Source organism: Sphingopyxis sp. P1IMeth2 (assembly GCF_900185685.1).
GTDB lineage: Bacteria > Pseudomonadota > Alphaproteobacteria > Sphingomonadales > Sphingomonadaceae > Sphingopyxis > Sphingopyxis terrae_A.
The window spans coordinates 113,497-170,124 of sequence record NZ_FYAT01000012.1; the positions used below are offsets into that span (position 1 = coordinate 113,497).

The 56,628-nt window shown below is 62.8% G+C and carries 52 protein-coding genes and 2 pseudogenes (1 of these 54 only partly in view); 30 read left to right on the plus strand and 24 right to left on the minus strand.

Annotated elements, in window-relative coordinates:
• Both P1IM2_RS07360 and P1IM2_RS07365 read right to left on the minus strand, forming a co-directional pair.
• Positions 1-461, minus strand: partial view of an alpha/beta hydrolase gene (locus tag P1IM2_RS07360; protein ID WP_260833946.1) — the 5' portion only. 190 nt of this gene lie to the left of the window's left edge; 461 of the gene's 651 nt are visible here — the first part of the coding sequence; it begins with the start codon at positions 459-461; its stop codon lies off the left edge, out of view.
• Positions 462-537: 76 nt separating this feature from the next.
• Positions 538-1,149, minus strand: coding sequence for a glutathione S-transferase (locus P1IM2_RS07365; protein ID WP_186401980.1), 612 nt, complete (start codon positions 1,147-1,149; stop codon positions 538-540).
• Between the two features lie 281 nt (positions 1,150-1,430).
• Here P1IM2_RS07365 and P1IM2_RS07370 point away from each other — a divergent pair, with 281 nt between their 5' ends.
• The 8 genes and pseudogenes from P1IM2_RS07370 to P1IM2_RS07405 all read left to right on the plus strand — a co-directional run bounded on the left by P1IM2_RS07370 (position 1,431) and on the right by P1IM2_RS07405 (position 13,820).
• Positions 1,431-2,339 carry a site-specific integrase gene (locus P1IM2_RS07370; RefSeq protein ID WP_186401981.1) on the plus strand — a complete coding sequence of 303 codons (909 nt, stop codon included), beginning with the start codon at positions 1,431-1,433 and terminating at the stop codon, positions 2,337-2,339.
• Between the two features lie 5 nt (positions 2,340-2,344).
• Positions 2,345-3,536, plus strand: a pseudogene (locus P1IM2_RS07375) (IS91 family transposase).
• A gap of 631 nt (positions 3,537-4,167) precedes the next feature.
• Positions 4,168-5,565: a helix-turn-helix domain-containing protein gene (locus P1IM2_RS07380; RefSeq protein ID WP_186401982.1), complete on the plus strand. Its 1,398-nt coding sequence runs from the start codon at positions 4,168-4,170 to the stop codon at positions 5,563-5,565.
• Positions 5,566-5,708: 143 nt separating this feature from the next.
• Positions 5,709-7,403, plus strand: coding sequence for an RNA-directed DNA polymerase (locus P1IM2_RS07385; RefSeq protein WP_222103004.1), 1,695 nt, complete (start codon positions 5,709-5,711; stop codon positions 7,401-7,403).
• On the plus strand, positions 7,396-8,946 hold the full coding sequence (locus P1IM2_RS07390; protein WP_186401983.1) for a DNA polymerase: 1,551 nt from the start codon (positions 7,396-7,398) through the stop codon (positions 8,944-8,946). The genes P1IM2_RS07385 and P1IM2_RS07390 overlap by 8 nt, the downstream gene beginning before the upstream one ends.
• Before the next feature lie 99 nt (positions 8,947-9,045).
• Positions 9,046-9,966: a 3'-5' exonuclease gene (locus P1IM2_RS07395; protein ID WP_186401984.1), complete on the plus strand. Its 921-nt coding sequence runs from the start codon at positions 9,046-9,048 to the stop codon at positions 9,964-9,966.
• 259 nt (positions 9,967-10,225) lie between these two features.
• Entirely contained in the window at positions 10,226-11,194 is a 969-nt protein-coding gene (locus P1IM2_RS07400; RefSeq protein ID WP_186401985.1) for a DUF1837 domain-containing protein, read from the plus strand.
• Positions 11,187-13,820 (plus strand): DEAD/DEAH box helicase, encoded by a 2,634-nt coding sequence (locus P1IM2_RS07405; protein WP_186401986.1) that lies wholly within the window; start codon positions 11,187-11,189, stop codon positions 13,818-13,820. Before P1IM2_RS07400 ends, P1IM2_RS07405 begins: the two co-directional genes overlap by 8 nt.
• 247 nt (positions 13,821-14,067) lie before the next feature.
• Here P1IM2_RS07405 and P1IM2_RS07410 read toward each other — a convergent pair whose 3' ends face one another.
• Together P1IM2_RS07410 and traA are read right to left on the minus strand one after the other, a co-directional pair.
• On the minus strand, positions 14,068-14,526 hold the full coding sequence (locus tag P1IM2_RS07410; RefSeq protein WP_186401987.1) for a hypothetical protein: 459 nt from the start codon (positions 14,524-14,526) through the stop codon (positions 14,068-14,070).
• Between the two features lie 9 nt (positions 14,527-14,535).
• Positions 14,536-17,520 (minus strand): Ti-type conjugative transfer relaxase TraA, encoded by a 2,985-nt coding sequence (traA, locus tag P1IM2_RS07415; RefSeq protein ID WP_186401988.1) that lies wholly within the window; start codon positions 17,518-17,520, stop codon positions 14,536-14,538.
• Between the two features lie 172 nt (positions 17,521-17,692).
• Here traA and P1IM2_RS07420 point away from each other — a divergent pair, with 172 nt between their 5' ends.
• Together P1IM2_RS07420 and P1IM2_RS07425 are read left to right on the plus strand one after the other, a co-directional pair.
• A complete protein-coding gene (locus tag P1IM2_RS07420) occupies positions 17,693-18,016 on the plus strand; it encodes a conjugal transfer protein TraD (RefSeq protein WP_186401989.1) in 324 nt (107 codons plus the stop codon).
• Positions 17,973-18,248, plus strand: a complete 276-nt coding sequence (locus P1IM2_RS07425) for a conjugal transfer protein TraD (RefSeq protein WP_186401990.1) — start codon at positions 17,973-17,975, stop codon at positions 18,246-18,248. Before P1IM2_RS07420 ends, P1IM2_RS07425 begins: the two co-directional genes overlap by 44 nt.
• Here the strand turns inward: P1IM2_RS07425 and P1IM2_RS07430 are convergent.
• The 4 genes from P1IM2_RS07430 to P1IM2_RS07445 form a co-directional block, all read right to left on the minus strand.
• Positions 18,245-18,451 (minus strand): hypothetical protein, encoded by a 207-nt coding sequence (locus P1IM2_RS07430; protein WP_186401991.1) that lies wholly within the window; start codon positions 18,449-18,451, stop codon positions 18,245-18,247. The genes P1IM2_RS07425 and P1IM2_RS07430 overlap by 4 nt on opposite strands.
• Before the next feature lie 223 nt (positions 18,452-18,674).
• Positions 18,675-19,595 carry a HEPN domain-containing protein gene (locus P1IM2_RS07435; RefSeq protein WP_186401992.1) on the minus strand — a complete coding sequence of 307 codons (921 nt, stop codon included), beginning with the start codon at positions 19,593-19,595 and terminating at the stop codon, positions 18,675-18,677.
• A 63-nt stretch (positions 19,596-19,658) separates the two neighbouring features.
• Positions 19,659-19,907: a sigma factor-like helix-turn-helix DNA-binding protein gene (locus P1IM2_RS07440; protein ID WP_186401993.1), complete on the minus strand. Its 249-nt coding sequence runs from the start codon at positions 19,905-19,907 to the stop codon at positions 19,659-19,661.
• Positions 19,904-20,797, minus strand: a complete 894-nt coding sequence (locus P1IM2_RS07445) for an ArdC family protein (RefSeq protein WP_186401994.1) — start codon at positions 20,795-20,797, stop codon at positions 19,904-19,906. Before P1IM2_RS07445 ends, P1IM2_RS07440 begins: the two co-directional genes overlap by 4 nt.
• A gap of 545 nt (positions 20,798-21,342) precedes the next feature.
• On the opposite strand from P1IM2_RS07445, the gene P1IM2_RS07450 reads away from it, so the two are divergent.
• Positions 21,343-21,570, plus strand: a complete 228-nt coding sequence (locus P1IM2_RS07450; protein WP_186401995.1) for an AlpA family transcriptional regulator — start codon at positions 21,343-21,345, stop codon at positions 21,568-21,570.
• Positions 21,571-21,635: 65 nt separating this feature from the next.
• Here the strand turns inward: P1IM2_RS07450 and P1IM2_RS07455 are convergent, their stop codons facing one another.
• Complete coding sequence (locus tag P1IM2_RS07455) at positions 21,636-21,959, minus strand: DUF736 domain-containing protein (RefSeq protein ID WP_186401996.1); 324 nt, start codon at positions 21,957-21,959, stop codon at positions 21,636-21,638.
• Between the two features lie 361 nt (positions 21,960-22,320).
• On the minus strand, positions 22,321-22,998 hold the full coding sequence (locus P1IM2_RS07460) for an excalibur calcium-binding domain-containing protein (RefSeq protein WP_186401997.1): 678 nt from the start codon (positions 22,996-22,998) through the stop codon (positions 22,321-22,323).
• A gap of 409 nt (positions 22,999-23,407) precedes the next feature.
• On the opposite strand from P1IM2_RS07460, the gene P1IM2_RS07465 reads away from it, so the two are divergent.
• Positions 23,408-24,004: a PEPxxWA-CTERM sorting domain-containing protein gene (locus P1IM2_RS07465; RefSeq protein ID WP_062902553.1), complete on the plus strand. Its 597-nt coding sequence runs from the start codon at positions 23,408-23,410 to the stop codon at positions 24,002-24,004.
• A gap of 112 nt (positions 24,005-24,116) precedes the next feature.
• Here P1IM2_RS07465 and P1IM2_RS07470 read toward each other — a convergent pair whose 3' ends face one another.
• The gene (locus P1IM2_RS07470; RefSeq protein WP_186401998.1) at positions 24,117-26,354 is read right to left on the minus strand and encodes a hypothetical protein; all 2,238 of its coding nucleotides are present in this window, start codon (positions 26,352-26,354) and stop codon (positions 24,117-24,119) included.
• 290 nt (positions 26,355-26,644) lie between these two features.
• Here P1IM2_RS07470 and P1IM2_RS07475 point away from each other — a divergent pair, with 290 nt between their 5' ends.
• The 6 genes from P1IM2_RS07475 (at position 26,645) to P1IM2_RS07500 (ending at position 33,503) form a co-directional block, all read left to right on the plus strand.
• Positions 26,645-26,896, plus strand: a complete 252-nt coding sequence (locus P1IM2_RS07475) for an XrtV sorting system accessory protein (protein WP_186401999.1) — start codon at positions 26,645-26,647, stop codon at positions 26,894-26,896.
• Positions 26,897-27,057: 161 nt separating this feature from the next.
• Positions 27,058-28,473, plus strand: coding sequence for an exopolysaccharide biosynthesis polyprenyl glycosylphosphotransferase (locus tag P1IM2_RS18890; protein ID WP_260833947.1), 1,416 nt, complete (start codon positions 27,058-27,060; stop codon positions 28,471-28,473).
• A 29-nt stretch (positions 28,474-28,502) separates the two neighbouring features.
• Entirely contained in the window at positions 28,503-29,930 is a 1,428-nt protein-coding gene (locus P1IM2_RS07485) for an O-antigen ligase (protein ID WP_186402000.1), read from the plus strand.
• Positions 29,931-29,936: 6 nt separating this feature from the next.
• Positions 29,937-31,361, plus strand: coding sequence for an oligosaccharide flippase family protein (locus P1IM2_RS07490; RefSeq protein ID WP_186402001.1), 1,425 nt, complete (start codon positions 29,937-29,939; stop codon positions 31,359-31,361).
• Positions 31,354-32,325, plus strand: a complete 972-nt coding sequence (locus P1IM2_RS07495) for a glycosyltransferase family 2 protein (protein ID WP_186402002.1) — start codon at positions 31,354-31,356, stop codon at positions 32,323-32,325. The genes P1IM2_RS07490 and P1IM2_RS07495 overlap by 8 nt, the downstream gene beginning before the upstream one ends.
• Positions 32,322-33,503, plus strand: coding sequence for a glycosyltransferase family 4 protein (locus P1IM2_RS07500; protein ID WP_186402003.1), 1,182 nt, complete (start codon positions 32,322-32,324; stop codon positions 33,501-33,503). The genes P1IM2_RS07495 and P1IM2_RS07500 overlap by 4 nt, the downstream gene beginning before the upstream one ends.
• A gap of 57 nt (positions 33,504-33,560) precedes the next feature.
• Here P1IM2_RS07500 and P1IM2_RS07505 read toward each other — a convergent pair whose 3' ends face one another.
• From P1IM2_RS07505 to P1IM2_RS07525, 5 genes are read right to left on the minus strand one after another with little or no spacing between them, the layout of a single operon-like run.
• Complete coding sequence (locus P1IM2_RS07505; RefSeq protein WP_186402004.1) at positions 33,561-34,628, minus strand: glycosyltransferase; 1,068 nt, start codon at positions 34,626-34,628, stop codon at positions 33,561-33,563.
• Positions 34,625-35,413 carry a CpsD/CapB family tyrosine-protein kinase gene (locus P1IM2_RS07510; protein WP_186402005.1) on the minus strand — a complete coding sequence of 263 codons (789 nt, stop codon included), beginning with the start codon at positions 35,411-35,413 and terminating at the stop codon, positions 34,625-34,627. The genes P1IM2_RS07505 and P1IM2_RS07510 overlap by 4 nt, the downstream gene beginning before the upstream one ends.
• 19 nt (positions 35,414-35,432) lie before the next feature.
• Positions 35,433-36,872: a Wzz/FepE/Etk N-terminal domain-containing protein gene (locus tag P1IM2_RS07515; protein ID WP_186402006.1), complete on the minus strand. Its 1,440-nt coding sequence runs from the start codon at positions 36,870-36,872 to the stop codon at positions 35,433-35,435.
• Positions 36,872-38,086 (minus strand): hypothetical protein, encoded by a 1,215-nt coding sequence (locus P1IM2_RS07520; protein WP_186402007.1) that lies wholly within the window; start codon positions 38,084-38,086, stop codon positions 36,872-36,874. The genes P1IM2_RS07515 and P1IM2_RS07520 overlap by 1 nt, the downstream gene beginning before the upstream one ends.
• Positions 38,087-38,109: 23 nt before the next feature.
• On the minus strand, positions 38,110-38,730 hold the full coding sequence (locus P1IM2_RS07525; protein WP_186402008.1) for a polysaccharide biosynthesis/export family protein: 621 nt from the start codon (positions 38,728-38,730) through the stop codon (positions 38,110-38,112).
• 341 nt (positions 38,731-39,071) lie between these two features.
• Here P1IM2_RS07525 and P1IM2_RS07530 point away from each other — a divergent pair, with 341 nt between their 5' ends.
• Positions 39,072-40,478, plus strand: coding sequence for a hypothetical protein (locus P1IM2_RS07530; RefSeq protein WP_186402009.1), 1,407 nt, complete (start codon positions 39,072-39,074; stop codon positions 40,476-40,478).
• A complete protein-coding gene (locus P1IM2_RS07535; RefSeq protein ID WP_260833948.1) occupies positions 40,475-41,266 on the plus strand; it encodes a WecB/TagA/CpsF family glycosyltransferase in 792 nt (263 codons plus the stop codon). The genes P1IM2_RS07530 and P1IM2_RS07535 overlap by 4 nt, the downstream gene beginning before the upstream one ends.
• Here P1IM2_RS07535 and P1IM2_RS07540 read toward each other — a convergent pair.
• A complete protein-coding gene (locus tag P1IM2_RS07540) occupies positions 41,223-42,386 on the minus strand; it encodes a glycosyltransferase family 2 protein (RefSeq protein WP_186402011.1) in 1,164 nt (387 codons plus the stop codon). The two genes, P1IM2_RS07535 and P1IM2_RS07540, sit on opposite strands and share 44 nt — an antisense overlap.
• Positions 42,383-42,709, minus strand: coding sequence for a hypothetical protein (locus tag P1IM2_RS19050; protein ID WP_409574538.1), 327 nt, complete (start codon positions 42,707-42,709; stop codon positions 42,383-42,385). The genes P1IM2_RS07540 and P1IM2_RS19050 overlap by 4 nt, the downstream gene beginning before the upstream one ends.
• On the opposite strand from P1IM2_RS19050, the gene P1IM2_RS07545 reads away from it, so the two are divergent.
• Positions 42,593-43,477, plus strand: coding sequence for a UDP-glucuronic acid decarboxylase family protein (locus P1IM2_RS07545; protein ID WP_409574537.1), 885 nt, complete (start codon positions 42,593-42,595; stop codon positions 43,475-43,477). The two genes, P1IM2_RS19050 and P1IM2_RS07545, sit on opposite strands and share 117 nt — an antisense overlap.
• On the opposite strand, the gene P1IM2_RS07550 is transcribed toward P1IM2_RS07545, so the two are convergent.
• Together P1IM2_RS07550 and P1IM2_RS07555 are read right to left on the minus strand one after the other, a co-directional pair.
• A complete protein-coding gene (locus P1IM2_RS07550) occupies positions 43,478-44,560 on the minus strand; it encodes a glycosyltransferase family 4 protein (protein WP_186402013.1) in 1,083 nt (360 codons plus the stop codon).
• A gap of 152 nt (positions 44,561-44,712) precedes the next feature.
• On the minus strand, positions 44,713-45,507 hold the full coding sequence (locus P1IM2_RS07555; RefSeq protein WP_186402014.1) for an FkbM family methyltransferase: 795 nt from the start codon (positions 45,505-45,507) through the stop codon (positions 44,713-44,715).
• Between the two features lie 533 nt (positions 45,508-46,040).
• Between P1IM2_RS07555 and P1IM2_RS07560 the strand changes: the two genes are divergently transcribed.
• Entirely contained in the window at positions 46,041-47,234 is a 1,194-nt protein-coding gene (locus P1IM2_RS07560) for a hypothetical protein (protein WP_186402015.1), read from the plus strand.
• Positions 47,231-48,292: a glycosyltransferase family 2 protein gene (locus tag P1IM2_RS07565; protein WP_186402016.1), complete on the plus strand. Its 1,062-nt coding sequence runs from the start codon at positions 47,231-47,233 to the stop codon at positions 48,290-48,292. The genes P1IM2_RS07560 and P1IM2_RS07565 overlap by 4 nt, the downstream gene beginning before the upstream one ends.
• On the opposite strand, the gene P1IM2_RS07570 is transcribed toward P1IM2_RS07565, so the two are convergent.
• Complete coding sequence (locus P1IM2_RS07570) at positions 48,188-48,622, minus strand: GtrA family protein (RefSeq protein ID WP_222103005.1); 435 nt, start codon at positions 48,620-48,622, stop codon at positions 48,188-48,190. The two genes, P1IM2_RS07565 and P1IM2_RS07570, sit on opposite strands and share 105 nt — an antisense overlap.
• 294 nt (positions 48,623-48,916) lie before the next feature.
• Here P1IM2_RS07570 and P1IM2_RS07575 point away from each other — a divergent pair, with 294 nt between their 5' ends.
• Both P1IM2_RS07575 and P1IM2_RS07580 read left to right on the plus strand, forming a co-directional pair.
• A complete protein-coding gene (locus P1IM2_RS07575; protein WP_186402018.1) occupies positions 48,917-49,552 on the plus strand; it encodes a PEPxxWA-CTERM sorting domain-containing protein in 636 nt (211 codons plus the stop codon).
• Positions 49,552-50,208 carry a L,D-transpeptidase gene (locus tag P1IM2_RS07580; RefSeq protein ID WP_260833949.1) on the plus strand — a complete coding sequence of 219 codons (657 nt, stop codon included), beginning with the start codon at positions 49,552-49,554 and terminating at the stop codon, positions 50,206-50,208. The genes P1IM2_RS07575 and P1IM2_RS07580 overlap by 1 nt, the downstream gene beginning before the upstream one ends.
• Positions 50,209-50,400: 192 nt before the next feature.
• Here the strand turns inward: P1IM2_RS07580 and P1IM2_RS07585 are convergent, their stop codons facing one another.
• Positions 50,401-50,562, minus strand: coding sequence for a hypothetical protein (locus P1IM2_RS07585; RefSeq protein ID WP_186402557.1), 162 nt, complete (start codon positions 50,560-50,562; stop codon positions 50,401-50,403).
• Positions 50,563-50,580: 18 nt separating this feature from the next.
• Here P1IM2_RS07585 and P1IM2_RS18895 point away from each other — a divergent pair.
• A pseudogene (locus P1IM2_RS18895) lies at positions 50,581-50,871 on the plus strand (CAP domain-containing protein); the annotation flags it as partial.
• Between the two features lie 131 nt (positions 50,872-51,002).
• Here P1IM2_RS18895 and P1IM2_RS07590 read toward each other — a convergent pair.
• Positions 51,003-51,998, minus strand: a complete 996-nt coding sequence (locus tag P1IM2_RS07590; RefSeq protein WP_186402019.1) for a cell wall hydrolase — start codon at positions 51,996-51,998, stop codon at positions 51,003-51,005.
• A gap of 185 nt (positions 51,999-52,183) precedes the next feature.
• Here P1IM2_RS07590 and xrtV point away from each other — a divergent pair, with 185 nt between their 5' ends.
• From xrtV to P1IM2_RS07605, 3 genes are read left to right on the plus strand one after another with little or no spacing between them, the layout of a single operon-like run.
• Entirely contained in the window at positions 52,184-53,089 is a 906-nt protein-coding gene (gene xrtV, locus P1IM2_RS07595) for an exosortase V (RefSeq protein WP_186402020.1), read from the plus strand.
• Positions 53,082-53,786, plus strand: coding sequence for an exosortase-associated protein EpsI, V-type (epsI, locus tag P1IM2_RS07600; protein WP_186402021.1), 705 nt, complete (start codon positions 53,082-53,084; stop codon positions 53,784-53,786). The genes xrtV and epsI overlap by 8 nt, the downstream gene beginning before the upstream one ends.
• Positions 53,787-53,798: 12 nt before the next feature.
• The gene (locus P1IM2_RS07605) at positions 53,799-54,635 is read left to right on the plus strand and encodes a SurA N-terminal domain-containing protein (protein ID WP_186402022.1); all 837 of its coding nucleotides are present in this window, start codon (positions 53,799-53,801) and stop codon (positions 54,633-54,635) included.
• 24 nt (positions 54,636-54,659) lie between these two features.
• Here P1IM2_RS07605 and P1IM2_RS07610 read toward each other — a convergent pair whose 3' ends face one another.
• Positions 54,660-56,015 (minus strand): hypothetical protein, encoded by a 1,356-nt coding sequence (locus P1IM2_RS07610; RefSeq protein ID WP_186402023.1) that lies wholly within the window; start codon positions 56,013-56,015, stop codon positions 54,660-54,662.
• A gap of 59 nt (positions 56,016-56,074) precedes the next feature.
• Between P1IM2_RS07610 and P1IM2_RS07615 the strand changes: the two genes are divergently transcribed.
• On the plus strand, positions 56,075-56,545 hold the full coding sequence (locus P1IM2_RS07615; protein ID WP_222103006.1) for a hypothetical protein: 471 nt from the start codon (positions 56,075-56,077) through the stop codon (positions 56,543-56,545).
• Positions 56,546-56,628: the final 83 nt, after the last annotated feature.

Sequence of the window (56,628 nt, forward strand, 5' to 3'; positions counted from 1 at the left end):
ACGGGCGGCTTGGGAAAGCTGCCATGCCCAAGCCCGACGGTCCCGGCGAGCATCCCGGAATAACCAACAATAGCGGCGACCGCGCGCGGTCGCCGTAGGCCGACCTGAAGCGCCATCATTGCGCCCTGACTGAAGCCAACGAGCGCCAGATCGGCTTCCGTCAGACCATATTGCTCGAGCTTGCGATCGATGAGAGCGTCGATAGCGGGAGCCGCCGACGCAGCGCCCGCGGCAAGGGCCGATGGCGCGAAGCCCGACAAGCCCCACCATTGATAGCCCGCTCCCATCATGCCGCACCGCTGCGGCGCGTGCGGCGCCAGAAACAAGGTATCGGGAAGCGCCTCCTGCCAAGCCGGCGCAAGCGAGATCATGTCGGCCCCGCTCGATCCGAAGCCATGCAGCAGCAGGACGATGTTTTTCGGCGCCTCTCCGGAACGCGGCTTAAGACTGGCTCCATTCACGATTTTGGCAAAGGTCATGCCGCACATATGGGCATCGCCGCCCATTTGTCAGCCGCAGCGAATGGCGCGCACCTATTTAGTCGTTAGTCTCTATCCATAGCGTCCGTCGAACCATTGCGCGCTCGAACAGCTCGGACGCGGTCAACGCCGCCAGCCAGCGCTGGACATTCGACGGAGCCTCCGACCCGAACCAAGCCGGATCGACACCCGAAAACTGGCGAACGAACGGAAAGATCGCGATGTCAGCGAAGCCGCGCGCCGCGCCACCAAGAAACTTCTCGTCTGCAAGCCGCGCATTGAGCCGGAAAAGCATCTGCAGAGCTGCGGCACGATGCGATAGCGGATCGTCGGCATAGCGCGCGGCATATTTGTAGCGATCGAGATGATGCTTGAAGACGCTGTCATAGTCGGCGACCGGTGCCGGCTCGGCGCCGGCCAGCCACTCTTCGGGATCGCTCCACTCCAGGGCCCAGCGCATGATATCGAGGCTCTCGTCGATCACTTCCCCGTCTGCGAGGACGAGCACCGGCACCGTGCCCTTCGGAGAGGCCGCGAGCATGGAGACGGGTTTGTCGCGCAGCAAAATCTCGCGATGCTCATAGTCGAGGCCGCTCACGATTAGGGCCATTCGGGCGCGCATCGCATAGGGGCAGCGACGGAAGCTGTAGAGGACCGGCGGTCGCTGCATGCACATCGCCATAGCGCGGCTGAGCCGGCGGCGTACAGCGCGATGAGCATCTGCCTCCCCCAATTCCGTGTCCGGTTAGCCCGCACCTCGCCAGAACCCTGCCAGCTGAAAAGCATTCAAACCTTTCCGTATTGTAGCTCGGCAGCAAATGGCCGGTGCACGAACCACTTCGTGGATGGGTGCTAGCCTCGATGTAAAGAGCCCCAGCGAGCGCCGCGCCTGATTGAACGCTGGCGGCCAGAGGCAGACCCTTTCGACTCCTTTACCTGAGGAGTCGAACGATGAACGAGCTTGTCCAGATTGGCCCGATCAGCCCGCTGCGCCAGCGCCTGATCGACGATATGACCATGCGGCGCTTCTCGAAGGAGACGCAGCGTAACTATCTTCGCGACGTCGGGCGGTTCGCGACCTGGCTGGGGCGCTCGCCCCACACCGCGAGCGCCGAGGATATCCGGCAGTTCCAGATCGAGCAGCAACAGGCGGGCGTCCCCGCACCAACGATGAACAGCATCGTCGGCGCGCTGAGGTTCTTCTTCACGCACACGCTCGACCGCCCCGACCTCGCGCGCAAGCTCGTCCGCACGAGGCAGGTTCGCAAGATCCCGGTGGTACTGACCATGGCCGAGGTGAAGCGCCTGCTCGATGCAACGCGCTCGCTCAAGCACCAGGCCGCGCTGTCGGTCGCTTACGGCGCGGGCCTGCGCGTCGCCGAGGTGTCGGCGCTCAAGGTCAGCGATATCGACAGCAAGCGCATGCTGCTCAGGATCGAGCGCGGTAAAGGCGGCCGATATCGCAACGCGATGCTGCCCGAAGGCCTGCTCCTGCTCCTGCGCGACTGGTGGCGCGCGGGGCGGCAGCAGGGCATCTTGCTGCCCGATGGCTGGCTCTTCCCCGGACAGAGCGCCGCGGCGCCGATCAGCACGCGTCAGCTCTACCGCGTCGTCGTCGAAGCTGCCGAGGCCGCCGACATCGACAAGCGTGTTGGCCCGCACACCCTGCGCCACAGTTTCGCCACCCACCTGCTCGAGGACGGTGTCGATATCCGTGTCATCCAGGCATTGCTCGGCCACGCCAAGCTAAACACCACCGCCTTCTATACGCAGGTCGCAACGAAGACCGTGCGGTCGATCGTCAGCCCGCTCGACAGGCTCGCGCTGGCATCGCCGAGCGAGAAGGCGCCTGACGGTTAGGGTTCGTGCGCGCCTCACTCGAGGTCGCCGACATCTTCCGTGCTGCTGGCCCTGCGTATCGCACGTCCCATACCGGGCACCTCAGCCTGCATCAGCTGAGGATCATGTCGGCGATCGAGCATTGCCGCACCGCCGCTTTGGGTGGCCACGTCGAGGCGTGCACCGACTGCGGCCACTGGCGGATCGCCTATAACAGCTGCCGCAACCGGCACTGCCCCAGGGTGCCAGGGCGCCGCCGCGCGCAGCTGGCTCGAAGCGCGCGAGGCCGATCTCCTCCCGGTCGGCTACTTCCACGTCGTATTTACCCTCCCTGCCGAGGTTGCCGCGATCGCCTATTACAACAAGGCGCTGGTCTATGACCTCTTGTTCAAGGCCGCGGCCGATACGATGATGACCATCGCCGCTGATCCCAAGCACCTCGGCGCCCGGATCGGCATCACCGCCGTCCTCCATACCTGGGGCTCGGCGCTCACCCATCATCCCCACATCCACATGATCGTGCCCGGCGGCGGCATATCGCGCGATGCAACGCGCTGGATATCCGCACGCCCCGCCTTCCTGCTCCCGGTCCGCGTGCTCGGCGCGCTCTTCCGCCGCCTGTTCCTCACCCGGCTGCGCGCCCTCCATGACCGCGGGCAGCTCGCATTCTACAGGAGCCTCACGCATCTCGCCGAGCGGCGTGCATTCCTGCGGCACCTCTCACCCGTCAGGAAGAAGCGCTGGGTGGTCTATGCCAAGCCGCCGTTCGCGGGCCCCGAGGCAGTGCTCGCTTACCTCGCGCGCTACCCCCACCGCGTCGCCATATCGAACAGCCGCCTCCTCCGGTTCGACGAGGCCGGGGTCACCTTCCGCTACAAGGATTATCGCAAGGCCGGCGCCACACGGCAGCAGATCATGACCCTCGCCGCCGACGAGTTCATCCGCCGCTTCCTCCTCCACGCCCTGCCGCGCGGGTTCCACCGCATCCGTCACTATGGCCTCCTCGCCAGCGCACACCGCAAGGACCATCTCGAACGCGCCCGCCGCCTGCTCGATGTCGCATCTCCACCCATCGATGAGCCCGCCGACGATGCCGAACCACGGCCAACCTGCCCGTGCTGCGGCGGTACGATGATCATCATCGAGGTCTTCGAGCGCCGCTATCAGCCTCGCGCGCCGCCCCAGCCGGCGGTCTCATCCGGGATACCGGCGCCGTGACCCGGCACGGCCTGGCACCGACACGATCCAGCGTACACCCGCGCCTGGGAGCGGCCCCGCTCGCGCCGACGCTGCCCAATAGCAGACGCCGGAACCGCAAAATCGGACGGTCCGATCTCAGATACGTCCGATTTTGGGCAGCAACGTCCAGCACCATGACCTGCGCAAAACAGCTTTCCCCATAGCTCGGCTCATGACCACCGCGGTTCGGGCACCGAAGACTTTCTGACGCCTCCCGGCGTCTGAAACTCTCAACGATTTCCGACTGGCAGCTTTTAGGCCAGAATCTAGAGAATCGGACCGTCGGCATTGCCGAACCGTCGGCTCGCCGATGCTGGTAATATCTAGTATCATCTCAGACCGATCGGCATCGGGGGTTGTAGCGCAGCACCTGCCATGTTGGTCGAGGCGAGCAGCATTCAACGCGTATCGGATCAAATTGCCGCTTGTGCGCCCGAAGGCGAAGACTAGGTAAGAGCGCTTGCAGCGAGCGCAGGAGCATTGATTGACGACCTTTGCACATTTTGTCGCAGCCGCGAGTGAAGCGACGCCTTTACTTTCACTCGTTCACATGATCGACCCGCAGGCCGCGCTGCGGTCCGACATCTGAACTCATCAAGCACGATAGACGATGAGCGACTATAGCCCGTTCGACAAGGCGTTTACTGCGATCGAAGCCGCCGACCTTGCTGCGCTACACAGTGCCGTCGAGGGCTGGTATGTCGAATATAAGGCCGAGGTTCCCAACGCTGCCGCAATTGCCAAGTCGATCTCGGCTTTCGCGAACACTTATGGCGGCTGGCTGTTCTACGGCATTTCGGAAAGGTCTAAGGAAGAAGCGGTCGCCGGTGCCTTCCCCGGCATTCTCCGCGCCGATGTTGACGGCATGCTCCAACGTATCCGGCAGGCGGCTGCGCAGTCGATCAACCCGACCCCGCATTTCGATGTGCGAGCGATATGGGGGCCCGACAAGTCGATCGGTCTCAAGAAAGATCATGCCGTGATCATCGTACATGTCCCGCAGGGGCATGCGGCGCCGTTCGTCCATAAGACCGGTGTCATCTACAGGCGCGTCGGCGACGGATCGGAACCGAAGGCCGAGACCGATCGCTTCGTCCTTGACCAGCTCTGGAAGCGCAGCACGGATCTTCGCAAGCAGTTCAAGCGCTGGCTCGGCAAGGAGCTGGAGCTTTCGAAGGGCGAGCGCAACCAGCCCTATCTCAGACTCTTCATAATCCCCGACCTCTGGCGCGACCGCAACATATGGGCTGAGCTTACCACTGCCCGGGTACGCGAGATCATGATGGGGGGCACCGACGTGGAAGAAACCTACATCAACGCCCCGTTCGAGACAGTCCACCGCACGGCATCCGGCTATGTGTGTCGGCAGCTAGCGGGCAACAATCCCCACAATTTGAGCGCGACTTGGTTTTTGAATCCCAACCTTGTGAGCCAGGTCGTTCTTCCTCTCTTCACCCTGCACGACGCGCCCATCTCTGCCTTGGCACACCGATTATCCGGCTATGACCACGCCTCGCGTTTCGCGAATATTCTCACCAAATATGGTCATGTCGAGCCGACGATCGTCGATCTAAACTTCGTTTTCAGCTCGCTGATGGGAGCGATGCACACCCAGTCGCTGCTCAATCGCGAAGCGGGGCACAGCGGGTCCTTCTTCATCAAGGCACAGCTCATCAATGTGTGGCGGACGAGGCCTTTTGTCGATGTCGCCAGTGTGATGGACCACCAAGAGGAGCATGGCGTACCGGTATGCATGAACGGCGAATTTTACGCGCCGCCCGGTACCGATCCGGATGATTTTACGGAAATACCGCCGCTCGAGGAGATCGAAGGCTTGGCGTTCCGAAAGTTCCAGCAGGCGATGATCGCGTTCGAGCCCATAGCTCAAGGTTTCGGGATCGAGACTTTCATCGATTTGCTCGGCGAGGACGGCGTAAAATCAATCCATCCCGACTTGATCACAGCGAGTAGCCGAGCGACAGAAGCGCAGAGGCTCCGGACGCGTTGACTCACAATCTGCATTTTGTGCAGCTCGGTTTAAGCTCGGCTCTGGAAGGACTAGAGATCGCGACTCTAGCATCGAGAGGATCAGCCGCTAGTATGAAGCTGTCAAATTCAAGCGGTCTGTAAGCCGGCGGGAGCGATTCGGGAGTGTCGACTGGTGACAAGGTGGAGAAGGACTACTTCCTGACCTCTGCATTCTGGGAGAACGGGCAGGCACTTGGCTTCCCGATCAAGTTCGACCTGGTCCTAAAGCATCTCCGGCAGGATATGCGCGACGACTGGTATTTCGACTGCCTTCAATACGACGACCTGTTCAACGATCCCGAGGAAACGAAGCGGATTATCGTCGCGATGCTCCAAGAGTGGAACGGCGTATACGCGGGAACCCGCAGCGTCGTTCGGAACATTCCCAAGAAGGGCTTCGGCGAACGTTATGGACTGGAAACCGATTTTTTCGACCGGTTCGTCTACCAGTCGATCTGCAGCTTCCTGATACCCTACTACGATCAACTGCTCGGCCATCGGGTGCTCAGCTACCGATACGAGCCCAATCCCCAGAACAAGAAGTATCTCTTCAAAAACAAGATCAACCGCTGGTTCACGTTCGAAGGCGTCACGCTGACCTTCGTCCGCTCCGGCAAGTTCCTGCTGGTCACAGACCTCAGCAACTTCTTCGAGAACATCGCAAGCGAGCAGATCGTCGCGGGGCTCGAGAAGGCCATTCCGAAAATCGAAGCGACAGGACCGGAGAAGCTGCAAATCAGGAATGCGATCGCAACCCTCGACAGGCTTCTCGCAAAGTGGACGTTCAGCGGAAGCCACGGCTTGCCGCAAAACCGGGATGCGTCCTCGTTCCTCTCCAACATGCTCCTGTCCCGTGTCGATCGAGCGATGGCGGCGAAGGGTTATGACTATTACCGCTACGTCGACGACATCCGCGTGATCGCCAATAGTGAACTCCATGCCCGACGCGCCCTGCAGGATCTCATTCGCCTCCTTCGTACGGTCGGGCTGAACATCAACGCCAACAAGACAGCGATCCTGTCCCCCGAAACGTCGCAGAAGGATCTGGCCGAATTCTTCCCGTCGCAGGACAGCACGACAACTGCAATTAACCAGATGTGGCAGTCGCGGAGCCGTCGGATCGTCACGCGGTCCGTGACCTACATCTTCGAGATCTTGAGCAATTGCATCGAAGCCGGGGAAACGCAGACGCGCTCATTCAGGTTCGCGGTCAACCGTGTCGCCCAGATCGTGGAATCCGGGCTATTCGATGTGAGCGACGCACTTTCGACCTCGCTCCTCGACACCCTCTCGGCGTCCCTCTCGGAACATGCCGTAACGACGGATCAATACTGTCGGCTGATATCCATCTTAGATCGCGACGGGCGATGTCTGCCCGCGCTGGAGGCGTTCCTGCTGGCCGAGGACGGGGCCATCCACGAATGGCAGAACTACAACATCTGGCTGCTTCTCGCCATGCGCAAGCACCGATCCGACGGCCTTGTCGCCCTCGCCGACCGTAAGCTCCGGGAAGACATGAAGTCCGGCGAGGCCGCAGCAATCCTCATCTGGCTGCGCTGTGTCGGCGAGAAGGGCCTTATTGAACGAAGCATCGAGGGCTTCGAGGGCCTTCCCTATCAGAACGCTAGGTACCTGCTCATTTCCTCTGCGGTGCTGGACGACGACAGCTTGCGTCCACTCCATGGCAAGGTGCCGACCGGACTGAAGGCAACCAGGGCCCGCGTTGGGCGCTACAACAACGAGGAGGGCTTGCCCTTCGCCGTCCGCGAACGGCCGGACATCCTGAACCTCGTGGACGAGATCAGCGAATATGATTGATCTCGGATCCAAGCTGCTCATCTTCATAAAGGACTTCACCGGCAGAGGTGACGACTGCTTTTACTGGTTCGTCCATGATCGGCTTGAGGAGACAAACCCGGCCGAGATCGTCGCCTACCCCGGTCCGGTTGTATGCCACGACTTTTGGATGATCCGCGACTTGCTCTACGACAAGACCGGTGATCTTCCCGCAGTCGTAATAGACGTCGACGAATTCCGGATTTCGATCGGAGGCAATCCTAACGATCGGCTTAATCGCGAGAAGAGCGACATAAGCACCCATCTCGGCCCCTGCGGCGCGTCCAATGAAGTCTGCTCGGCATACAAGCGCATGTTTAATCGAGGAATCCCGTTCGATGCCGAGATTGCTACCCAGGCAGCGCGCGCGATCGCCAGACTCTACTTAACACTCTGCGCCCAAGCCGCCGCGAACGGTGAGATGGAACGGTTCTTCAGCGTGGAGATGCCCGTCTACCGTCTGCTCCAGAAGGCGATGTCCGCGGGAATAACGATCGAAGCGGCAGGCCTGTCGGCCAAGCGGGCGGAGGCGGAGCATGATTACTTCTACTGCCTGAAGAACTACTCGGCCAAGCACGACATGCCGCTCGAGACCCCGTCGCGGAAATCGATCGAACGGAAACTTCATGCCTCCGGATTCGAGTTCGAGGGCGTCTCCACGGAATACGTTCTAGAGTTTGTGCCCCATCCCGACGATTTCGGAGGCGACACCCTCGCACTTGAGGAGTTCGACGCCGCCAAGCGCGTGCTCTCATCCCTGACATTGGCTGGCGGGCGCACGCGCCCCATCGTTGACGTCTTCGGATCCCGCACGTCCCGCATACTCCTGCGCAATCCGCCGCTCCAGAGCATGTCCAAGAAATATCGGTCGATCATCCGCTCGCGCGAAGGGACGGAGCTAAGCTACGTGGACTTCGATCAGTTTGAGGTCGGGATCATGGCTGCCCTATCTGGCGATCAGCAGCTTGCTGCGCTCTACGCGGCGGGAGACATGTACGAGCTGTTCGCGGAGAGCCATCTCGGGCTCGGGGGCAATCGGAAGGCCGCCAAGCAGCTCTTCCTGTCATACGCCTACGGAATGAGCCGCAAGGCCTTAGTGGACGCCGCCGTCGAGTTGGGCGCTAAGCGCGACAAGGCGAAGGACGCCTTTCGGGTCTTTGCCCGATACGAGGAGTGGAAAAAGGAGGTTTGCGCAGAATTCCAGCGTACGGGACGAATCGCCACCGAAATGGGCAATCACTACGCGCGGAGCAACCTGGGCGCGCTCACAGGCAAAGAGCGGCGCTCCGCAGTCAGCCAGGTCGTGCAGGGCACGGGATCCCTCATCTTCAAGAAAGCGCTGCTTGAAGTGGAGAACCTGAATGACGTCGCCATTCTGCTTCCAATGCACGACGCGCTCCTGTTCGAGCACTGTCTGCCCGATACGCCATCGGAGGTGATCGCCGCATTCGAGCGCGTCATGACGGAAACTCTGGGAGGCAGGATCGCCGGAAAGGCGTCGGTCGGGGACTTCGCCCCGGCCTGAGCACGTGCTTCGATAAACGCCGATGCACGCCGGCCCTTCCGGAATAACGCCCGGGACTTGAGGAATGGATCACGATCCACGCTGGATGAGGGAGCTACCATGATGATCGATCCGACGATGGAAGCGCTCGCCGCCCAGCTCGAGGCGAGTGGCGACTATCGGGTGCTTCGTCGGCTGCGGGTGCCAACAGGCGGCTTCGTGCCTATGCCACACATGAAGCGGGCCGTGTTCCTCGACGTCGAAACCACTGGACTGGATCCGAACGTGGACGAGATCATCGAACTCGCGATGGTCCCCTTCTGGTATGAGGACTCGGGCCGCATAGCCGGGGTCGAGATCGGAGCATCCGCCCTCTGCCAGCCACAGAAGCCGATCCCCGTCGATGTGACGCGGCTTACGGGTATCACGCCCGATATGGTGGCGGGCAAGACGATCGACTTCGCGGCGGCCGCCCAGTTCGCCGGGGACAGCCTCATCGTCGCGCATAACGCAGGGTTCGATCGGCGCTTCGTCGAGCGGTTCTGTCCGCAGCTGGCGAACAACCGGTGGGCCTGCTCATTCTCTGAGATCCCTTGGACGGCCCATGGTTTCGAGAGCGCAAGGCTCAGCCTGATCGGACAGGCACACGGCTTTTACTACGAGGGGCACCGCGCCGTGAACGACTGCTACGCAGGAATCGAGATATTGAGCCGCAGCGTCCCGGTGGGAGGGACGGAAAGCGCGATGAAGGCGCTTCTGTCATCGGCCAACTCGCGCAGTTGGCGGTGTTGGGCCGAAGGCGCGCCATTCGAGAAGAAGGATTTGCTCAAGAGCCGCGGCTATCGGTGGGCCGACGGCAGCGACGGTAAACCCAAGGCTTGGTGGATCGATCTCGACGAAGCAGGCTTCCACCTGGAGATGGCCTATCTGCGAAGCGACATTTACGGCTCGTCCGTCCAAATCCGTATCTGTGAACTGAACGCGCTGAACCGCTACAGCGATCGCCTGAATATAATGCCTTACGTCATACCGGCAGGTTAATTCTCTGCGCTAGGCCAGCCCAGACTGCTGCGCGGCGCTAGGAAATCGATGGGCAATTTCTTCGCTCCCGAACGGATCATTTATTAGTGTCCTCATATCGTCCTGCCGCTACATTTATCGCCCGACCTCTATTGCTGCTTCACGCGCGTCGCTACTGCCCTCGAGCAATGATTATTGATCCAGAACGGACCAAGATGAAGCCGGGCCAGCGAATTTTGCACCCTTGTCTGCCCGAAAACTCGCGTTAGGTCTGATCCTAATGGGCGATGATCAGACGATCGCTGAGCAGACCTTGGGGGAGGCGCTCAGATCAATCGCGCGTGCGGGCACCGGCCTCTCGCACGTGCTCACGACCGCAACCGTCCATCACAAGGTCCAGAACACCAAGGTCGTGGCGCATTGCCACCATGTCGCGCTCGATGGCAGCTCGATGCCCCGCCTTCAGGATTTAAGCGATGCGATCGCCGAATGGGTCACCGACTATGTGATCCCACGGTCGGTGATCGAAAAGATGGAGGAAGGCTCCGACCATGAGAAGCGGTTGAAACACAACCGCTTGCGGTCACGCGCGATCGAAACCTTCAAGGCGAAGGGGATGTCGGGCGAGCAAGGCGAACTGTTGATGTTCGTTCTCGCCGAGTCCTTCCTCAACCTGCCGCAGTTGCTCTGCAAGATGAACCTCAAGACGGACAACGATGTCCATTTCCACGGGATCGACGGGGTTCATTGCGGTGCGGCACCGGACGACGACGAACGCCTAGCTGTCTATTGGTGCGAGTCCAAGGTTCATAAATCGCTCGACGGCGCGCTCACCGAGGCGTTCGACGGGCTCATGCCCTATCTGCTCGCGCCCGGTGCCGGACAGAAGGACAAGAAGCGCGAACTCGCGCTGCTCGACACTTTCATGGACATCGGCTCTTCGGCGATTGCCGAGCGGATCATGGCCGCGATTAATCCGGACGGGCCGGCGTTCAACGACATCCACTGGGGCGCGCTCTGCCTGATCGGGTTCGACCATGACTATCCGGCGAAGCCCAACGAGGTGACGAAGGCGGAATTTCTGGAAGCAATCGATGCCGCCTTTCCCGACTGGGCGGCAAAAGCCGAAAGCCGTGCGAAGAGCCGCGGCCTCGAGAGCTTCGAGATCCATATTTTCTACATGCCGTTGGGCTTCTGCGAGCAGTTTCGCGAGGCCATGAGAATATCGCTGGGACTGACGCATGAATAGCGCCGATCTCGCGCGCAGGCTGTGGGACGATCCCGCGCTTCGCGCTTCGCTCGAGAAAATGACGCTGCGCTCGGCTTTCCACGAGATCCCGGCGATCGAAGGTGGGACTTTGTTCTACGGAGAGGAAGACTGGTATCATCTGCTTCGCTGCGCGGGTATTTTTCTCGCCAGCGGCGAGGAGCGGTTCGGCGATCTCGGCCTCCGCATATTGCATTCGGCGTTGACCTTCGCGAAATCGCCGGAGGAGCGCGCGTTCGCCGCGGCCCTCCTCGCGAAATCGGGCGGAGCGCCGGCCTTGGCGGTCGCTGCCAAGAAGGATTTTGTCGCGGACAATGTGCTCGAGACGCTCCCGGTCCCGCTCGCGATCGACGTCCGATCGCAGGCGGTGTCGGCGACGATCAACATCGGCAACGACGAGGAATTCGTCGGCAATGATTTCCAGAACGAACTCTGGCGGACGCTGGTCCGAAAGGATTGGGTCAGCGCTTCGGCGCCGACTTCGGCGGGCAAGTCCTTCCTGCTCGAAAAATGGATCCAGAAGACCGTTGCTGAACAGCATAGTTCGACGATCTTTTACATCGTCCCGACACGCGCCCTGATCGCGCAGGTCGAGGCCGACCTTCGGCATCTTCTCGCCGGCAGCGGCGCCGGCGTCAGCATCAGCACTCTGCCGCTCGCGGCGCCGAGCGAGGCGGCGCACCATATATTCGTCTATACGCAGGAACGCTTCCACCTCTATCTGCAGAAGGACTTGCCCGACCTCGCAGCAGATCTCATCGTGATCGACGAGGCCCAGCAGATCGGCGCCAACCAGCGCGGGGTCCTCCTCCAGCAGGTTCTCGAAATGTCGGCAGCGCGCTTTCCCAACGCGAAGCTCTTGTTTGCCAGCCCCTCGACAAAAAATCCCGAAGCGCTGCTCGCCTTTGCGCCGGAAGGAAAGACGACCGGTGCAGTCGAGGGTATGAGGCCCACGGTGAACCAGAATCTGTTCTGGGTGAGTGCGGTAAAGGGCAAACCTGCCCAGTGGCGGGTCGACCTCCTGATCGACGCGCAGCCGAAGCCCGTTGGACTGCTGCATCTTACAGGACGCCCGACGATAACCCAGAAACTGCCGTTCGTCGCGCGGGCGATCGGCGGCGATGCCAGCGGCAACATCGTCTATGTGAACCGCGCTTCGGACGCCGAAAAGGTGGCGGAAATACTGGCGGGCTTCGTCGCGGAAGACAGCGACGACCCTGAACTTCGTGCGCTCTCCCAATATTGCGAAAAGGCCGTGCATCGAAGCTTCACCTTGCGCCGGCACGTCTTGAAGGGCGTCGCGTTTCACTATGGAAACATGCCGCAGATCATCCGCAGCGAGGTCGAGCGCCTATTTTCGGCGGGGAAGATCAAATATCTCGTCTGCACCTCGACGCTCGTCGAAGGCGTCAATCTCGCCTGTCGCAATATATTCATGCGGAACCCAAAGCGCGGAAGCAAGGAGCTCATGCCGACCGAGGACTTCTGGAACCTGGCCGGTCGCGCGGGCCGTTGGGGCAAGGAATTCCAGGGCAATATCTTCTGCCTCGACCCCGAAAAGGAAAATGAGTGGCTCGGCGGCAGCGCGCCGCGCCTGAAGCAGAAATTCGACATCAGGATTGCGACGCAGCGGATAGCCGACGAGTTCGACAGCTTTCTCGTCTATCTGGCAGCAGGCGGACAGGTCGCCCCGCCGAACCGCTTCTACGAATATCTTTTCTCCTATCTTGTGTTTCGGCGCAGCAACTTCGGCGACCTCGGCACGAAAAGCCTGCTTGGCAGCCTGAAGCCCTCCGAGCGCAGCCTACTCGAGGACATGATCGACGACGTCGTCTCGGACATGAGCGTACCGATCGACATCGTGCACCGCAATCCCGGCATAAATCCGGTCGGCATCGACGATCTCTATCGCTACTTCCAGACCAAGAACCCCGACAGCTATGCGGACCTCGTGCCGACGGATCCGCTGAGCGATGCGCTCGTCAAAGGCGAAGATGGCGAACAGCATGACGCCGCGATCCAGAATCTCATCGCGATCTTCACGCGAATGAGTAAATATCTCGGCGCGCCGCTCGGCCGCGGCGACCAGGCCTTTGGCAATGCATCGCTCGTCGTACTGTGGATGCGCGGCTATCCGCTGCACCGGATCATCGACCGGCAGATCCGTTACTGGCGCGACCGCGATCCGGACAAGAAAGATCCGGCGATCATCCGCGAGACGCTCGAGCATGTCGAGAAGATCGCGCGCTTCGAGACGCCCAAATATCTCCACTGCTATATCGATGTGCTGATCTTCTTCCTCAAGGGAAAGGGTCAGGCCGAGCTCGCCGACGGGATCCAAGATTTCTGGCTGTTTCTCGAGTTCGGCGTATCGAAGCGAACGCAATTGTCGCTGATGTCGCTCGGTCTTTCGCGTTCCAGCGTCACTGCGATCTCGGAATATATCATCGGCGACGAGCTCGACGAGACAGCGTGCCTTGACTGGCTCGCGACCAATCGCTGGGAAGAATACGGGCTGACACGGCTGGTCGAGCTCGAGGTCGGCCTTCTCCTGAAGCGAAACGGCCGGACATCGGCGGCCGAGCGCGATGCTGCCGATCGGCCATAAATTGCGAGCGCGCTGCCCAGCGCAGTTTCTCGGGGCCGGACTAGTTGACATGCTGGGGCGGTCGTCGGCCAATCATGGTCTATCATCAGGGGCTACCCGCGCTAAACTCAAGAGAGCTGTCCGTGCCGACGGAATTTGACCGCAACTGCATCTCTCTCGATGCGCCGAGAGAGTGACCGCTTTCAGGCATCATCCAATAGTGACCAGAACGACCGACATCAGGCGCAAAGCTGTCGAGACCGTCAGGTCAATCCAACACTACAACGCCGATCAGCGCCAGGAATAATCCCGACAGAAAGCCGCCGGTCGCCGCCCAGGTGACCCACCAATTCTGCTCGTCGGTCGAGCGGCGCTGTTTGATCATGCCTTCGACGCGGCCAAGTGCGCGCGCCATGGTGTCGCGGGCCTCGCCGATCGATTTGGCGTCATCGGCTCGGTAGCGCATGAGAGCTTCGTGGATTTCCACGGTGATCGTTTGCGGTGTGAGCTGCATTGCCGGCTTCTCGTTGATGCTTTCAATGAGCTTTTCCATCTGGCCAAGACGAGAGTCGATGTCGCGGAGCGTCGGCGCGTAATTGGGGAGCTTGTCCTTGGCGGCGGTAAGGCCTTCGATCGAGGATCGCTGCATGGAGATTTCGCGGCGTAGCTCCTCGAAGGCATTAGCGGCATCGGCGGCGTGCGGAGTTTGGGCGGGTTCGTCGGTCATGCACGCACGCTACATCGATATGCCCATACTGCGTCCACGCCCGAGATATTGCTGGAGATCGTGAGACAGCGATCCTGTCGCAGTGGGTTTCAGGCCGAGGTCCGCGCGGCGGCTTTGGAGCTGCGACTCAAGCTGCGGGTCGCGGTGCAGGCTCTTCGCCATGTCGTTGAGATTGGCGCGCGCCGCATCGCGTGCGGCATAGGTCGGTGCCTTGCGCGCCTGCACACTCTCCTTCTTCCACGCGGCAACGAATAGCTCGGCGCGCTTATCGAGATCGGCGGCGAGCCGCTTGGCCGCAGCGACCTGCCGCACCTGCTCGCGCGCGGCGCGGTCGGCGGCTGCCCGTTCCGCTGCACGTTCGGCGGCGCGCGCCGCGACCGCGCCGTCCATCGCCGCAATTGCCCCCGCGGTGCGCCCTGCCGCTGCCTCGCTGGTCAGCTTGTAGCTCTTCCCGAAAGCTTCGCGCAGATCGTTCGCGCCGCCGGGGCGCAGTGCATCGAGCTCGCCAAACGCCTTGAGATAGCTGTCGAGTTCGTGCGGCAGTTCCTTCCCGCCGGCGCGCCGCACATCGACGATCTCCTTCGTAACGCGCGCAAAGCGCTCGACCGCCTTGTCGAGGGGCGAGCGTGTCGAGGCGGAAACAAGATCGCTAGCCCTGATCTTGACCGCGGAAAGGCGGGCGCTACGCCGTAGCGGGGGCGCGGGCTCTTCCAACGCGTTGCGCGAGACAGTCAGCTTGAGCCCGTCGAACATACCGCGCTTGGGCTCAGCGACCTTCGTCGCCTCCGCCACTTTGTAATCGCTGGCCATATCCTTGCCGCGTTCGCGCGATGCGGCACGGACGAGCTTGCTCTGGTTCGCAAAATCGTCACGGCCGTAGTAGAGATCGACCTGCTCGCGGTGCCTGGACAGCGCGACATAGGTCGAGTGGTTGTCTACCCCCGGCGTCGCGAGCACCTGCACCCGGTCGACGGTCATGCCCTGCGCCTTATGGATCGTCGCCGCATAGCCATGATCGATATGGGCATAGTCCTTGTGGTCGAACGCGACGCGCCGCCCGTCGTCGAGCGTCACCGCCATGCGCGCCGGGCCCACGCTCTCGACGCTGCCGAGCGAGCCATTCTTTACGCCGAGATCGCGCTCATTCTTCAGGAACATGATGCGGTCGCCCGATGCAAACACGCGCTCGCCGCGCTCGACCTTCAGCGTCACCTCGTTGGCAAGCGCGCCGCCTTCCTTCAGCCGTTCGCGTACCTCGGCATTGAGCAGCCGCGCTTCGTCATTGGTGTGGGTGAGGATGATGCGGCTGGCATCGGGATGTCGTTGCCGATCGTGATCCCACGCATCGACCAACTCTGCCCGCGCGCCCTCGCGCGTGTCGGCGGCGTGGACATGGCCCGCCTCGGCATACCGCCCGATCGCCTCGCCGGTCCGCCCGGTGGCAAGAGCGCGCGTCGCCTCGCGCTGCCACTCCTCCCGCTGGCGACGGATGCCCATGATCTCGACGGCGCCGCGGCGCTCGGCCGCGGCGCGGAACGCCGCGCCGGCCTCGATGGCTTGGAGCTGTTGCGGATCGCCGACGAGCACTACCTTCGCTCCCTGCTTCTCGGCTTCGGACACGACACGCTCGAGCTGGCGTGTGCCCACCATCCCGGCCTCATCGATGACGAGGATATGTTTGTCGGTCAGCCGTTCTCGATCATTCGCCCATTGATGCTCGAGGCTCGCAAGCGTGCGCGAGCCGATGCCCGAGCCATGTTCAAGACCTTCCGCCGCAATTCCCGACAGCGCGGCGCCCTGCACCCGATACCCCGACGCCTCCCAAGCCTCGCGGGCAACACCGAGCATCGCGCTCTTTCCCGTTCCGGCATAGCCGATGACATTGCTGACACCGCGTGCCGATGTGACATGTTCGAGCGCGCCGCGCTGTTCGGTGGAGAGATCGAGACCGCGCTTCGACGCGCGCGACAAGGCGAGTTCGCGATGACGCTCGGCAACGGCATGATTACGCCGCGCGTCGAGCGTTGCGGTCGCGCGCTCGAGGCGCTGCTCGGTCTCGATCATTGATTTGGACGTGAACCGGTCTTCGCGGCGCCCGTCCTTGCCAAGCGCAACCAGCTCGGGCGATGCCTTCACCGCCGACATCACCGCATCGAACTGCTCCTTGCCGTCGCTGTGCCGATGCACGAACATCGCAAGGTCACGAGTTGTAAACGTCGCCTGCCGGTGCGTGATCGCGTCGAGCGCGATGCCGGGATCGGCAAGGATCTTATCGCCATTCGACCGGGCGATCTCGACATGCTCGGCGAGCCTGTCGGCCTCAAGCCCCTGCCCCGCCATGCGCGACGCCGCGGCGCCGATCTTGTGCTGCGGCTCAAGGTCGATGCCTTGGGCTTCCAAAGTGCGATGATCGACGCGCGCATCGATGTCGAGCGAAGCCAGCCGTTCGTTCACATGCTCGGCCCAGGCCTCGCGCCAATGGGTCAGAAGCTCCGTGCGGTTCCAGTCGCGCACCTTGGCGCCGAACTCTGCCGACCCATCCTCGCCGATCTTGATTTCGCGCATCGTCAGCATGACGTGCGCATGCGGCTTGGCGAGTCCATCAACGCCGATATCCCAATGGACATTGAGATCGGCAATCATGCCGCGTGTCACAAACTCGGATTGCACAAAATCACGGGCTAGCGCGATGCCCTCCGCCTCGCTCATCTCGCGCGGTATGGCGAACTCGATTTCGCGGGCGAGCTGCGCGTCCTTACGCACCTCCGCGGCCTCGACGTCATTCCAGAGCTGTTCGCGATCCAGCCAGCGTTCGTCCGCCCCTTCGGCCAGCATCACTTCGCTGTGGATGACACCGGCCTTGTTCGAGAAGTCGTGGGCACGACCGAGCCGCTCATCGTGCAGCCGGTCGGCGGACCGATAGGCGGCGGCGGCGACCGCGCTGCTGCCGGCAGCGCGGGAAATCACTTTTGCCGAGAAATGGTAAAGCGCCATAGCGCCGAACCATTTACAGCAAAACGAGCACGTCGGCACGACGTATAAGCGCGCCCTTGCCCGATTTGATCGCGCTCGGGATCACAAAGTCGCAAGATATTTCAGCGCCTTGCGGGGCCTTGATCCTCGGCATAGCTGGTTCGCCCGACCCACTCAAATGGAAGGACAGACGATGCGCAAACCGCGTGATTACGACGCCGAACTCCAGGCGCTGACCGACAAGGCGAAGGCGCTCAAGACGAAGAAGCAAGGCCAGCTCGGCGAGCTGGTGATCGCCACTGGTGCCGATGCGCTATCGATCGAGCAGCTTGCCGGCGCGCTCCTCGATGCAGTCGGCGCCGACGTCAGCATGAAGGAGGGATGGCGCAAGAGCGGCGCGGCGTTCTTTCGCGACAGAGGCACCCACGCTCGCAAGGGCACTCGCAGCAACGCGGGCGGCGCATCGGCGAGCGATGCAGGCGCGCAATCGCCTGCAGGCGAAGCGGGCGCTGCATGACACGCGCGCGTGGCAGGTGAAGCGGCGCGAGCGCACGCGTCAACTGATCGAGCTGGGCGGACTGATCGCCAAGGCCGACCTGATCGAACTGACAGGCGACGATCGCGGGGTCATTCTGGGCTTGCTTGTCGAAGCCGCCGCGACGCTGCGAAGCGAAGCGCGCGAGCGGCAGTTAACGCTCTGGCGACGGCGCGGGAAGCGCGCATTCGAGACTGCCCCGATCGAGGCCTAGCCGCGCGGCTTCACCGTCACCCAGACATAGATGGGTGCGGCAAATTTGCCGGGCGCCGGTTTGCCGACATCGATGCGTTCCGCGGTGACCAACTCACCGCTCTCGAGGTTGAAGCTCGCCCAGGGTTTCGGCATGCGCCCGAAGCTCATCTTCTGGATGGGCTGGCCGGTGGCCGTGCTCATGATCGTTGCGGTAATACCCATGCCGCGCCGGTAGCGGCGGCAAGTCGATCCTGTCTAGCCATAAGCGTAACAGGATTCAGATTGCTGTTGCCGCCCGCTATTTTGCCTTGGCGGGGCCGCTGCCGCAGGCTTGCGGCCACCGCCACGACCCTTGGCGCCGAGCCCAAACTGCTTCGCCAGTTCGCGGCGCTTCTCGGTGTAGCTCGGCGCGCTTATCGGACAGTCTTTCGGGGAGGCGGCGCGATTACTTCGCTTGCGCCTCCAGCAGCGCGATGCGCTCTGAACAAACAGCATGAACCGCGCGGCCCAATTCTTCGACACGTTCGCCGAGCCACCGCAGTTCCTCCTCGGTTATCCGGTAATGCTTGCTGTAGCGCGCCTTCACATAGGCTTCCTTGAGCTTCTCGAAGCGCGACCGATCGGCTTTCATCTCGCGCGGCCAGGCATCGACGAGGCGCATGTCGATGCGCTCGGCCTGCGTGCGGAGGAATCCGAGATTGTGGACATGGGGGCTGTAGAACGTGCAGACCAGAAGGACGCAGTGGTAGAGACGCTCCACGCCTTGATGAAGCTCAAACGCGGCCTTTTTATATCGCCCCCTTTCCGTGTTCGAACGAAAATCGTCGAAGAATTCTCCCGCGCTCGGAAACCACTCGTCAAAATACTCCTGCGCCATCGCCAGCGCCTGCTGCGGCGTCTTGGGCTTTGGCGTGTGGAGCGGCTTGTCGTCGCTCTCGTAGAGCGCGATCCCGTCGCGCGCGACGTCCATGAAGAAATACCGCCCGTGCGCGAGCCCGTCGTTCACCTCCTGCAGGGTGTGAACGATGAAGTTCACCGGGGTCTTGAGGGTCTGGTCGATCAGAAGCTCCCGGGCGAACCGGTCGTCGAGCTTCGACCAGACATCGACCTTGTCGATGAGCCGCTTGTCGCTGACGATGATGAGCAGGTCGAAGTCCGAGCGATAGCCCTTGGCGGTGTGCGGTTCGTCGACCCAGCCGCCGCGCGCATAGCTGCCGTAGAGGATGATCTTGTCGATGCGCCCCTTCTTCTTCCAGCTCATCGTCGCAAGCGCGATGCTGTCGGCAAATTCCTCGAAGATGATCGCCTTCACGCGCTCAAGTTCGCGCTGCTTGGCGGCCGGAAGATGATCAAGGTCGGTACGCATGATGATTATCACCCTGTAATCGCGCGGGCCGGATGGCAAGCGCCATCCGGCCCGCGCGCCTTCCTAGAACCGGAAACGCCACCACCATGGATCCTTTTCGTCCATCGCGATCATGAGGACGCGAAGGGCACCCGCAAAATGCCATTCGACATCGGCGACCGTGATGCCGAACCGGGCGGCGATCTCGGGATAGCCGAGCTCCTCGACGCGGATTGCGAGGAAGACCTTGCGGTCCATCTCCTCCATCCGATCGACGGCACGCTCGGCACGCCACAGGCGAAGCCGGTCTTCGCGGGATAGGCGCGCGCTCATTGTTCGTCCCCAGCGAACGCCAGCAGATAATCGCTTGCCTTGCTGGCGGCGCTCGCCGCGCGGAAGATCGCCTTCTCGTCGCTGCGCAGCACCGACAGCCACGACCCGATATAATCGGAATGGCGAACCGTCGGCGCGATACCGAGCGACGCGCAGGTGAACGCCGCCGCCATCTCGGCGACAAGTTCCTCGCGGGCGTAGGACTCCGATCCGAACCCGCCCTTCTGGTCGCGGTCCAAGCGGCTGGCGTGCCCGGTCCAATGGCCAAGCTCGTGGAGCGCGGTGCGATACCAGTTGATCGGTTCATGGAACGCCGCCTGCGGCGGCACCTGCACAAAGTCGTGGCTCGGGCTGTAAAAGGCTTCGCCGCCGCCAATATTGAAGCGCGCGCCGCTTCCCGCAATCAACGCGTCGGCCTCCGCGATCGCCAGCACCGCATCGGGGCCGACCATAGGGGCGGTGTAATCCTCGGGTAGTCCCTCGCACTGATCGACGTTGAACACGACGAAGCGCTTGAGGAAGGCCACCTGCCGGGCTTCGCGATCTTCGCCTCGCGCTGCTTCGGCCTCGGCCTTGGGCGTGAACCGGTCGGCATAACAGATGACGGTGCCCTTCTCGCCGCGAATGACATTGCCGCCCGCTGCCTCGGCCTGCCGATAGGTCAGCCAGCGCTGCGACGCATAACCCTTGGCGATACCCTCGGCCCAGAGGATCAGCACGTTGATCCCGCTGTACCTGCGCGCCGTTCCCGCATTCTGCGGCATGGTGCATCCGCACGCCGCGCGGTCCCATGGCTGCACCCATGGCAGCCGCCCGTCTTCAAGCTCAGCAATGATCCGGCTCGTGACCTCGGCGTAGAGGCTCGCCCGCTCGTACCTGTCCTTGACCATATCCCTTCTCCTTCCAACCGCGGCCCGGCCCGGAAGGGGCGCAGGGGGGCGGCAGGAAGGAGCCGGAAGACCCGCATGATCGGGCGGGCTGCATCCGCAGGATCGTAACGAAGTGGAGAACCCGCAGCGCGGGTTGCGGCCGGGCCGGGCGGGGCTAGAGGCGAGTGACGCCCGCCTGCGTCCCTCCCGTGCCGGGACCAAATGACGCCGCCGCGAAGCGGCGACTGCTTGCCTCATCCCCGAACGACTCGAACGATGATCGCGCCGCTCGCGGCGCGTCATTTTGGACGCGGCCGTCCCCGACGGCCTCATTGTCCAGCGGCGACGCCGGGGGCGAGACGATTTGAGAAAAATATGTTCGCCTACGCCACAGCACGCTGCAGCCCTCCAGGATACGCCAGCGTACGCCAGCCTACGCCAGCGCACCTACGCTAAACTACGATCCAATAAATGGCGCTTTTCTGCGGTGTTGACGATGCCCCTCTCCATGCCCTTCAATGCTCTCACGCCGGAACATGATCCCCCGAAACATGGAGAAACATAATATGGCATATCAGTCCCCCCTTCGCCTCATGCGGCTCACCGAAGTCCTCAACCTGACCGGGCTCAGCCGCGCCACCCTCTATCGGAAGATCCGCGCCGGCACCTTTCCGCCGCAGCACAAGCTCGCGACACGCTGCTGCGGTTGGCGCGTCGGCGAAGTCGACGTCTGGCTTCGCAACCCGATGACCTTCACGCTCGCCGATCTCGAGCGCGCTCGCGACGCTGCCTGACGATTGAACTGTCCCGGCACGGCAGATCCCCGCGCCGCAGATCGCGGCGCGGGGCGGGTGTAGTCTCAGTCGACCGCGTTCCAGATGATCGCATAAGCGTCGTCGCTCTCCTGACCGGCAGCGCGGCCGAGGTTCGCATAAAGCCGGCGCGGTCCGAACTCAGGCGCCGCGAGGCTCAGCGACACATAGCGTTCGCCTGACTGCTGGCCGACGCGGATCCAGCCGGCACCGATCTCGACGCCTTCGGAATAGACCCGGTAGTCGGGCTGAACATCGCCGCTCTTCGAGCGGTTGGTGTGGATCTCGATCGCTGCGCGGATCGAGAGGGTTTTAAGCTGGCCCACGAAGCCCTTGTCGATGGTGCCGTTCACAAAGCCGATAGCTGCCATTGGTCGTCTCCTTCACTGTGCCGCGGGACCATCCTGCGGCATGGGCGGACCAGAGACCGGCGCTTGAGGCGCATCGCGAACCCGTCAGGGTCGCAGCGAAGCGGAGGAGTGCGGGCGGCGCGATTATTTGAAGCGAAGCGGCCGCGAGGAGCGTGCGCAGCACGCGGGGACATAATCGCGCCGAGCGCACTTTCGCGGGGCGCCGCGCCGGTCCAGGTCAGATCGCCCGCCGCCGGGTTGGCTCCGGAAGGGTGGAGCTCGCCACTCGGCATCGACGTAAACGGTCACTCTCCAGCAAAATGAGGGGCTCAGCCCATGGAAATGACTGCGACCGCAGGGTCCGGTGCGAATTCCGCACTGTTCAGCGGGGCCGATAAGGCTCGCATGCAATGCCGTCACCGTCGCCGTCCATCTCCGGACGGTAACCAGGCTGACCACGATAAATGGGCGCAGCTCCTGCGGCGCGGGCCGCCCGGCAATTGGGATAATAGACCGAAGATCGAGGGGTTTGCCGAGGAACAGCCAACGAACGCGGCGGCTGCGACTGCGCCTGAGGAGCGCGGTGCGCCGATCGCCATTCTGAGGGAGCGACGAATTCTCCCGCCCAAATCCCTCTCGCCGCTTCGCGGGCCCGCGCTTCGTCTAATATATAAGCGTCGCTATACCGCCTGAAGGCGAGCGCCATGCCTGCTTCGACCATCGCCCGACCCAGGTCGGTCCCGTTGACAGTGGAGACTGCGACGTTGCGACCATAATCATCGATATCGCGCTGCTGGCAGCGAACCGATCCCCGGGCAACGAGTTCGCCAAGCTTCGCGGCAGCCGCTTTCCCGCAATCCCAGGCTTCCCCGCCGCGCGTACATTTTTGATCATATTCCGGCGCGTCAATTCCATAGAGGCGCACTGATATGCCCGAAAGCGACAGACTGTCGCCATCAACCGCCTGAGCCGGGCCGCTGATATCCTGGGCCAATGCCGATGCAATAGCTGCCCCGGCCAGAATATTTGCAAGAGCTAGCCGTATCAGCAGCGTGACCATGACTTGATCCTGAATTTGGGCCTTCCAGCGATATTGAGGCGCGCACGAAAGGCAATGCGCGCTCGATCGACTTGCACGCCCCTCCCCTTCTGTATTCGCATAACATGGATTAATTTCTTGTAACATTGCGCCGCTGTGGCAAAAGAGCAGCCTCGTTGCGGTGACGTAGCGCTCAAAGGGCGCTTTCGAGGTCGGTCCTCACGCGCATTGCTGGCAAGATCAGCAGGTTGCACCATTCTGGGACAGACTTTTGCGCGCAAAAAAGACTCGCATATCAAGCGATTCGAGTTAAGAATTCCTAATAATTAACATTGCAGGGCGAGTCGCGGGCCTGCCACCACCAAGGAGGATACCGACGATGAGAAAATTTCTTTCCAAAGCGCTTCTAGTTTCGGCTGCGGTCTTGGCCATGCCGGCGGCGGCAAATGCTGCGGTTACGCTCAGCACCGTTACGCCTGGCACTGATCCCTATTCGGGCCCGGCGCCGACCTATGATTTCGAAACCCCTGCCCCGGTCAGCGGCGGGCTTGTGACGACCGGCTCGGCAAGCGGTATCCGCGCGCAGCCGTTCGGCAGCACCGGCAACTATTGGACGGTCGGACCGAGCGACGGCTCGCCGGGCATCCTCGACCTTTCGTCGATCGCTGACATTTTCAACGTCAGCTTCCTCTGGGGTTCGGTCGATGCCTATAACCTCGTCGAATTCCTCGACATGGACGGCAATGTCATCGCCAGCTTCACCGGCAGCGACATTTTCAACCCGGCCAACGGCAATCAAACCGATCCGAATCTCAACCCGGTCGTTCGCTTCGACATCACCGGCAATGATGTCAGCAATCTGAAGTCGCTGCGCCTCAGCTCGACGGGCAATGCGTTCGAGACCGACAATTTCACCATTAATGCGGTTCCCGAGCCGGCAACCTGGGCGTTGATGCTGCTCGGTTTCGGCGCGATCGGCTTCGGCATGCGTCGTCGGCGTGGAACGGGCGCGCTTCAGTTCGCCTGACGCTCAAGGTTCCAGCAAAGGACCAGAAGAGGCGGCCTTACGGGCCGCCTCTTTTTTTGTGCCATGCGTCTTAGAAACGACGATTTTGTCGACGAAGTGGCATTTGCGCCCTTCAGCCAGCCCGCAGATTTGCCTCGCTAACGGCACGAAACAGTCCCGATCCACCCAGGCCGAGATAGACCAGCCCGACCTCCTGCATATCCGCGGCCAGCACGGTTCCATTATCCATGCTCCCGCCCGGGTAGCGGCCAATCGTTTCCCATTTTGCGGCGCCAGGACGACGCGGGTCAAAATCGATGCAGCGATGGAGGCCTCGCACGCCGGCCAAACCGCCCCAGGCATAAAGTGTCGGATAATCGCTCCCAGGCGCGGCCTTGCCGAACGCGAAGTCGAGCGGTTCGCGCACGCCGGCAACCCGCGCCCAGCTTGAGCCCTCGTCGGCACTGAAGAAGATTCCAATGTCAGAATCGCTGTCGTTTGCATCGACGTCGCCGACGCAGAAGAACAGATGCGGGGAGCGTCCTGGCGGCATCTTCAATTTGCAATTGAAGGCGTCGGTTCCGAAAATCGGTCCGATCAGATCCTTGCGCATGCGTTGGAAATTTCGCCCGCCATCGTCAGATTTCCAGATCCCGCGGAAGCGCCGGCTCGCGTCATCATGACGTTCATTGCCGACATGGTAGAGAAAGAAGGTTCCGGGACGTTCCTTGTCGGCGAGAAGCTGGATGCGCTGATAGGAATATTGGTTATGCCAGCGCATTCCGCTGTTATCGGGCTCGGCCCCCTCGAAAAGGCAATAGGCCCAACTCGCGCCATCATCGAGCGTCACGCTCGGCTTATTGTTGCCGGTAGGCAGCCAGACCAGATTTCCTGGAGGGCCCACAGCGATGTTGCCGCCGAACCCCGTGCCTTCGGTTGCCGGCTGCGGCGCGGTGGCACGGACATTTTGCGGAACCGCGGCGACGGGCGCCCAGCTCTTTCCGCCGTCCCGCGAAATATTGCAGCAGCCATTCTTGCTGCCAACCACGGCAAGATAATCCTCATTGCCCGCGGCGTGATCGATGCCGCCGCCATGATCGAGCGGTACCGCATTGCTGACGCCGATGTTGGCGGGATATTGTCGGAACTGCCACCAGTCGCGGGTCGCGACGTTACGGTCCTGCGTGACATAATGGATCCGGCTGTTCTGCGGCGGCACCATGATCTGCATCGACACGAGATTTTCGATGCCGACGCTGTCTTCGAGATAGACCGGGACGCTGCCATCATGCGGCGGGCTCATACATTTCCAGCAGCCTATGCCTTCCGCGATGTAGAGAATATCCGCCTCCGTATCCCACACGCAGGCGCCGTTCGACATGTAATTCTCGTTGGTGGTCTCGTGCCAGCCGATATGGACCGCCTTGCGCCGGATCCGCGGTGTCAGCGGACCGAAGGTGGCGCCCCCGTCCAGCGAAAGCCGATAAGCGCTTGAAGCAATCATCGACACAATCCGCTTGCCGTCGGCAGATATCGCAATGTGTTTTGCGTCGGGGACGCCAGGTACTGAAGTCCAGCCTCCCCGCTCGGTCCAGCGGCGTAGCGGCGCGCCCTCACCGCGAGAAGTTCCTCCGGTCCATAAATTGCCGCCGCGCGCCGCCATATGACCGATGTCGGCAGGGCTTCCTTCAATAAGATCGAAATGGCCTTGAATTCCGGAAATCGACCGAAAGATGCCATGGCCATAAGACCAAATATAGACCAGCCGGGTTCGCTCGCCATTGCTGCCGCTGTCGGGGTCAAATGCGATCGCCATCCCGCGATCGGGGGCACTTGGCGCGGGGATTTGGGGATGCGCCGCCCAGCTGTCCCCGCCGTCAAAGCTGATATGGAGCCCACCACGGGCGCCCGTATCGGGATTGCCGATGCCCAGGACCAGATGATTGGCAGGATCGACTGCCATTCTTTCGTTGGTCATTCTCGCGCTGCTATTGGCGCCATAGCCGTTATAATATGGAAGAGCGGTCCGTCGCCACGTCCTGGCCCGGTCGCCGCTTGCATAGACGAAGCCGCCTTGGCACACATAAATGCAATCGGTCTGGCTCGGCGCTACGGCAACATCGTAACAGCCCGCACCGCGCGGATAATGGTAGCGCATCAGCTCGGGATCGATGTTGATCCCCGCCTGCAGCAGCGGCAGCCACCGGTTTTCCTCGGAAGCCCAGATGAAGCCTCCGGCGGTGTCGGTGCGGCAAACCCGGACCTTTTCGGAGCCCCGCCCCGCGATCCGCATTCCGGTCACATATCCACCACCACCGATCGCGACGCGCTCGTACCGCCAAGTGCCGGATTGCCTGTTTTCTGCGTCCACGCTTCTGCTCTTCCCTTTACCGCGCCAAGGCTTTTGCGGGGCCGCCAACGCGCTCGACATCTGCACCGCGTGATGCAGCTGGAGCCGGATGCTGGCAAACGGACCGGCGAAGGGCAGCCTCGCGCAAGCGCTGCACCATTACAATACAATATAAGCATTTATCGCTTAGGATGGCTTACAAGGCCGCTACCGCGAATATGCATTCGCTGCTATGCTGCGGCCCGGATTTAAAGTCGAGAGCGACCGCGGAAATCCGGGGTTGAGAGCCGGCGAGGGTTCGGGAGGGACATGTGGAGACGATTTGGGACTGGATCACCGTCATTGCCTTTTCAGGCCTGGTGACCTTGCTGCTACAGCGATCGGCCGAGGAAACGCCGCGCGACAAGCTTTGGCAATATGCACCGCCGGCGGTCGGCTGTGCCGTCGTCAACTATATTGGCAATGAAGGCTATCCGCTATTTGCCGCAATTCTACTGGTCGGCGTGATCATCTACATCTTTACCGTGCTCAAGGTGCCGAACCCTTTCCAGCAATCGCGTTAAGCTTTGCCAAGAGGCCTTTCCCCATTCGGGACGGCGTGCCGCGAGTCCCGGAATTGCACTGTAAACGCTGTCGATTTCTCCGCCATTCTGCTATTTGCTTTGGCTGGCGGTGATGCCGATAGGTCAACTCGGATCGGGCTTGAAGGGCCGGGTGCCAAGTGGTGAAGGGCGGGAATATCTACAGCAGGCCTGATCATGACCTGTCGCTCGCGACACCGCCGAACCCGTCGACCGAGGGCGGCCTCTTTGCGTCGGCGCGCGACAAGCGGACTTTTCTCTATATCTTCTCGCTGGCCCTCGACCTTCTGGCGCTGGTGCTCGGCTATGCTTGCGCGCTGCAAACCCGCGACGCGCAATGGCTCAGCGCCGGCGGTCATTCCATTCTCTTCATAGCCCTTCCGCTGTTCCTGATGTTCGAAATCGCGCGCGAAACTCAGGACGCCGAAACCTTGCAGAACCGGTTGCTCGGTACCAAACGCGCGCTTGGCGCGCTCGGGGCGACGGCCTTCGTGATCGTCGGCATCAGCTTTCTTTTCAAGGTCGACGAGATCTCGCGCATCGGCTTTGCGATCACTTTCGGTACGGCGGCCATATTTCTGATAGTGTCGAAAATCATCCTCGATCGCGTCGTGAAGCTCGTGATGGGCGACGTGGTGGTCGCCACGATCCTGTTACTCGACGGCCTCGATGCCGTTCCCGAAGGATCCGCCGTGGTTGTCGATGTCGGCGCCCAAGGCCTTTGGCCCGATCTTGATCGCCCGGACATGATCGACGCGCTCTCGCGGCTGATTGCGCCCTTTGACCGGGTGGTAGTCGCCTCGCAATATGATCATCGCGCGGAATGGTCGACCTTCCTGAAGGGGCACGATGTTGGCGGCGAGATCATGCTCGACCGGGACCTTCTGCATGGAGCAGTCGCGCTCGGCCGCTATGATCGGCGCGACACGATCGTTCTCTCGCGTGGGCCGCTCAATCTGATGAACCGGGTACAAAAGCGCGCGCTCGACCTCGTCACGGCCAGCGCAGCGCTGATCCTGCTCGGCCCTCTGCTCCTGCTTGTCGCCTTGGCGATAAAGCTCGACACGCCGGGGCCGGTCTTCTTCCGGCAATTGCGCGTGGGCCAGGGCAACCGCCAGTTCAGCATTTACAAATTCAGGTCGATGCGCGTCGAAGCGAGTGACGCGATGGGCGACAAGTCCGCCTCGCGTGCGGACGATCGCGTAACGCGGGTCGGTCGCTTCATCCGCCGCACGAGCATCGACGAGCTCCCGCAGATATTCAATGTCCTCAAGGGCGAAATGAGCATGGTGGGACCGCGTCCGCACGCGCTTGGCTCGACCGCGGGCAATGAATTATTCTGGCATGCTTCGCAGAAATATTGGCTGCGACATGCGCTCAAGCCAGGCATTACCGGTCTTGCCCAAATTCGTGGTTATCGCGGATCGACCGAGAGAATTGAGGATCTGGAGCTCCGGGTGCGCTGCGACCTTGAATATCTGTCCGAGTGGTCGCTGTGGAGCGACATCATGATCCTGCTCAAGACCGTACGCGTGGTGATGCATAAAAATGCATATTGATCCCGTCTCGCAAGGGAGCTGACCGCGCGGTGCGCATTCTTGGCATCCTCCTGATTCTCGCATCGCTGCCCGGTCTGATCTGGTGGGTACGGGCATTCCCGCAGCACCGCAAATGGGCCTATTTCGCGATCGGCGCCCTGCCCTTCACCATGAGCTTTGCCAATCTTGATGTCGCCTTCATCAACTGGGCGACATGGCCCGGTTTTGCGCGCGGGCTTATCGTCTCCATTCTCGACACGCTGGCGATAGCCATCATCCTGGCGGCACGCGCGCCTTTCCGCAGGCTGCCGCTGCTCGGCGCTCTCGGCGCCTATCTGGCTGCGGTGACGGTGTCGGTCTTTGTGTCGCATCAATGGGAAAGTTCGAGCTTCTACGTTTTTCAACTCCTGCGTGTCATTCTGGTTTTCGTTGCCGTCGCTTCGGTTGCCGGCAAGCCGGGCGCGGTTCGCTGGATTGCCTTCGGGCTTGCTGCAGGCGCGATTTTCCAGGGAATTGTGACGATCGAACAACGCATGTCGGGCATGGTCCAGGCCACGGGCACCATGGCTCACCAGAATCTGCTGGGGCTGATGCTGCACTTCGTCACCCTGCCGCTGCTTGCCCTGCTGCTTGCCGGAGAACGCAGCAAGCTGATCATGGCTGGCGTCGTCGCCTCGCTCGTCGCGGTGGCGCTCGGCGCGTCGCGCGGTGCCGTCGCCTTCGTAGCGGTGGGGATCGCATTGCTGCTCATCCTTTCGCTCGCAAGGCGGATGACGCCGCACAAATGGAAGATCGTTGGACTGGCGGTCCTGTCGCTGGGCATCGTCGGCCCGGTTGCTGCCACGAGCTTCGGGGAGCGCTTTGCGAGAGGAGCGTCAACCGCGCTTGGTCCCGACGGCGAACGACAGGCCTTCGAACGCGCTGCGAAAGCGATTTGGCGTGACCACCCGATGGGTGTGGGCGCGAACCAATATGTCGTGATCGCCAATTCGCAGGGCTATTCGCAAAAGGCCGGCGTCGTCTGGAACTACAACAGCCGTTCGGCGCATGTGCACAATATCTACCTGCTCGCTGCGGCCGAGACCGGCTGGCTCGGCCTTCTGACGCTCATTTTCCTGTTCGCCTGGAGCGTCATTCGCGGGCTCGCCTTCGCTTTCATGCATCGACGTGATTCACGCGGCGATATCGTGCTCGGGGCGAGCGTCGCCATTCTCGTGACGGCGCTTCACAGCCTGTGGGAATGGGTCTTCATCGTCTATTTTACCCAATATGTGTTCGCGATCGCGCTTGGCATCATCGCGGGATGCATTCGGCAGGCAAAGCTCGAACGCCGACATAAGACGATCCGCAAGCCACCTCCCGCCTCGTCCGGCGGACAGCAGGACGGCTTGGTCGATACTCCAGCCGCGGCCCTCACCATGGGGCGCGGGAGCGCGCGTCGGCGCGGTTCGGGCGCGTTGCGCCCGGCGCGGCGATAAGCCGCGATGGAAAGCAGTCCCACCGATATCGGCGCCGCCACGCCGCCGACCTCGCGGCGCTGGCTGCGGCAGATGGCGGGATGGACCGGCCATTTTGGCTCGGTCAGCTGGATTGCCGCGACCTATGCGATTCAACAGGTCGTGCGGCTGGCCTCAAGCATTCTCTTGGCCTGGCTTCTCGCGCCAGCGCTTCTCGGCACGATGCTGCTCATCAACGCGCTGCGGACGGGCGGGGAACTGCTCACCGACGTCGGCGTCGGTCAGAGCATCGTCAACAATCGGCGCGGCGAGGAATCCGACTTCTTCAACACCGCCTGGACGGTGCAGATCGTGCGCGGCCTGCTGCTCTTCGCGGCCGCCCTCGCCCTCACCGCGCCCATCGCTCATGCCTATGGCAAGCCGGAGCTGCTATACCTGCTGCCTGCCGCTGCCCCGATCTTTCTGCTCACCGGCCTCACTTCGCCGTCACGCTTCCTCCTTCAGAAGCGACTGGAGGTTCGCAAGCTGGCCTCCTTCGACCTCGCAATGGCGATCTTCGGCTCGGCGATCCAGATCATTCTCGCCTATTTCATGCCAACCATCTGGGCGCTCATCATTGCGCTCCTGATCAGCATGGCCGTCCCAGCAATCGCGAGCTTCTTCCTGGTCGACTGGCGCATGCATCGCCTCCGCTGGGAACGGACGGCGCTGCGCGACATTGTTCATTTCGGCAAGTGGGTCTTCCTGTCCTCGTTGATCTACTACCTCGCCATGAATTTCGATCGTCTCTATCTGCCAAGCGCGATACCGCTCGCGCTGCTCGGGATTTACGGCATCGCGCGGACATTCGCCGACGCGGCCGCGGAACTTTTCCAGCGCGTCGGCAGCTTCCTTGTGTTCCCGAAGATTTCGGCCACCAATCTGCGCGGGCATGATCTGCGCGAGGCAATCGGACCGATGCGCCTTGCGCTGCTCGGCTTTGTCGCGGTCGGGCTCGCACTCGCTATCGCACTTGCGGATCGCTTCATCTACCTCGTCTACGACGCGCGCTATCACGATGCCGGCATATTGCTCACCGTTCTTCTTGCGGGGAGCTGGTTTGCGATTCTTGCTGCCATGTCGGATGCCATCATGATGGGACTTGGAAAGCCATCGGGCGTGGCGTTCGGCAACGGAGCCAAGCTAGCCGTGGTGGCGATCGCACTGCCCGTCCTTCTCCCACGCTACGGCCTCAATGCCGCGATGCTGGCCTTCGTCACGGCGGAAGCCGTACGCTATTGCATCCTCGTCTGGCGCAAGCGAGCGGCAGGGATCAATTTCGTGCGACAGGATATTGGTCTGACGCTGCTATTCTTTGCCTTGATCTTCCTGTTCCGGGAGGCGAGCTATCTGGCCGGATTGACGGGCAGCATCGGCGATTGGCTGATCGAAGGGCAGAGGATGCATGGCTGACGGGCAGCAGAGCCGCATGGGAGTGGTGGCGATAGGCCGTAACGAAGGCGAACGGCTGCAGCGCTGCCTTCGCTCGATCCCGCCCGGCATTCCCATGGCATATGTCGACAGCGCATCGATCGACGACAGTGTCGCCTTTGCTCGCTCGGTCGGTGCCGACGTCGTCGAACTTGATATGCGCCTCCCCTTCTCGGCCGCGCGCGCGCGCAACGAGGGTGCAGCCCGGCTTACCGCGCGGCATCCCGAGCTGGCCTTTGTCCAGTTCGTGGACGGCGATTGTGAGTTCGAGCCCGGCTGGCTCGCCGAGGCGACCCGCTTTCTTGAGAACGAACCCGAATTCGCCGCGGTTTGCGGTCGCCGGCGCGAGCGCTATCCCGAGGCGAGCTTCTACAACAGGTTGTGCGACGCCGAATGGAACACGCCGCCGGGTGAGGCTGCCGCGTGCGGAGGCGACGCCATGGTTCGTCTCAGCGCTTTTGCTTCGGCAGGCGGCTATGATGGCGCTGTCATTGCCGGCGAGGAACCCGAATTCTGCGCACGGCTTCGCACGCGCGGCTGGCGGGTCTGGCGGCTTGATGCGCCAATGACGATACACGACGCCGACATGCATCATTTCCGCCAATGGTGGATGCGCGCGGTGCGCAGCGGCTATGGCTATGCGCAAGTCTGGTCGAAAACGCGGCGCCTCGGTGCGCCGCTCTACGGGCGCGAGCTTGCGCGCGCGATCGGCTGGAGCGCAGCGCCCATAGCGCTGGCACTGTTCTTGACAGTACTCCTCGGACCGATAGGTCTGCTTGCTGCACCATTGTTGTGGGCGGCCCAATTTGTTCGGCTCGCACGGCGAGACGGCGGCATGCAAGCCGTGCATCTGCTCGCCGGAAAATTCGCCGAGACCTGGGGAGCGCTGCGTTATGGCGCGGCGCGCGCGGCGAAGCGCCGGCAAGGAGCGATCTACTACAAATGAAGATCGCCTATCTCGTTAGCGACTATAGCGCCCCATCGCACACATTCGTGCGCCGCGAAGTGGCTGCCCTGCGCCTGCGCGGGGTTGAAATCGCAGCGTTCAGTGTCCAGCCGGTCGCGCGCGAAGGCGAAGCAGAGAGTCTGCTCGGGCGCCCGCTTTTGGTCTATTTCGCGGCAATTTGCGTTATTCTCGCCACCAGACCTGGACGCTTTGTGTCGACCTGGCGGCTGGCGCTCCGCCACCGCGTCGGGGGCCTACGCGCACTGCTTTGGTCGCAATTTCACTTCGTCGAAGCGCTGCTGCTTGCGCGGCGGCTGCGCGCCGAGCGTGTCGGTCATCTTCATAATCATTTCGCCAACAGCGGCGCCACCGTGGGCATGCTGGCCGCGCATTGCGCGAACGTGCCGTGGAGCCTGACGCTGCACGGCATTTCTGAGACCGACCCACCGGCAGGAGCGCTGCTGGCCGGCAAGATCGAACGGGCGCGCTTCGTCGCCTGCGCGTCCTATTTCATGCAGGCCCAGGCGATGCGGCTCGTGGAACCAGCTCAGTGGACCAAGATGCACATCATCCGCTGCGGCATCGATCTGGCGGCACTTCCCAAGGCACAAAAAGCTCGTTCGACGCGCGCGTCGACACCGCCGCGCCTTGTGTCGGTGGGACGGCTGTCGCCCGAGAAGGGTTATGCGGGCCTTCTTTCAGCGCTTGCGGCGCTGGTTGCCGAGGGCCGCGATTTTTCGCTGACCATTGTGGGCGGCGGGCCGGCGGCAGATGCGGTCCGGGAACAGGCCGCGACACTCGGGCTCGCTGAGAAAATCGAATTTACCGGACCGCTTCCCGAACGCTCGACGCTCGCGCGCATGGCCGAGGCCGACATCTTCGTCCTGCCGAGCCTGATGGAAGGTCTTCCGGTCGTTCTCATCGAAGCGCTCGCGCTGCAACTTCCCGTCGTAGCGAGCCGCGTTGCGGGTATTCCCGAACTGGTCGAGGACGATGTCACGGGCCGGTTGTTCACCGCGTCGGACTGGGACGACCTCAAGCGCGCGCTCGGCGCGCTGATTGATGACCGCAAGGCGTGGATTCGGTTAGGCGAGGCCGGGCGCCGGCGCGTGGCCGACGACTATCAGGCGCATAGCGCGGCCGCGCGCATGTCACGTCTGTTGACGGGCCTCGGCTGAGACGCCCCCCGTTTTTGACCGGCGCCGCAGACCGCCCGTTCCGGGCGGCCTGCCGCCCTACCAGTGGCTCGCCGCGCCGCGCCGCTTGATCAGGCGATTGGCGGCGATGCAGGGGCCGAGGTTCAAAAATGTTGCGGCGAGCGAGAATGGCGCCCGCGCCAATGCCTTGCGCCAGCCGACGCCCTTGAGATTGTGCAGTCGCCAGCTGAGCATCCGCGGGGGCAATGCCCACCATTTGCCCGCGACCTCGCGCGCGATGATCCGGTCGATCCAGTCGGGTTCATCCTCGTTCCAGGACTGGATGCGCTCGCCGACATGATCGCGGTGTTCGCCGGCCCACAGATGTTCGAATATCCATCCGTTGATCGTGGTGCCGAGCGTCATGCGCCGCTCGTGCGCGAAGAAGCCCGCGATACTATGGGCTTCAAAATAATGCGTCGGATGCGGCATGCGCGCGATCGTCTCGAACCGCGGGGGATGGGTAAAGCCGCCGGTGTGGATCATGGCGCTGAGCGCGCCATCCTCTCCCGGAGTCGGGACCGGGAGCCAAATCTTGCGCAATTCCGACATGCGCGCCGCGTAGAGCGAGCCATTGATCGCGTGCGGCGCCGGCGTTTGGCTCGAAATGCGCAGCGAGAAGCGATCAATGAGCGTCTTGTGCGCCTTACGGGCGATATTCTTTAGCGGAAATCCCGAAACGGCAAGCAGCACCGGATCGCCCGCGAGCCGATCGACGAGTTCCGCCAGCACATGCTCGCCCGCCAGTTCGATATCGGCATCGAGAAAGATCGCAATGTCGAGATCGCCATCGAGCAGTTCATGAACCGCGAGATTCCAGCTGCGGGCCTTGCCGCCGATCGGCGTGTCGTGGACACTCCAGATCGGTCCACCGTCGGCAAATCCCCGCGAGAGGGCTGCCGAGGCCTTGGCCGCAGTCGCGTCACTCGACCCATTGCTGACAACGAGGATGCGGGAGACGCCATCGACGCTTACCAGCGACTGTCCCGCCAGCTGATCGATCAAACCGCCGATCGTGTCGGCCTCGTTGCGCGCAATGATGCAGATCGCGACGCGATTGCCCTTACGCTCGGCGAGCGCCGGCTCCGCTTCCGCTTGGCGGGTCACGACGGATCGTAATATTTCCCGTAATCGGGCCCGCCATAGCCATAACCATAGCTGTCAGCGAAGCCGCCGCTGTAGCGGTTGAGAATCGTCCCGACGCACGGCGTCGGGTGAAGAACGGCCAGCACGTCTTCGACATGCTTCCTGGTAGTTTTGCCGCTGTCGACGACGAGCACATAGCCGTCGAGCAATTCAAGGCTGATCATCGCATCGTCGCTGGCGAAGGCTGGCGGTAAATCGAAGAGGATGATCGCTGCATCGCTGCGGTTGCGGAAAATGTCGATCATCTGCGCAAAGCGTTCGCCGGCGAGAAGCTCGGCGGTGTTACGCTTGCGGCGAACGGCGGGAAATATCCCGAGTTCGCTGCCGTCGACATGCCGACCGAGCGCTGCAAGATCATCCGCTTCGCCTTCGAGGAAGCTCTCGATCCCCCGATCGAGAGTCAGGCCGATCTCTTCGGCGACCGATGCGCGGCGAATATCGAGATCCACCAGGAAAACGGGTTGCTCGGCCACGCGCGCGAGCGACGAGGCCAGATTGAGCGAAAGATAGGATTTGCCTGCCGCAGGCGTTGCAGAGGTCAAGCCGACAAGCCGAAACCCGCTTTCCTTGAGCTTCTTGCTCAGGCTCGAGCGAAGGAGATTGAAGGGACGCGCGCGAATGTCGCGGCTGTCGAAGCCAACGAGCTTGTGCGAGTTGAGCTCGGCGCGCTCGGGAGTGAATAGCGGGAGATCCGCGAGCCGGAGCAGGTCGCGGACGCCGGGAGAGGAAAAATCGCGGTCGGCCATGGTCGAACCTTTATTGGTATCAGGAGCGGCGAAGCGGAACGAAACGCTGCCAACCGCGCTTGGGAACGCGCGTTGACTCGATCACGGGGATGATACCGATCGGCGAGGCACCGAGGATCGCCTTGAGCGCCCCAGGATCCCGGATCGGGCGCAGGAAGAGCTCGACCGCAAAGGCGAGTACAAAACCGAGCCCGAGGCCGCCACCGATGCCGAGGGCAGCGAGTAGGATGCAGTTAGGCCAGCTGGGGCTGTCGGGAATGACCGGCGGCTCGACGACCGACAGGCGCTCGGCCATTTGCTCGTCCTCGGCGCGCACGCCCGCGCGCGCGGTCATCAGCTGCTTTTGCACCTGCTCATATTGCGTGTTGAGCGCCGTCAGACGTTGCTGGAGTTCGCCGAGCTGCTGCTGGACGAGCGGAGCCCGCGCCTGCGCGGCGAGCCGCGAGCTGACCTCGGCATTCTCCTGCGCCTTTGCGGCGCGAAGGGCCGCGATCTGCTTGTTATTGAACGCGATCTGGTCATCGATCGTGTCGAGCGGCAGCTTTTGCGTATTGTCCTTGGCAAGCCGCCGCGCCTCGGCAAGCGCCTGCTTGGCGATCACCACGTCGGGATGTGTTTCGGAATAAAGCGCCCGCGCGGCAGCAAGCCGTTGCTCGGCTGCCGCAACCGTGGGATCGCGTTCGTCGCTCGTCTGCGCGACATTACGCTGCATGAGGAGAGTCTGGTTGTCGCGCTGGAGCGCGGCAATCTGTACGTCGTAGCTTCCTGCCCCCGAACCGATGACCATGCCGCCGGAGGCCAGCACATTGCCGTTGCGGGCGTTGACGCCAGCGATCTGCGATTGAAGGTCGCCGATCTGCGATTCAAGGCCCGCGGCCTGATCCGACAGAAACTGCACGGTATTGGTCGCCTGCTCGGTATTGCCGCGCGCGTCGAGCTGCAGAACGCGATCCATCAGCGCTTGCGCTACGGCCTGTGCCTGCGCGGGCTGCGAATATTCAAAGGCAAGTTCGAAGGCGATGGCCCGCTGATCGGGGCGATTGGGCTGCGAGCCCGCATCGGTAGGTGTAAGGCTGATGGATTCGCGCATTTTCTCGAGAATTTTCGAGAGGGGCTTGCTCTTGCGGTCGCTCGCATAAAGACCGTTGCGTTCGATCAGTTCGATAAGATCGGGACGCGATGTGATCTGCTGCTGAATGGCCGCGATCCGGCGGTCGATCGCATCTCCGCCGTCGAGCCCGATAACCTCCTGCGGCAGCTGTGGCGACTCGACGAGCATGATGGCATTGGCTCGGTAGGTCGGCGGAATGAACAGGATACCCGCCAGCGCAGCGAGCGCGCCGACGATCGTCGGGACGATGATCCACCAGCGGCGTTGCCACAGGATTGCAGGCAATTGACCGATGAAATCGGACCCGCCTTCACCCTGCTCGCCGGCCATATCGTCGAACTGATCCATCAGCGAAGCTTCCCGAAGCGCACCGTTACACCGACCATCAGCGAATAATTTGCATCGCGCCGGCCCTGGGTATCGCCATAGAGCTTGGTATAGGCAGGTGTCACGTTCAGACTGACGCGGTCGCTGAGCTTGCGACTGTAAGTGGCGCTCGCTCCGACGATGTCGGTGATGCGCGTCTGGAGCGGAAAGCCCGCAGCACCGCTTTGATCGGTGCGGCCATAGCGCCCGGAAAAGGCGAGACGGTCCTTCTCGGACAATTGCGCATCATAATTGACCGCAATCGCGGTGACGTTCGAGACGCCCCCGAGCGCGGTGGGCTGCGCGGAGCGATTTGCCGAAACGCACATGGTGCGATTGAGACCCTGATCACACAGGCCAATATTGCCGGAAAAGCTCGTAAGTCCGACCCTCGATCCGGTCCCCACATCGGTCCGGACGTAAGATATGCCAGCCCCCGCCACGAGGCTCAGGCGCGAATTGATTTTCTGCCGCAAACCGATCTGCGGACTGACGATCGTACTGTCCCCGATGCTGCGACCGAGATAATTTACGCGGCCGACCGAGACGCTGGCGGTCAGCGCGGTGCGCTCGGTCAACTGACGCTGATAGCCGACGTGACCAGAGAGATCCTGATAGTCGAAGCCCACGTTGCGCTCGACGAAGGCAGCGTCGAGCGACAGGCCGGCATCAATCGAACTGCGCTCGTCGATCGCATGGCTAAGGCCGATCGACGCGCTGGCATTCTGCCGGCGGGTGCGAACGCCCGCAATCGAGGTATCGACCGGCGGAATACTGGGATCGGGGATGCTTCCTGGATCAAGCGGCGCCTCGATCGGAAAGAAAAAGCCATCCTGCACGACCGAGCGCGAAGTCTGATAATATCCCGCCATGCTGAGCGTCGTGCGCTCATCGAGCTTCTGATCACTCGACACGCCGGCGCGCCCCGAAAAATCATTGCCGTAGCGCTGGCTATATTGCGCAAGGCGTAGCGTGCCATCGAGGCTGGTCCGGCCCGATTCATTTTCCCAGACGATCATCGGACGCACTTCGAGCGTCGCTGCGGCGGCGGCCTTGCTATCAACGTAAAGAAAAGGATTGGTCGACACCGATGCGCCCGCCGACACATCGACGGTCACCTGCGGCTCCTGCGCCTGCGCGGTGCCGAAAAGGCCGCACGCCAACATCATTATCGATGAAGCAATTTTCCGCATCATGCCCCTCCTGCCCCACCTGCGCCTCACGGGACGATGACCGTGTCGCCGGTTTCGATGCGCAGAATATTGGCGCGCGCGATATCGCTGCTGTCGCCGCCCATCTTGAACAGGGGCGCCAGCCGGACCCGCATCGTGCGCAGATCGTCACCGGATTTGCGAATGATGAGCACGTTGTCGAGATTGGCGAATTCGCTCGGTCCGCCCGCCATGCTGAGCGCTTCGAGCACATTGACGTAGCGCCCCGGCGTAAAGGTGCCCGGCGAACGGACACGTCCCATCACCGAAAACTGCATCCCCGAAGGCTGCACCACCGACACCGTCACCTGCGGAACCTGGCCGCGATACTGATCGCGCAGGCCGTTGGTGATCATCGCTTCGACTTCGGACGGCAAATAGCCCTGGGCTACGACCTTGCCGACAAGCGGGAAGGCGATCGTTCCGTCGGGAAGCACCTTCACCTTGCGCTGCAGTCGCTCCTCGCCCCACACGTAGATCTCAAGCTCGTCGCCCGCATTGATGCGGTAGGCACCCGCACGCGGCGTCGGCGCAGCGGTGGCGGCAGGGACCGGAGCGGCCTCGGCCGGCGCGGAAGACTGAACGGGCTGCGGCGCGGGGTCTGCCTGCACGGCGGCCGCGGGTGCCATCAATAGCAGGGAGATCCCGATCGAAAGCAAAAATCTGCGCATGGGGATAAAACCTTTACGGCGCCGACTCTATCGTTGCCCGGCGTCAGCCAGCCCGATCAGTCGACAGAAGAAGTTGCAACAGTATAAGGATGCCTATGATCCCTGACTATCACGTTAACCCTGAAAGGCAAAAGCAGCTGTGTCGCGGCGGCACAAAAACGCGCGCCGGCTTCACGCTTGTTGCTGCCCTCATGGCGAGCCTTTTGATGTCGGGATGCGGCCGTTCGGACGCCGCAGCGGCGCGCGATGCGATGCGCGCCCAGGAATTGCTGGGCGAGCGCCGTTTCGCCGAAGCCCGCATGGCGATCAAGGAAGCCATTGCAGAGCGCGACGACGAACCGCAATATCATATACTTAGGGGGCGTATCGAATATGCCGTCAAGGCTATTCCGCAAGCCTTCGACGCGTATAGCAACGCCATGGCGCTCGACCCGAGCAATATGGAGGCACTGCAAGCGGTTTCGCAACTGGGTCTCCAGACCGGCAATCTGCGGGAATCGCTCGCGGCCACCGAAGCGATACTCTCACTCGAACCCGACGATCCGAACGCGCTGCTCGTCCGCGGCCTCCACGCGATCGTGCGCAACCGTTTCGACGATGCGGTCGGCTATGCAGACAAGATACTGGCGCGCGACTCAGCAAATGAGGGCGGTGCGATTCTCAAGGCGCGCGCCCTGTTTCGCAAAGGGGAAGGCAAGGAGGCGCTAGCGGTCCTCGATCTTTTCAGTGCCAAGAAGACTGATACCAGCGGTATCGCGATGACCCGGCTCGAAATCTACCGCGCCCTCCATGATTTCAACGGCATGCAGGCCGAGTTTGCGAAGCTTCGGAACCTTGCGCCCGCCAATGATGCATTGCGGATCGACGAAGCCAATTTTGCTTACAAGCAAGGCCGCACCAAGGATGCGGACGCGCTCCTCGCGGCGCTGTTGGCCAAGAGCGAACTTGCTCGGGACGATATCCCGCAAATCCTTGCCCTCTGGCGGGAATATCACCCCGAGGCTCCGAGTGATGCCGCTGTCGGCTCCATTGCCGCGTCCGGCACGCCGGCAGCACGGATCGCAGTGGCAGCCTATCTTGTCGAAGCAAAACGCCTCGCCGCGGCAGATCGCCTGATCGCCACCCTGTCAGGCACCGATCGGGCGACATTGGAAGCGGCCGCCCTCCTTCGGCGCGGCGATCGGGCCGGGGCGCTGGCACGCGCGAACGCAATTCTTGAAGAGGATTCGACCAATTGCCGCGCGCTTGTCGTGCGGGCGAGCGCGCGTCTCGACATGCGGCAACTTGATGGAGCGCTACGCTCGGCCCAGGAGGCGGCCAGCCAGTGTCCCGAGAGGATCGACGCATGGCGTCTGGCCGCTATCAGCTATTCCGAACGCGGCGATCCTGAGAATGCCAATCGCATGTGGCGTCAGGGCATGGATGCAAATCGTCAGAGCTCGGTGCTCGCAGCGCAGTTCATGGGCTGGCTCGAAGCGAATGGAAAGCAGCGCGAGTCGATCGCGGTGGCCCGGCGACTGACCCATGATGCACCCGCGCTGATAAGTGGCTGGCGCCTCTATGCGGCGGCCTGCGATCGCGCGGGAGATGATTGCAGGGCGGCAGCGCAGCGCGGGCTTGAGCGTGCGCGTGAGCTTTACGGAATCGATCTTGTGCCCGGTGAGGCGCCGCCGAACGGGCTCTTTGGCCGGATCGTCACGCGATGAGAGAAAAAATCTCTACAAGACAGGAGTTTCTGGGACTTTCCTTCGATCCCATCGATATCGATTGCGCGCGGCGGGCGGTGGTAAGCCGCGCTGGCGGCGAGAGCTTTCACTATGTCGTCACGCCGAATGTCGATCATATCGTGGGACTTGACCGATCGCCAAATCCCCAGCTGCTCGCTGCCTATGAGGGCGCCGCGCTCTGCCTTTGTGACAGCCGCATCCTGGCGCGCCTCGCCGCGCTCGCGGATATTCGCTTGCCGGTCGTTCCGGGAAGCGATCTGACGCGCGACCTGCTCGCCTACGCGCTCCCGCGCGGCCGTATCGCGGTGATTGGCGGCGATCCGCTTATGCATGCGGCCCTTGAACAAATTTACCCGCGTTTCGAGTGGCTGTTTCATGCGCCGCCTATGGGATTGCGGAGCAATGCCGACGCCCGACGAACGGTCGGCGACTTTGTTGTGAGCAGCAAAGCTGATGTCATCCTTTTTGCCGTTGGCGCTCCCCAGAGCGAATTGCTGTGCGCGGAGATCGCGGCGCGTGGCGGAGCCCGCGGGGTAGCGCTGTGCATCGGAGCCTCGCTCGAATTCCTGACCGGCGCGAAGCGCCGGGCGCCGAACTGGATGCAGCGGGCGAGCCTTGAGTGGCTGTTCCGCCTGCTCAGCGAACCGCGCCGTCTTTGGCGACGCTATCTTGTCGAGGGACCCCGAATAATCGCCATCTGGCAGCGTTGGCGAACCGCGCGGGCTAGTCGCGACCTGTCCGGTTCCACCCCGTCTGCCGGCGGGTGAAGAAGGCAAGATAGACGGGCAGCTTCCAGAGCAGATAGAGCGGGGCACGCAGAAGATCGCGCGCCGGAAGCAGTGCCCGCGCCTCGCGCCACCAGGCGGCGAGCAGGGCGAGCGCAACAAGCGCGAGGAGCACAAGCAGCAACATGGCGGGCCGACTGTCAGCGCCCGACAGCGCGAGACCGGTAACAAGCGCCAGGTCGAGCGCGGCTGCGAAAAGCAGCAGGGCGAGCGGCGGCACGAGCAGATGCGCACCAAGCGCGGCCAAATGCCGCGAGCGGCGCCGCCTCGCTGCGCCCAGCAGCGGCCCCGCCTGCCTTCGCGCAGTGTCGAGAAACCCATGTTCCCACCTGCTGCGCTGCCCGCGGCTACTCGCAAGGCTGGCTGCGGGACTGGTCACGCGCGCGCCATCGTCGAAGCCTACCTTGATCCCCTCGCGCGCGAGGCGAAGCCCGAGCTCAAGGTCCTCGACCGCATTGGCGCTCGCGAGCGGAAGCCGCGCGAAGAGCGACCAGGGAAAGGCCATGCCGGTTCCGAACAAGAGCGCCCCGCCGCCAATCCGCAGCAGCCCGCGCGCCCGGACGACATTCTTCACCAGCATCGCGAAATTGGAGATGGAGACGAGCGGCGACACACCGGGAGGGGACGCCAGCAAATTGCTGGCCTGAACCGGCGCGCCCGAGATCAGCGCTGCGGCCGCGAGCCGTTCGGCGCTTCCCGCATCCATGCGGCAGTCGGCGTCGACGACAATCACGGCGTCTGGTGGGGCGCCGGCAAGATGATCGCGTCCGAAGGCAAGTGCAAATCCCTTGCCCCGCCGCTCGCGATCGTTGCGCTCGATGGCCTCGGCGCCCGCTGCGCGCGCACGTTCGGCGGTATTATCGGAACAATTATCGGCCACGACGAGGATGTGCGCGGTTGGTGAGGCTGCCGCCAGCCCGCGCACCGTCTCCGCAATCGAAGCGGACTCATCATGCGCTGGTATGAGCAGCACCATATGCGCTGGCGGAGTGTCAGGATCGCGCGGCGCGAGGCGCGCCAGGCCGGCGGTCAGTTCGACCAGAAGATAGGCGAGGAGAAGGAGAAAGGGGGTCGCCAGGACCCAGGCGAGAAGATCGATCACCGCGCCATCGCTCCGGACGAAAGAGTTGGAGCGCGCGCTGTTTCAAAGTGCAACGCTGGCGCGCTGCGGAGCGCCGCGAGCTTGCAACATTCCTCAGTGCCGATAGAGAATGGAAAGCAGAGGGGAATTTCGGTATGGCGCGTGACTATTTTCTGGCCCGCAGGGTCCTGGTTACCGGAGGCGCCGGCTTTGTCGGTTCGCATCTGATCGACAGGCTTATCGAGCGCGGCGACGAAGTATTGTGCGTCGACAATCTCTTCACCGGTGCCAAGGCAAATATCGCTCATCTGCTTTCGCATCCGCGCTTCGAATTCATGCGCCACGATGTGTGCCATCCCCTTTTCGTCGAGGTCGATGCGATCTTCAACCTCGCCTGCCCCGCATCGCCCATCCATTATCAGCACGATCCGGTGCAGACCACCAAAGTCTCGGTGATCGGCTCGATCAACATGCTTGGCCTTGCAAAGCGCATCAAGGTACCGATCCTGCAGGCGTCGACGAGCGAAGTTTATGGCGACCCCACTCAGCATCCGCAAACCGAAAGCTATTGGGGCAACGTTAATCCCATCGGACTGCGCAGCTGTTACGACGAAGGCAAGCGCTGTGCGGAGACCTTGTTTTTCGACTATCACCGTCAGCATGGCATCGACGTGAAGGTCGCGCGCATTTTCAACACCTACGGTCCGCGCATGCATCCCGCCGATGGCCGTGTCGTCTCCAATTTTGTCATGCAGGCCCTGCGCGGCGAGGATATCACCATCTATGGCGATGGTTCGCAGACCCGCAGCTTCTGCTATGTCGATGATCTGGTCGAAGCGCTGCTGCGCCTGATGGAAACACCTACCGGCTTCACTGGCCCCGTTAATCTCGGCAATCCGGTGGAGTTCACGATCCGCGAACTGGCCGAGCTTGTTATCGAACTCACCGGCGCGCGTTCGAAGCTGGTCCAGCTCCCCCTGCCCTCCGACGATCCGACGCAGCGCAAGCCCGATATCAGTCTCGCGCGCCGCGAGCTCGACTGGGAACCGGCAATTCGGCTGCGCGAAGGGCTCGAGCAGACGATCGCTTATTTCCGCCGCCTCGCGAACTGATCAGCGCCGCGCCAGCAGTGCCGAGATAAATTCGCGATACTGCGCGGCGATCGTCGGCCAGCCAAAACGCTCGATCCCGCTTGCGACGCCTTCGGTCCGGCGACCCTGCGCGAGCGCCCGGCGGATTGTCTCGACCAGCGCTTCACTTTGCTCGGTGTTGCACAGATATGCGCTGTTCTCACCCAGGATCCACCGCAGCCTTTCGCTGTCATGGCCGACAACCGGGAGGCCGCTCGCCCAGGCTTCGAGGAAAACATTCCCGAAGGATTCAAGAAGCGAGAGGTGCAGAAAGATATCAGCCGATCGGTACAGCGCCGGCATTTCGGTCGCCGGCAGGCTCACCCGCTGATAGCGACCGGGCAATATCTCGGCAGCGAGCGCTGCGGCTTCGTCGCGGAGCGGACCATCCCCCGCCACGACGAGATGCGCATCTTCAAGCTGCGCGACGGCGCGAATGCCGTCGAGCACGCGCTTTGTTGCGATATGCGCGCTGACCATGAGCACGATCGGTCGGTCCAGCGGGAGTCCGAAACGTGCGCGATCCCCCTCGCCGGTATGGAAACGCTCGAGATCGACGCCGTTTGGAATGAGCGCCGAGGGCCATTTGGACCGGTTGCGTTCGAGATAGTCGGGATTGGTGCAAACCAGGCCATCACAGCGAAAGCTGCGATATTCGGAATTGGTGGCATAGGCTGGCCAGTCGCCGTTCTGGGTCACGAACAGGCGCAGCGGCCGCTTGCTCGCGGGCCTTCCGAGCGCCCAATGGGTGAAGGGAAAGGAGCAGGTTATCACCGCGTCGAAGTCGCCGGGCCGATAAGCCGCGAGCAGACCGGGAACGAAGCTCGCATCTTCCCATGCGGTTTCGCTACGAAGCGGCGGAAAGAAGGGAAAGGCCTCGAAGCGCTCACGGCGCACGGCACCGACGCGGCGATACGTGTAAGGCAGACCTTCACGTGGTTCGCCTGAACCCATTACGGTAACTGCGTCGCCGCCGCGCGCGAGTTCCGTCGCCACCGACAGCAAGGCAACCTCTGCGCCGCGGTCGAAACGATGAAATCCCGGCAAGGCAAACAGCAGCTTCATGAATTTCCCTGGTCAGCTTGGGTGCGCACGGCGCGCGCAATACAGTGGAAGGGCGGCGCTACCAGCGGCGCCACCCTTCCGCCCACTGTCATAGCGAAAAACTTGTTGCGAAGCGGTGAAGACCCTGCGGTGGATGATACGAAGAGAAATGCTCAGGTCCGCACGGCGAGATAATCATTATACCTGCAGTCGCCGCTCGAAACGATCGGAACGAGCCGCGTACGCAGCAGGCGCTTGTCGATTCCGAAGACGGTGTAGCGATGGCGGTGCAGCAGCGTACCTATCGCTTCGGCTGCCCCTGCCCCCTGATCCTCGAACAGAATTGCGCGCGGCGCGAGGCGCGCAAGCTGGACATCGATGGCATGAAAAACGGTCTCCTCATGACCTTCGACATCCATTTTGATGAGGTCGAGACGCGGCAGACCGGCAAGCAATTCTCCGGCATGCATCGCGGGCACGGCGAACTCTCCGTCCGCGTCTATGCGTGAGGCACCCCGATTGGCCTGATCTATGCGAAACCGGACTTCGCCAGCGGCGTCGGATAGCGCAACGCGGTGGATGGCGACTCTATCGCCAAAGGGCGCCATATTCGCTTCGAGCAGATCGACAATTTCGGGTTGAGGTTCAACGCAAATTGCACTTGAGTCCGCGATCCGGCTCAGGAAGCAGGCCGCGACATAGCCGATATTCGCCCCGATATCGAGAAGCACGTCGCCTGGGCGCGCGTGATCCAGCAGGACCTGGACGACCGAACGATCGAAGCGGCCTGTGAGCAGAATATGCCGTCCGATCAGGTCATCGGCGCGAACGCGCAGCGCAAATCCGTCGCTCGTCTGCGCCAATCTTTCGCCCTGTCCCAGATCGACCCCGCGCGCGAAGCGGTCGATGATCCGCCCCGACCCGTTCGCGAAGGGCCAATAGCGGGCGGCAAGAACGGCGGGGGTCATGATGCGGGAATAGCAAAACTGGCGCCGAGGGCAATGCGCGCGTCATACGTATCAAAAGGACACAGGCTGGGCTTGGCAACAGTGGACCTCGTGCTCAGGCTATCCTACGCCTTGACGGGCAGTTCGCGGATTCGCGAACGAAATCATAGGGGCATCGATTGGTGCGACGTCTGCCGAGGATCGGATTATGGGCAGCGCTGGTGCTGCTCTACGCATGGCCGGCCCTGCTCAACGGCGCCCCCTTTTTCTTTCCCGATACCAGCCATTACATCCGAGCCGCGGATGCGGCGGTGGTGTCGCTGACGGGTCATCGTTCGAGCTGGTCGGATCGGCTTCTCGAAGCACCTTCAGCCCCGGCAGCAAACGCCTCTGGTCCAGACGCGGCGTCGCCCCCTGGCGCTGACCCAGCATTGGCCACCGCAACGGCCATCCCTCCTCAGATCCGCCCGGCGCGGACTGTCCTCACCGGGCGATCAATCTATTATGGCGCCTTCCTCTATGCCGGGCTTGAAGGGCTCGGGCGGTTCGGGCCCGTGTTTTTGCAGTCCGCGATCGCGGTCGGGACGGTGGCGCTGTTCCTGTTCGGCGCGACGGCATCGCTCACGCCCGGTCGCCGGCAACGCTGGATTTGGGGCGGGCTGATCGCAGTGGGGCTTCTCAGCCCGCTGCCCTTCTTCGTATCGCGCCTCATGCCGGGCGCTTTCACCGGCCCGCTCATTCTGGCCTTTGTGTCATTGATCCTGTTCGGCGCGCACTATGGCCGTCTCGCGCGCACATTTCTATTCATGGTAGCAGCAGCGGCGATCACCTTTCATATTTCGCACATCCTGCTCATCCTCTCGGTCGGCGGCGGCGCCTTGCTCCTCAACCTCGGACAGCGGCAGGGCTGGACGCTCCGGCTTCTGCTGCCGACGAGCCTCATTCTCATCGCTATCGCGGCACAAATGCTCTTCTCGGCAGCGGTAACGCGCACGCTCGGCGCTCCGCCGACCGCCCCGCCCTTCCTTTCCGCGCGGCTGATCGCCGATGGCCCCGGCTACCGCTACCTCGAGACCCACTGCAATCCGCCGAAGTTTCTTCTGTGCGGCTACCGCGATCGGATGCCGCAACCAAGTGACATCATGCTGTGGAGCGAAGATCCGCACGAGGGAATATTCAGCACGCTCGGCGAGGATTCGAAGCGCCAGCTCGGTGGCGAAGATGTCCGCTTTTACCTTGCGGTCCTTCGCGAATATCCAGGCGAAGTGATCAGGTCGATCATCCGGTCAAGCGGCGAGCAGGCACTGGCGTTCGATCTTGATCACTTCAACTATGTCGCCGAACACCGCGAAGGTGCGCGGAGCCATCTCCCCCCCGAGATATTTGTCTGGGTCGAACGCTCGGCCGCGTACCGCGGCACCGTTCCGGTCGCGCCCACGATTTTCGTGACGATCGCAGTGACACTGCTCTCCCTCATTCTGCTTGCGGCCGGCTTTGCCTCCCGGACCGGCCGCGCGTCATGGCGGTCTCCGGGCGCGGCCGCGGCACTTTTGATCCTGCTCGCGCTCGCTGCCAATGTCGTCATATGCGGCGGCATGTCGACCCCGCATGCCCGTTATATGATGCGCATTGTCTGGCTGCTGCCGCTTGCCGTCATCGCTTTTGCGGCCGCAATGCCGAGGCGGCGCGGCGATCATCAGCACGTGCCGGTATCGGACGCGCCGCCAGCATTGGAGAGGACCGCATGAAGCTGATCATCCAGATCCCATGCTATAATGAGGCCGATACGCTTCCGGCCACTATCGCCGATCTGCCGAAACAGATCGATGGCATCGATGTGATCGAATATCTCGTCATCGACGATGGATCGGCCGACGGCACCGACGCGGTGGCGCGCGCGTGCGGGGTTCACCATATCCTGCGCAATCGCCGCAATATGGGCCTTGCCAGAAGCTTTCGGCGCGGCCTCGATTACGCGCTCGGCGCTGGTGCCGACATTATCGTCAACACCGACGGGGACAATCAATATTACGGCGCTGACATTGCGCGCCTCGTGGAACCGATCGTGGCAGGACGCGCAGACGTGGTCATCGGCGATCGCCAGACCCAGACGATCGCCCATTTCAGTCCCGCCAAGCGCATGCTGCAACGCTTTGGGAGCTGGGCGGTGCGCCATTTCTCGGGCGTCGATGTGCCCGATGCTGTAAGTGGCTTTCGCGCCATTTCCCGCACTGCTGCCTTTCAAGTAAATATCGTCTCGTCGTTCAGCTACACGATCGAGATGCTGATCCAGGTCGGTCAGAAGGCGATGGCCTATGAAGCAGTCCCCGTGCGCACCAACGCCAAGACCCGCGATTCAAGGCTCTTCAAATCGGTGTTTCGCTTCATGGAGCGCTCGGGAACGACCGCGCTGCGCATGTACGCCATGTATCAGCCGCTGCGCACATTCGCACTCATCGGCGCGGTTATCGCGTTCATCGGCGTGCTGCCGATGCTGCGTTTCCTCTATTATTATTTCTTCGTCAGCGGTGAAGGCAAGATCCAGTCGCTGGTGATCGGTTCGGCGCTGCTCACGGTGGGCGCGCTGACCTTTCTCCTCGGACTGATGGCCGATCTCATCGGTCGCAACCGCCAACTCACCGAGATGACCCTTGAGCGGGTCAAACGCATCGAACAGATCGCCCTCGCCCGCGGCACTCTTTTACCTGCCGCCGCCGAAGAGCCGGCGATAGGCGAAGAATTTGACCAGGGTGGAAACCGCCAGCACGAGCAGCAGCGCGGCGGCGTAAGAGAGGATCGCGGCTGATCGTAGCGCGGAGAATGCGAAAAACTCGGCAATCCGAAACAGCGCATTGACCAGGGCGTACCGCCACAGATCGCGTCCAATACTTGCTTTGCTCGCAAACACCAGTCGGCGCAGCGTCAGAAAATTGAAGGCATAAGCAATGGCGAAGGACAGGCCGACCGCGGTTCGTTCGCCCAGCCCTGCCCACTCATGCAGCAGGATCGGCAATAGGGACGAAAGCGACGCACTTGCAAGTGTCGCCACCGCGAAGCGCGACAAGGCGGTCAGCAACGGCACTCTGGCTCCCATTTCGGCGGCGCGTGCGCGAAGGGAGACGGCCGCGCGTCCCATCACCGCATTCCCCAAATGAAGCGCAGCGCCTGCATGGACGGCGTCTAGCGCGCGCGGCACGTGATGCGCAAGCGCACTTCGCGCGCGACTCGGCAAGCGCCGGGCTGGTAACGGCAGCGGTTAACCATATGCAAGTTTTGCCTAATTTATGTAAAATCCCGCGATTCTGACCTCCGGCGTCCCGTCGCGGCCCATAAAGCCCAGTTTCCTAGGCCTTTTGAGATGCCATAATGATACTGCGCGAACGGCAGAATCCATGTTTCGCGACCGAGCAAATTACTATAATTAGGTCAAATGGCAGGGGTCATAACATTTCTTGCGTCCAAAAGACGGATTGCCGCGGGTGCAGCAGCACTCGCGGTTCTTGCAACGACGTCGGTCACCGTGCCGCTGTTCAGCGGCGATGGCGGCCTTCTCCTGGCGCAAGCATCGGACGCGCTGCAGCGCTTCGTCGACCGCTCGCCCGGCGAGCGCGGCGAAACCGACCTCATCAAGACCAAGGTCAAGCGCGACTTCGGAGGCCCGGCGAGTGCCCGCGCGCTTGGACCGCAGCGTGATGCGCCCGAAGAGCGCGCGCTCGGCAAAATTTTCGATACGCCGCCTGAAGAGGCGGTGGATCAGTTGAGCGAGAATCCGCTCGGCCCGCTGGCGCTCGCCGATCCCGATCCGTCGCTGCTCCCGCTCGGCGACGCCGGGACGATTGGCGGCACGCCGTCCGGACCGGGGTTCCCGGGCGGTATCAGCACGGTCGTCCCGCCGATCGCGACCGACCCCGGGGACCCGACCACCCCCGTCGACCCTGAACCGCCGGTGACGGGTGCCGTGCCCGAGCCTGGGACCTGGGCGTTGATGATCCTCGGATTTGCGCTCTGCGGTGCGGCGCTTCGTCGCCGCAACGGCCATTCGCAAGGTCGTCCGGGCGTCGCCTGATGCGCGGCTGGATCGTCGGCATTCCCCTCGGCGCGCTGGCGCTCGCGATGCTTGGCTATAATCTTGATGCCGCAAGCTCGGTGGCTGCCGATCAGGCGGCGCGAGCCGCACCGGTCCATCAGGCGCTGGCCGGACGTACATTTCTTTCGGCGCAAGAGGCTGCCGCAGCCGTGCAAGCCGGGCTCGTCCCGGCAGGAACCAAATCGCTGCTCGACACAAAATACCGGCTTCGGCACGGCGAATATGACTGGAACGACACCAATATTCCTGCAGGTAAGCTGCGCGTGTGGGTTGATCTGCGGCGGCAGATGATTTCCGTCTTCCGGGGCGGACACGAGATCGGCACCGCGGTAATCGTCTATGGCGCCGAAGGGATGCAGTCGCCGCTCGGCACGTTCAAGATTCTCAACAAGGATGCCGATTATCATTCGCGCAGCTACGATGCGCCGATGCCCTATTCGATGTTCATCACCAATACCGGCATTGCGCTCCACGGCAGTCCGATGTCGAGCCGGCGCGCCACCCATGGCTGTATCGGCCTACCCGTCGAATTTGCAAAGCTGCTCTTCGCCGCCGCCCAGCGCGGCGACACCGTCGAAGTCGTGCGCACCGATCCGCGCAGCGTCGCGGCCGCCGAAAGCAGACGCTTCAGCTAGTCAGGCGTCAGCAATAGGTGGAGACAGCCTGCACTGCCACTGCCTGTCGGATCCTCGCCCCGCGGTTTCTTTGGCAGTTTGGTCCGGGTTAGGACCTTCGCAGAAAGGTCGACGGCGGGCCGCTGCAGACCACGCGCCAAGACAAGCCTGAAAATGGTTAGGACGCGGTTTACCGCCCCCGTAAACCTTGTTTTAGCGGGCTTGCGATAGCTTTTCCCTGGTTTCGGGGATTTGCGCATGAAGCACATCAGCCTCAAGGCAGGAAAAATCACGCTTCTGGCAGCGGTTGCGCTCGTTTCGACCGGCGCGCAGCCGCGCCTGGGTGCGCTCGACGATCGCCTTCTCGAAAGCCACAATCGCGAGCGCGCGCTCATGGGCGTTCCCGCCTTGCGCTGGAACGACGAACTAGCGCGCGGGGCGCAGGCCTGGGCCGATCATCTCTCGGAGACAGGCCGCTTCGAACATTCGCCGAATATTCCTGGCAGGCCGCTCGAGGGCGAGAATATCTGGGGCGGGACCCCCGGTGCATTCCGTCCCGAAGAGATGATCGGTCTCTGGCTCAAGGAAAAGACCTATTTTACTCCGGGAACCTTCCCGCTCAACAGCACGACGGGCCGTGCCGAGGATGTGTCGCACTATACGCAGCTGATCTGGAGCCGTTCGGGCGAAGTGGGCTGCGGCATCAGCGATGTCGGGCGCGAGGAAATCCTCGTCTGCCGCTATTCCGAACCCGGCAATGTGCGCGGACGCGATCCCCTGGCGCGGAGCGAAGCCGCGCCTGCGCGGCGCATGCGCTATTCCCCTTTCAGCCGTCCGCTGGTGGCGTCGGCAGCCGGCGCCGACCGGTTCGCATCGGCAGCGAGCGGGGAGACTGCCGGCGCCGTCGCCACGCCCTCGCCTGCATCCCCGAGCGGCGCGCCTGCATTTTCGTCGGCGAGAAGGCGCGGCGATTTCAATATGGCGCTCGTATTCGGAACGGTTCCGTTCGCCGTCAAACCCGCTTCGCCGATCGCCTCGATCTGCGGCTGGTCGACGAGCGGCTGCTCCTGGCTCACCGATTGAGTGAAGGCGGTGCGGCGGCCCCAGCCGCCGGTCCATCGATAGAAAATATGATGATCGAGCTGCGCTATCTTGGCGAGCGAGCTCGCCCAATAGGGCACGACATAATCGGCATGATAATGCGTCGCCATGCCGACGCTTGGCTCGACGGCACCCGATAGCGCGGCAACCGCAATGCGGCGCGCAGCCTCCCATCCCTGCCGGGTCGGAATCCGCGCAAGGCTTCCATCGCAGGTGAATGTGAACTGGCAGCCCGTCGGCCTTTCCGACCCCTGGTACACCACCCCGCAGATACTGTTAGGAAAAGCCGGATGGCGGACGCGGTTGAGCACGACCTGCGCCACGCCGCGCTTGCCCTGATCGCTTTCCTGGCCCGCTTCATAATATATGGCGGCGGTAAGACAGTCGATCGACGAACGCCGCCCGGCGACGTCCGACGCGTTGATCGGCAGGACCAGCGGCGGCGCCCGCTCGATTGGTGCCGTCGAAAACGGAAGCGCGGCATTTTCCGCGCGCGCATCCTCGGGCGCCAGTTCCTTGTAGAGCTGCGGTTGGGGAACGGGCGGCCTCGCCATGGCGACGGGTGTTCGTTCGGTGAGCTGGCGTGGAGCCTGGCCGCGATGAAGCAAGGCCCAGGCGGCGAACGCGAGCGCTGCAACTGCTGCAAGGACAAGCAGAGCCGCGATCAGGCGATCACGTATCAGCCCGCTATCGGTTCGAGTCCGGACCATATCCGCTCACCATTTCGGCACTCGCGCGGCTCTATGTCAAAGCCCGGTCCGCGTCCAGTGGCTGCAACCGGTGCCCGGCCGATTGTGCCTTGCTGATACGGTTCGACCGGGAGGCGCGTCGCCCATTGGCAGGTGCCGCGCTTTGCTCTATCGGATATTCATGACTGCCGATGCCGGAAAATTCGATGGCAACGCTCGCTGAGCAATCGCGAATTGCGCCGCCGTCGCTACCGACGCGCCTGTCGCCCGGCGCGTGGGCCTTGATCGTCGGGCTTGCGCTCTTTTGCATTCCCACCTTCATCTTCGTTGTCCGCGAATCCTGGTCAGGCGAAGCCGGCGCACATGGCCCGATCGTGCTCGCAACCGGGCTCTGGCTGCTGCACACGCGCTGGCTCGAAGTGCGGGATATGCGCTCCATCCCCGCGCAGGGACCGGTCTGGGCAATGCTCGCGGTCCTCATTCCGCTGACGATCTTTGCCCGGATTACCCAGATCGTCGAGATCGAAGGCTATATGATGTACGCGACCGTGCTCGTCGTACTCTACAGCCTCGTCGGCCTGCGGGTCATGAAGGGGCTGTGGTTTCCGCTCTTCTATCTCGCCTTCATGTTCCCGCCGCCCGAGACGCTCGTCGCCGCGGTCACCGTGCCGATGAAGATGTGGCTCTCGCAGGCAGCCGTCGGCTTTCTTCAGCTGTTCGGCTATCCGATCGGCGGCGAAGGGGTTCGCATCTATATCGGTCAATATGAGTTGCTGGTCGCAGCAGCCTGCTCGGGGATCAATTCGATCGTCTCGCTGGCAGCGATCTCGCTCTTCTATATCTATATGCGGCATCAGGCCGAATGGCGCTATGCGCTGCTGCTCGTGCTGTTCATCGTGCCTGTCGCGCTAATCGCCAATTTCTTCCGCGTGCTCATCCTCATCCTCCTGACCTATCATTCGGGCGAGGCAACGGCGCAGGGCTTCCTGCATAATTTCGCAGGGCTGGTGATGTTCGGGATCGCACTACTCACCATTTTCGGGATCGACGTGGTGCTCAAACCGCTCTGGGATCGTTTCGTGACGCATCACCGGGAGGCGACGCATGCCTGACGAAGCCCCGGCACCCAATCGCACCGTATCGCGCCGCAGTGCGATGATCGGCGGCGCGCTTGCGGCAGCCTCCGCCTACGCCTTCGTGCGTCAGCCGGCGGTCGCCAATCCGATCGTCCCGGAAAAAATCTTCGACACCTGGGTGCCGCGGCAGTTCGGACGGTGGACGAGTATTTCGGAGAGCGGCGTCGTGCTCCCGCCGCCCGACGCGCTGCGCGATCGGCTCTACGACAATCTCGTCACCCGGGTGTACGCTTCGGCGAGCGGCGTGTCGGTGATGATGCTCCTCGCCTACAACAATGCGCAGGACGGCGTACTGCAACTCCACCGGCCCGAGACATGCTATCCGGTCGGCGGTTATGCGCTGAGTGACACCCGCGAGGTCGATATTCCGGTTGGCGGACGGCGCATCCCCGCCAATTTCTTCACCGCGACCGGACCCGACCGGATCGAGCAGGTGCAATATTTCACGCGGCTGGGCGACGCCTTCCCGCGCAGCTGGGCCGAGCAGCGGATGGCGGTCATTCGCGCCAATATCGCCGGCGACATTCCTGACGGCATGATGATGCGGGTCTCGACGCTCGGGATGGACGCGCCCGAGGCGGAAACATTGCTCGACGAATTCTCTCGCAGTTTTATCCTCCATTCGAATGCCCGCCTGCAGCATCTGCTGCTCGGCGCGACCAGCAGTACATAGAAGGACCGATTGATGCGTACCAAGACCGTCACCGCCATTGCCTTGGCCTGTCTTTCGCTTGCCGCCTGCGACAAGGAGCCGACCGGCCAAGTTGCCGCCGTGGTCAATGGCGAGGAAATCACGCTCCAGGAAGTCAACGCCGAGCTCGGTAACGTCAATATTCCCGACGGCGTCGACAAGAAGGTGGTGCAGCAGGCAGCGCTCGAGCGTGTGGTCGAACGGCGTTTGCTGGCGCAGGCCGCACGTGACGAGGGCCTCGACAAGACCCCTGATTATCTGCTGCGCGAACGCCAGCTGCGCGATGCCCTGCTCGTCCAGCTGATGGGTCAGAAGGCGCAGCGCGCGCAGCGCGTTCCCGAGCAGGCCGAGATCGACAAGTTCATCGCCGACAACCCCGACATGTTCGCCGATCGCAAGATTTTCGCAATCGACCGCATCCAGTTCCCGCTGCCCAAGGATATGGGAGCGCTGAAAGCGCTCGAGAACGACCATTCGATGGAAGCGGTTGCGGCGCATCTTCAGGAGCTCGGCATCAAGTTCGCACGCACCGACGCGCAGATGGATTCGGCGCAGGTCGGCAAGCAGCGCATGCAGCAGATCCGCGCGCTGCCGGCGGGCGAGCCGTTCATCGCGCCTGAGAATGGCATGGTCACGGTTGCAGTGATCAAGAGCGAACGCGCCGTTCCGCTGACCGGCGACGCGGCGCGTCCGTTGGCGGTCCAGGCGATCCAGAATCAGCAGCTGACGAGCGCGATGCAGGATCGCCTCAAGCAGGCCCGCGCCGCTGCCGAAATTAAATATCAACCCGATTTTGCGCCCAAGGGTGCGGCGAAGCCTGCCGCCAAGTAGCGCCGACGTGGCGGCGGCCTTCGCTTAGGCCGCCGGCGTGCGATCAGGCGCTGCGTCTTTGGGTGTGCCGCCTGAGAGAGCAGCCCCCGCGATCGCGGGATAGAAGAGAAAGCTGTTGAACAGCGCGTCGATCGCGGACAGCAAGAGGAGCAATATCGCGAGCCGCGCGCCCGCCGCGTTCGGTCCGCCCGAACGGGCGATGGCGGCAAGACGCACGAGCGCGCCGCCAAACGCCCCGCCAAGCAGCGCAAGCCCAACGAGGCCGTAGGCACCGAGGATGAGAAGCGGGAGCCCCCAGGGGCGCGTGCCCGCGGGCCGGAACCAGTCCCATCGCCCGGTGCCCCAGATTATATCCCTGCGCAGGAGCGGCAGGGTCTTGAGATCCTGGCTGACCCGCCAAGTTGCCGAGCCGCGCCCGCTCGCGCGCAGCGCACCGACAATCGCCTTGCCGGGCGCGGTGTCGGTGGCGATGCTTCGCAGCGGTACGGCGCCGCTCACATGGAGCGCGCCGACCGCGAGCGCACCAGCGAGCGCCATCGGCAGGGCGATGCGGAGCGTGCCGAACAGGCGCGGCATGAAGAGAAGCCCCAGCCCCGCCGCCAAGAGGATGATCGCTCCCGCCGATTGCGCGGCAAGCGTTGCGGCCGCGAGCAGGACGGCGGCGACGCGCCACCGCGCTGCCGCCCCCTCGCCCGCCGCATCGCGCCATCGCCAGGCCGCTGCGAGCGCTGCCCCGGCAATCCACAGTCCATATTGATTGCCATGTTCGAAGAAGAGTTGCGGCCGGAAGCCGATGTAGCGCTCGATGCCATCATGCGCGAAGGGATTGGCCCCGTAGATCAGCGTTTGAATACGAAAGCGCGTCAAACCCTCGATCAGCGCGAAGGGAAGAAGGAGCAGCGTCAGCCCGGCCAGCAGTCCCGCGAATGCGCGGGCATCGTCGCGGCCGCGAAGATAGAGTTTGCCCGCAAGCCATGGCAAGCCCCAGGCGCCCAGAAGATAGAGCGACGCAACCGGCGGCGCGGGCGACGCGCTCCCGACGAACGCCCCCTGGAGGAGCGGCCAGAGGCAGAAGCCGGCAATCGGCAGGTCCCACCAACGCAAGGTAAGACCGCCCCAGCGCGCGCGATCGAACAGCGCGGACGCCAGGAGGGCGATTGCGGGGGCGGTCCATTGTTTGGTGACGAGCTGCGCCGAGGGCAGCCCACTGCCCACGATGGTGAAAGTGAAGCTGCCGGGCGGTGGCAGCGGCCCATAGGCCGCCGGGGGCAGCAGTAGCCACCCGCCGATCAAGGCTGCCCAGAATGCCTGGCGCGGCGGCACCGTGCGGAAGAGGATGATGGCGACGACGCCCCAGAGGATATGCGCGGCGATCAGCACAAGCTGGTCTTAGCCCCCCGCGAGGGATATTGAAGCCCCTTTAAAAGGTGGGGGGCTTGATGGACGCGACCCAATGGGCGGGACTTGTGGCTTTCGGCGGCGCGGCGGCCGCCTGCCTGTCGCTGTGCGTGCCGTCGGGGCGGATACTCGCGGCGGTCAATGGCTGCCTGGCTGCTGAATGCGCGCTCGGCTTCCGCCACGGCCTCCACGACCAAGTGATAAGGCTGCTGGGCGATTATTATCCCGAACGTCAGCCGTTCCAGATCGCGCTTGTGCTGATCGCCGCCTTTACGGGACTGACCCTCCTCGCGCGGCGCTGGCGGCGCACCCGCAAGACTTCAGTGAATGTCCCGCTGATCGCGACCGGGGCGGCTCTCTTCCTCTTTGCAGTGGAGACGATTTCGCTGCACGCGCTCGATCGGTTGCTCTATCGCCCGGCGGGCCCGGTGCTGGTCATCGGATGGCTGTGGATCACGACCGGCTCCTTGACGATGGTGAGCGCGATCACCCGCCGGGAAAGGCGAGCGTAAGCCAGCGCATGTATTCGCGACTATGGCTAACCCTCAAGTTAGCTTCTTGCCCCCGCTCCTCGTTTGACCAAGGACATTTGCGA

Excerpts from the sequence above, each read along its gene's own strand:
- P1IM2_RS07365 (WP_186401980.1), bottom strand. The coding sequence starts at position 1,149 with ATGCAGCGACCGCCGGTCCTCTACAGCTTCCGTCGCTGCCCCTATGCG.
- P1IM2_RS07370 (WP_186401981.1), top strand. The coding sequence starts at position 1,431 with ATGAACGAGCTTGTCCAGATTGGCCCGATCAGCCCGCTGCGCCAGCGC.
- P1IM2_RS07380 (WP_186401982.1), top strand. The coding sequence starts at position 4,168 with ATGAGCGACTATAGCCCGTTCGACAAGGCGTTTACTGCGATCGAAGCC.
- P1IM2_RS07390 (WP_186401983.1), top strand. The coding sequence starts at position 7,396 with ATGATTGATCTCGGATCCAAGCTGCTCATCTTCATAAAGGACTTCACC.
- P1IM2_RS07395 (WP_186401984.1), top strand. The coding sequence starts at position 9,046 with ATGATGATCGATCCGACGATGGAAGCGCTCGCCGCCCAGCTCGAGGCG.
- P1IM2_RS07400 (WP_186401985.1), top strand. The coding sequence starts at position 10,226 with ATGGGCGATGATCAGACGATCGCTGAGCAGACCTTGGGGGAGGCGCTC.
- P1IM2_RS07405 (WP_186401986.1), top strand. The coding sequence starts at position 11,187 with ATGAATAGCGCCGATCTCGCGCGCAGGCTGTGGGACGATCCCGCGCTT.
- P1IM2_RS07410 (WP_186401987.1), bottom strand. The coding sequence starts at position 14,526 with ATGACCGACGAACCCGCCCAAACTCCGCACGCCGCCGATGCCGCTAAT.
- traA (WP_186401988.1), bottom strand. The coding sequence starts at position 17,520 with ATGGCGCTTTACCATTTCTCGGCAAAAGTGATTTCCCGCGCTGCCGGC.
- P1IM2_RS07420 (WP_186401989.1), top strand. The coding sequence starts at position 17,693 with ATGCGCAAACCGCGTGATTACGACGCCGAACTCCAGGCGCTGACCGAC.
- P1IM2_RS07425 (WP_186401990.1), top strand. The coding sequence starts at position 17,973 with ATGCAGGCGCGCAATCGCCTGCAGGCGAAGCGGGCGCTGCATGACACG.
- P1IM2_RS07430 (WP_186401991.1), bottom strand. The coding sequence starts at position 18,451 with ATGGGTATTACCGCAACGATCATGAGCACGGCCACCGGCCAGCCCATC.
- P1IM2_RS07435 (WP_186401992.1), bottom strand. The coding sequence starts at position 19,595 with ATGCGTACCGACCTTGATCATCTTCCGGCCGCCAAGCAGCGCGAACTT.
- P1IM2_RS07440 (WP_186401993.1), bottom strand. The coding sequence starts at position 19,907 with ATGAGCGCGCGCCTATCCCGCGAAGACCGGCTTCGCCTGTGGCGTGCC.
- P1IM2_RS07445 (WP_186401994.1), bottom strand. The coding sequence starts at position 20,797 with ATGGTCAAGGACAGGTACGAGCGGGCGAGCCTCTACGCCGAGGTCACG.
- P1IM2_RS07450 (WP_186401995.1), top strand. The coding sequence starts at position 21,343 with ATGGCATATCAGTCCCCCCTTCGCCTCATGCGGCTCACCGAAGTCCTC.
- P1IM2_RS07455 (WP_186401996.1), bottom strand. The coding sequence starts at position 21,959 with ATGGCAGCTATCGGCTTTGTGAACGGCACCATCGACAAGGGCTTCGTG.
- P1IM2_RS07460 (WP_186401997.1), bottom strand. The coding sequence starts at position 22,998 with ATGGTCACGCTGCTGATACGGCTAGCTCTTGCAAATATTCTGGCCGGG.
- P1IM2_RS07465 (WP_062902553.1), top strand. The coding sequence starts at position 23,408 with ATGCCGGCGGCGGCAAATGCTGCGGTTACGCTCAGCACCGTTACGCCT.
- P1IM2_RS07490 (WP_186402001.1), top strand. The coding sequence starts at position 29,937 with ATGGAAAGCAGTCCCACCGATATCGGCGCCGCCACGCCGCCGACCTCG.
- P1IM2_RS07495 (WP_186402002.1), top strand. The coding sequence starts at position 31,354 with ATGGCTGACGGGCAGCAGAGCCGCATGGGAGTGGTGGCGATAGGCCGT.
- P1IM2_RS07500 (WP_186402003.1), top strand. The coding sequence starts at position 32,322 with ATGAAGATCGCCTATCTCGTTAGCGACTATAGCGCCCCATCGCACACA.
- P1IM2_RS07510 (WP_186402005.1), bottom strand. The coding sequence starts at position 35,413 with ATGGCCGACCGCGATTTTTCCTCTCCCGGCGTCCGCGACCTGCTCCGG.
- P1IM2_RS07515 (WP_186402006.1), bottom strand. The coding sequence starts at position 36,872 with ATGGATCAGTTCGACGATATGGCCGGCGAGCAGGGTGAAGGCGGGTCC.
- P1IM2_RS07520 (WP_186402007.1), bottom strand. The coding sequence starts at position 38,086 with ATGATGCGGAAAATTGCTTCATCGATAATGATGTTGGCGTGCGGCCTT.
- P1IM2_RS07525 (WP_186402008.1), bottom strand. The coding sequence starts at position 38,730 with ATGGCACCCGCGGCCGCCGTGCAGGCAGACCCCGCGCCGCAGCCCGTT.
- P1IM2_RS07530 (WP_186402009.1), top strand. The coding sequence starts at position 39,072 with ATGGCGATCAAGGAAGCCATTGCAGAGCGCGACGACGAACCGCAATAT.
- P1IM2_RS07535 (WP_260833948.1), top strand. The coding sequence starts at position 40,475 with ATGAGAGAAAAAATCTCTACAAGACAGGAGTTTCTGGGACTTTCCTTC.
- P1IM2_RS07550 (WP_186402013.1), bottom strand. The coding sequence starts at position 44,560 with ATGAAGCTGCTGTTTGCCTTGCCGGGATTTCATCGTTTCGACCGCGGC.
- P1IM2_RS07555 (WP_186402014.1), bottom strand. The coding sequence starts at position 45,507 with ATGACCCCCGCCGTTCTTGCCGCCCGCTATTGGCCCTTCGCGAACGGG.
- P1IM2_RS07565 (WP_186402016.1), top strand. The coding sequence starts at position 47,231 with ATGAAGCTGATCATCCAGATCCCATGCTATAATGAGGCCGATACGCTT.
- P1IM2_RS07570 (WP_222103005.1), bottom strand. The coding sequence starts at position 48,622 with ATGGGACGCGCGGCCGTCTCCCTTCGCGCACGCGCCGCCGAAATGGGA.
- P1IM2_RS07575 (WP_186402018.1), top strand. The coding sequence starts at position 48,917 with ATGGCAGGGGTCATAACATTTCTTGCGTCCAAAAGACGGATTGCCGCG.
- P1IM2_RS07580 (WP_260833949.1), top strand. The coding sequence starts at position 49,552 with ATGCGCGGCTGGATCGTCGGCATTCCCCTCGGCGCGCTGGCGCTCGCG.
- P1IM2_RS07590 (WP_186402019.1), bottom strand. The coding sequence starts at position 51,998 with ATGGTCCGGACTCGAACCGATAGCGGGCTGATACGTGATCGCCTGATC.
- xrtV (WP_186402020.1), top strand. The coding sequence starts at position 52,184 with ATGGCAACGCTCGCTGAGCAATCGCGAATTGCGCCGCCGTCGCTACCG.
- epsI (WP_186402021.1), top strand. The coding sequence starts at position 53,082 with ATGCCTGACGAAGCCCCGGCACCCAATCGCACCGTATCGCGCCGCAGT.
- P1IM2_RS07605 (WP_186402022.1), top strand. The coding sequence starts at position 53,799 with ATGCGTACCAAGACCGTCACCGCCATTGCCTTGGCCTGTCTTTCGCTT.
- P1IM2_RS07615 (WP_222103006.1), top strand. The coding sequence starts at position 56,075 with ATGGACGCGACCCAATGGGCGGGACTTGTGGCTTTCGGCGGCGCGGCG.